Origin of the sequence: Pseudofrankia asymbiotica (assembly GCF_001983105.1) — a bacterium.
Classification (GTDB): domain Bacteria; phylum Actinomycetota; class Actinomycetes; order Frankiales; family Frankiaceae; genus Pseudofrankia; species Pseudofrankia asymbiotica.
In genome coordinates this window covers 1-57,671 of the sequence record NZ_MOMC01000013.1, presented here as the reverse complement: position 1 = coordinate 57,671, position 57,671 = coordinate 1, and the positions used below count along the sequence as shown (strand labels likewise).

Below are 57,671 nucleotides of genomic sequence, written 5' to 3'. Positions count from 1 at the left end.
GCACCAGCAGGATCGGCATGCCGGCGGCGGCCGGGTGGCCCACCAGCAGCCCGCGCTGCAGCGGGCCGAGCCTGGCCAGGCTGTACAGGTCCGTCACAGGGGCGCGGCCCGCGCGGACACCGACGGGGTAGAAGGCGGCGTGCGTGGCGATGCATGCCGCCTCGGTGACGAGGCCGCGCACGGCGGCCGGGGCCGCGCCGATGCGCCGCGTCAGCACCCGCCCGACGCCGAGCGGGGCTGTCGCCACGTCGCGGGTGTACCGGCCGGCGACCGTTCCGAGCTGGCGCAGCCACGGACGGGTGCTTTCGCGGCCCGCTAGCGGGAGTTCGGTGTCCGGTCGCATGTCAGCCAGCCCGTTGGTGCAGGCCTCGCGAGGAGGCCAAGCCGGGAACACATAGTCATGATCCGTATGGCGAGTAGTCGGGGTAGGAGGGACCGTGACGTTACAGCTGGCCGGGTAGTGCTGTCGACCACTTCGTCCGCCGGGTGGACAGACGAACGCCCTGGTCAAGGGCGGTGAGCCGGGCGAGTGTCGCGGCCACGCCACGGACGATGGCGGCCGGGTCGGTCGAAGGGAGCACCTCGTCGGCGAAGCCCAGCCGCAACAGGTCGGTGGGCCGCAGGCCACCGAGGTCCGCGGTCCGCTCGGCGGGGATGCGCAGCGTGGCGGCCGCGCCCTCCGGCGAGAGCGCGGTCAGATAGCTGTCCGGCGTCATCAGCACGGCGTCGGCGCAGGCCGCCGCGAGCGCCCCACCGGAGCCGCCCTCACCGACGACGACGGACACGGTCGGGCTCGGGCAGCGCAGTACCGCCTCCATGGCGGCGCCGATCGCCGCCGCGACGCCGCCCGCCTCGGCCCGCGGGCTCGGATCGGCCCCCGGGGTGTCGACGAACAGGATCAGTGGCAGCCCCAGCTTGCCGGCGAGCCGAGCCGCCCGCGCGAGCAGCCGGTAGCCGGCCGGGCCGGGAGCACCGCCCGGCTCGGCCGCGACCGCCACCCCGACGACGCCCTGTGCCCCCGAGCGCCCGGGGGCGTCCGGTCCCGCGCCGTTTGGTACGCCCGGGGCCGGCCCCGGGGCCGGGGCGAGCAGGCCGAGCCGAGCCCGCACGGCGGGATCACCACCGGCCATTTCGACCCCGTGCGCCGCCATCGCGTCGAGCGCCACGCCGCCGCCCGTGCGACCCGCCGCTCGGGCGGCGAGCACCTGGGCCCAGCCCAGCCCGCCGTCGGCGGCCCTGCTCCCCTCTCTCGCGGCACCGCTGTCACCCGCCGCCCGGATGTCCGTCGCCGCGCGACCGTCCGACGAGCCGGCGTCGGCGTCGGCGTGGCTGGCACGCGCGTCATCGCGGTGCGCGGCCGGCGCGGCGGCGTCCACGGCGGGCACGGCCGTCGCCGCGACGAGAGCGGCCGCGAGCCAGGCATCCATGTCACCCGGTTCGACGACGGCGTCGACCAGCCCGGCCCGCCACGCGGCCTCGGCGGTGTGACTGTCGGCGTCGGGCGGCACGCCGGTGACGGCGGCGACGACCCGCGGGCCGGCGAAGCCGACCGTCGCCCCGGCCACCGCGCAGCGCAGGTCGGCCCTGGAAGCGATCGTCACCCATACGCCGCCGGTGGTCGGGTGGTCGACCACGGCCACGTGGGCCACGCCAGCCTCGTCGAGTCCCGCGGCGGCGAGCGTCGCCCTCGGTAGCCCCACCAGTCCGGCGACCCCCTCCTGCAGGCGCGTGCCGCCGCTGCGCAGGAAGGACAACAGCGGCCGGCGAGTGGCGGCGGCGTGCTCGGCCGCGGCGGCGAACGCGGCGGCGTCGACCTCGCCGAAGCTCCCGCCGTACACGTCGAATTCCCAGACCGCGACGACGCAGTCGACGCCGGCCACCGGGCCCACGCCCCACCAGACGGCCTGGGCGCCGGCGTAGTCGGGCCAACGCAGACGGTTCGGAGCTGGATCGCTGCGTGGTGATGGTGTCACGCCGGCGAGCAGCCTCGTGCGCCAGTCGGTGGGCGTGAACCGGGGCGGCGCGGTGGCGTCGGCAGCGGTGCCGGCGAGCTCCGGCCCGGGCCGGCGGGACGGGCCTGTCGGCGACGCGGCGCGATCGGTCATGTCCGCATCGTCGGACCCACCGAGGTGCCGTGTCGTCGCGCGGAGCGGAATGTCACTGTGCGCACCACCCTGCGGTGCGTGATGTTCGCGCCGTCGCCCTCGGACCGGCCGTGGCCGGCCAGAACGGAACTGCCTGGTCCCGGCGCCGTCGCCGCGGTAGACGGCGGAGCGTAATGTCGCGACCCCACCTCCGTGGCAATGTGCGCGCGTGAGGCCGTGGAGGGGTGTGCATACTGTCCGGAGTCGCTATATGCCGATAGCGTCCGGATGCCTACTTCGACACGGGCTGTCCAGGTGGTTGGAAGCGGTCCAGCCAGCCGGTAGCCAGGTCCATGCCCTGGTAGCTGGCGCTGTCGGCGTTCGGCGGCGGACATCGGCCGGAGGCCGGTCCCGCGAGGCGGCCGGCACCGCTGGTCCGACGGGGCGCCCGTACGCCGCCGCGGCTCCGGTCAGCGCGAGGGGGGCCATGCTCACACCGCTCACGGACGACGATCCCATCGCCATCGGTCCGTACCGGCTGCAGAACCGGATCGGTGAGGGCGGCATGGGCACCGTCTACCTCGCGTTCACCGACCGGCAGCAGCCGGTCGCGGTGAAGGTCGCCTCCGCCGAACTGTCGGAGGACGTCGAGTTCCGCCGTCGCTTCCAGCGGGAGGTCAGGGCCGCGCAGCGAGTCCGCGGCGGCGCGGTCGCGACGGTGCTCGAGGCCGACACCGCCGCCGACCGGCCATGGATGGTCACCGAGTACGTGGAGGGCATCAGCCTGGCCGACGCGGTCCGCCGGCGCGGCCCGCTGCCCGAGCGGCTGGTCCGGGGACTCGCCGCCGGGCTCGCCGACGCGCTGGTGGCGATCCATGAGGCTGGCGTCGTTCACCGCGACCTCAAACCGTCGAACATCCTGCTCGCCTGGGACGGCCCCAAGGTCATCGACTTCGGGATCGCCCAGCTGGACGGCAACGCGACGCTTACCCGGTCCGGCCATGTCGTCGGGACGCTCGCCTGGATGGCGCCCGAGCAGATGCGCGGCGAGCAGGCCGGCCCCACGGCCGACATCTTCTCCTGGGGTTGCTGCGTCGCCTACGCGGCGACGGGCCGGCATCCCTTCCACGCCGACCGGGCCGAGGCGCTCGCGTTCCGCATCCAGCGTGACGCGCCGGACCTGGAGCACCTGCCCGGCTACCTGTCCGACACCGTCGTGCCGGCGCTGGAGAAGGAGCCACGGCTTCGTCCGTCGGCGGTGGCGCTGCTCGCCGTGCTCAGCGGCCAGCCGGTGCGCAGCAGGAGTGACGCGCACCGCGCGACCGAGACGGTGCTGGAACGTGACTGGACCGGGCAGTTACCCGGCGCCGGCGTACAGCGCGGCCCGGATGGGCACCAGGGCCAGAGAGGCCGAGCGGCCTCGGCGTCACCGGTGCCCGTCTCGCCGCCGGCTCCCATGCCCCGGCCGTCACCCGCTCCCGAGCCGCCGCCGACGCGGCGTCCTTACCCGAACGAGATCTCGCCCCCGGCCCCGGCCTGGCCAGTGCCCGCCCAGCCGCTGGAACGACATCCGGGGGACTGGCGATCGTCCCAGCTGGACCACCGGGACGACCAGCCCTCCTCGTACGAGGAACCTCCTCGCCGGGACTCGTGGCACTCCGAGCCTCCTTACTATTCCGACTCTCCGTACCCGGACAATTCGTATCCGGGTCCCGCGCGCTCCGGTTCCGCCGGCGCCGGGACTCCCTACGCGGATCCCGCGTATTCCGGCCCTGAACGCTCGTTCGCGCGGCCGTCGCACAGGGAACCGCCGCATTCGCCGGCCGCTCACGGGGGCGGTGCGTACCCCGGGCCGACGCCACCACCGATCCCGCGGGCGCCCGGCGAGGACTGGCGGTCGGCCCGGGCTGGCTCGCTGGGCGTGCCACCGCCGGCTGACACGTTCCGCCCGTCGCCGTCGCCGTCGCCGTCGCCGTCGATGCCGATGCTTCCCCCAGGGCGGGGCGAGTCGCCGGCACCGCGCGCGTGGCCACAGCCACCGGCGGATCGCTCGCCGGGTAGCCAGCCGAGTCGTCAGCGGGCGGCCGGAGCGGAGCTCGAGCGGTACCCGGCCGGGGTCGTCGCGGCGGCGGTGAGCCCTCGGCCGGGGCCGTCGACCGGCCGGCCGGCGGGGAGCCGCAGGGCCAGCCGGCGCCCGGCCAGCCCACGGTGGAACCTTCCCGCGGTGTTCTCGGCGGTGTTCGCCGTCCTGTGGCTGTTCGGAGCCGGCAGCGTCGCCGGTATCTATCTCGGTTACCGGGCCCGGGCCGTCACCCGGAGCGGCCCTCTGCGTGGCGACCGCCTCGCGGCGGTGGGCATCGTGCTCGGCTGGCCGGGCCTCGTCCTGGCGGTGCTGTTTCTTGGGTACGCCGCCGGGCACGGCTGAGTTCCGCTGCGTCCGCCCGCCGGGCGCCATGCCCACTACAAATCACACTGTGTGAGATCGGACATATGCGCCGGCTCTCGGCGGAGCGCCGCCGGTCGATGCTTGCGGTTGCTGGCAGGTGCCCCCGCCGCCGCGGACACCCGAGCGGGGGCGTCGCGGGCGGTTTTGTACGGTTCTGCCGCGTGCGTACGGGCGGCTCCGGCCTCTGGGCGGCCGGTCGGTGGCCATGGAGCCGGTCAGAGCCACCCCGTATCGCGCGGCAAGACTMACTCACGGCGCTACAGCGTCACCTGAATGGCGCGGAGTCACTTGTGGGCCGCGCCGCGCAGGCGCGCGTCACGGCGGGTGCGTCAGTAGRCTCGCATCCGTTCCGTGCATCCCCTGACCGACCGCACCCGACTGGACGGACCGTGGATCTCTTCGAATACCAGGCGAAGGCACTCTTCGCCGAGCATGGCGTCCCGGTGCCCACCGGCAAGACCGCCACAACCCCCGACGAGGCCCGCGCGATCGCCGCGGAGCTGGGCGGTAAAGTCGTCGTGAAGGCCCAGGTCAAGACCGGTGGCCGCGGCAAGGCCGGCGGTGTCAAGGTAGCCGACGGCCCGGAGGACGCCTACGAGAAGGCGACCGCCATTCTCGGCATGGACATCAAGGGCCACACCGTGCATTCGGTGCTGGTGGAGCAGGCCAGCAACATCGCGGAGGAGTACTACGCGTCGTTCCTGCTGGACCGCGCGAACCGCACCTTCCTGGCGATGGCCTCGCGCGAGGGCGGCATGGAGATCGAGGAGGTCGCGGCCACCAAGCCCGAGGCCCTCGCCCGGATCCACCTCGACCCGCTGACCGGCGTCGACCTCGCGAAGGCCCGCGAGATCGCCGTCGCCGCCAAGCTCCCGGAGGCCGCCCTCGACGGCGCGGCCGAGCTGCTCGTCAAGCTGTGGGAGACCTTCGTCAAGGCGGACGCCACCCTGGTAGAGGTCAACCCGCTCATCCTCACCGGCGACGGTCAGGTGATCGCGCTCGACGGCAAGGTGAGCCTGGACGAGAACGCCGACTTCCGGCACCCGGAGAACGAGGCGCTCGTCGACGTCTCCGCGGTGGACCCGCTGGAGCAGAAGGCCAAGGAAAAGGGCCTCAACTACGTCAAGCTGACCGGCTCGGTCGGCATCATCGGCAACGGCGCGGGCCTGGTCATGTCGACCCTCGACGTCGTCACCTACGCCGGCGAGGAGTTCGGCGGGCAGCGCCCGGCGAACTTCCTCGACATCGGCGGTGGCGCCTCGGCTGAGGTCATGGCGAACGGTCTGTCGATCATTCTGTCCGACCCGTCCGTCAAGAGCGTCTTCGTCAACATCTTCGGCGGCATCACCGCCTGCGACGCGGTCGCCAACGGCATCATCAAGGCCCTCGAACTGGTCGGTGAGGTGACCACCCCGCTGGTGGTCCGCCTCGACGGCAACAACGCCGAGGAGGGCCGGCGGATCCTCGCCGAGGCCAACCTTGCGGTCGTCAAGCCCGTGGACACCATGGACGGCGCGGCGAAGCTCGCCGCCGAGCTCGCCGCCGCCGCGGCCTGACAATTACCCGGCAGGCTTCCGGGGTGCGGCGGAGAACCCGACCGCACCCCCACGGCCTGGGTGAAAGGAACCGCTCGCAATGGCCATCTGGCTCGACGAGAACAGCCGCATCGTGGTGCAGGGCATCACCGGCTCCGAAGGCAGCAAGCACGCGAAGCGCATGGCGGCGTCCGGCGCCAACATCGTCGCTGGCGTGAACGCACGCAAGGCGGGCCAGTCCCAGGACGGCGTGCCGGTGTTCGCGTCCGTCACCGAGGCGATCGAGAAGACCGGGGCCAACGTCTCCGTCATCTTCGTCCCGCCGAAGTTCACCAAGGACGCCGCGATCGAGGCCGTCGACGCGGAGATCCCGCTCGCCGTCGTCATCACCGAGGGCGTACCGGTGCACGACACCACCGAGTTCTTCGCCTACGCGCAGGGCAAGGGCAAGACGCGCATCATCGGCCCGAACTGCCCGGGCATCATCAGCCCTGGCAAGTCGAACGCCGGCATCATCCCGGCCAGCATCACCCCGCCGGGCCGGATCGGTCTGGTCAGCAAGAGCGGCACGCTGACCTACCAGATGATGTACGAGCTGCGTGACTTCGGCTTCTCGACCGGCGTCGGCATCGGYGGTGACCCGGTCATCGGAACCATTCACATCGACGCCCTCGACGCGTTCGAGGCCGACCCCGAGACCGACGCGATCGTGATGATCGGTGAGATCGGTGGCGACGCCGAGGAGCGCGCGGCCGCGCACATCGAGGCGCACATCACCAAGCCGGTCGTCGGCTACGTCGCGGGCTTCACCGCGCCGGAGGGCAAGACGATGGGGCACGCCGGCGCGATTGTCTCCGGCTCGTCCGGCACCGCGCAGGCGAAGAAGGAAGCACTGGAGAAGGCGGGCGTGCGGGTCGGCAAGACGCCGTCGGAGACGGCCCGTCTGATGGCCGACATCATGCGGTCGCTGTAGGGCACGGCGCGGAGCGTCTCCTTCCTGCAACGACCGTCGGTGTGGCGGGGCGCCTCAGGCTCCCCGCCACATCCGACCGCCCTGGTCGCGGACCAGCGCATATGCCCGTGGCCAGCGCCGGTCCCAGCGGGTGGCCCGGGGAGGCCGCGACGGCGCGCGAGTCGGCGAGACGCACTCGGGCACCGTTCGTCCTCTGTTCGGCCACATGCACTCCCCATGCGGCACCCGCGGTGCGAGGTGGGTAACCGAGACTCGGCGGAGGCGGCGGGAAGCGAGCCTCCTCGGGCGCGGCGGCGACGGCGTGGGGAGAATGCAGAAGACTTCCGCGGCGGTGCTTGGTGAACTAGGTCCGGCGCTTGGGCATTCCGGACGAAGTGGGGTTGGTCCCGATGGTGAAGATCGCTGGTCGCGACGTCGTCACCAGTGACGTCGGCGTCGTGGCCGGTGGCCTGGTGGTGCTGATCTCCAGTTTCCTGCCGTGGATGGGGATCGACTGGTTTTACTACCGGGGCAGCATCCACATGGGCTGGGCCAGCGGCCCGCTCGCCGTGGTCGCGATCGTGCTCTCGTTCGCCGCCGTGGGCCTGGCGGCCGCCCGAATCATCACCAATCTGAGGCTGCCCGCGATCGGCCCGGTGGGCCCAGCGCTGCTCACCGTGATCCTCGGTGCCGTCGCGACCTTGTTCATCCTCATCCGGCTGGTCACCGTCCACCCCTGGGACTCGCGTTTCGGCCTGTACTTCGGCCTGGTCGGGGCCGCCGCTCTGACCGGCTTCAGCGTCGTCGGACTGCTTGCCAGCGGTGAGCAGATCCCTGGCCGCGGGCCGGTGACCGGCACACCGCCCTGGGGGCAGCGGCCTCCTTACGGCCAGCCCTATGGGCAGCCGTACGGACACCCGGGCGCGGCGCCGGCGCCCTACGGGCAGCAGCCAGCCACCCCTTACCCACAGCCACCGGCCACGGGTTACCCACAGCCACCGGCCACGGGCTATGGCCAGCCGGCGCCGGCGCCTGGGTACGGCCAGCCGACGCCGGCTCCCGGCTATGGTCAGCCGACGCCGGCGCCTGGGTACGGCCAGCCGACAGCCCCGCCCGCGCCGGGCGTTGGCCAGCCAACGCCCGCGCCGGGCTCTGGCCAGCCGCCGGCGCCGTATGGTCCGCCGATCCACGGCCAGCCGCCGGGGACTCCCGCGCCGGGCTATGGCCAGGCCCCGCCGCCCGGGCACGACCCGGCGCAGCAGCAGCCGCCGCAGGCCGGCGCCCCTTATGGCGAGCAGCCCAGCTAGTCCGGGCCGGAACGCGCTGAAGACCGTCGAAGATCGGCCGGCGGCTCGTCCTTGGCGGATTTGACCGCGAGACGAGGACTGCCCACCATGCGGTGGTATCGGCTGGATAGGTCCATTTCCGGCTATGCCCCGGCGTGTTGGCCCGGTGTGGCGGCGTGAGCGTGCGAGCGTCGTCCCGTGGCCCATCCTGTCGCCTCACGCGGTGCCGCGGCGCTTCGGCTGACCCGGCTCGCCAGGCTCGCGCACGCGTTCGGCGTCGCGCTGCCGGGGCCGGCGGTGACCTGCGCGGCGGGGCTGGTCGCCGTGCAGCTGCTGGTGCTGGTCGTATGGGGAGCCGACACCAGATCAAGCGCCGGCGCCGGCGCCGCGCTGCGGATCGGTGCCGACCTGTGGCTGCTCGCGCACGGCGCGACCCTGCGGCTCCCGGACGGAGACGTGCGCGTCCTCCCGCTGGGACTGGCCGCTCTGCCCGTGCTGCTCGCGGCCTTGTCCGGTTACCGGCTGGCCGCCGCCCGGGCCGGCGGGGCCGCCTCGCGCGTGCCGCGGGAGGTCGACGTCGCCGCGGGTCTCGCTGGCCGGGTCGGGTCGGGCCTGCGCTCTCGGATTCCCAGCCTGTCCGGCTTCGCGCCGCTGTCGGCCGGTTCCGGCGCGCGTACGACGCCGCCACGGCGTCGAGTCCGGCCACACCGGGTGTTCCTGGACATTGTCGCGGTCGTGTTCGCGCAGACCGCGCTGGTCTGCGTGGTCTGCTGGGCCGCGTCAAGCCCGATGGCCCGGCCGGTGCCCGGCTCGGCGGCGCTGGGCGCGGCCGGGCTGTCGGGCCTGGGCGCGACCATCGGAGTGCTGGCTGGCCACCGCCGTCTCGGCACGGCCTGGCGGCGGGTGCCGGCGATGCTGCGAGTGCCCCTGGCCGGCGGGCTCGCGGCGACAGCAGCGCTCGTGGCGATCGGCGCGCTGGGCCTGTGCGTGCTCCTGCTTGTCCGGGCGGGCAGCGTGTCCGGCGCCGCCAGCGGGCTGGACCCGGGCCCGGTCGGCGGGGTCGGGCTGGTCGCTGTCCAGCTCGTACTGCTGCCCAACCTGGTCATCTGGGCATGCTGCTACGCGCTGGGCATCGGATTCGCCGCCGGGCCCACCGCCACCGTGAGCCCGACGTCCGCCGCCCCGACCACCCTGCCCGACCTGCCGGTGTTGCGGCTGCTGCCCTCGGACGCCCTCCCCGGCTGGGCCTGGCTCGTGCTCGCCGTGGTGCCGCTCGCGGCGGGGACGGCGCTCGCGCTGTCGGTGCGCCGGGCTATCCCGGGCGCCACCCTGCTCGGCCGCCTCGGCATGGTGCTGACCGGTGCGGCCGCCTGCGCGCTGCTGGTCGGGCTGCTCACGGCGCTGTCCGGCGGTGGCATAGGCACCCAGGCGGCATCCTCGTTCGGACCGGCGGCTGGCTGGGCGATCCTGGCGGCCGCGACGGAGGTCGCGATGGCCGGTGCGCTGGTGACCAGCGTGGTCGAGCTCGTCCGCCGCCGTCCCTAGCGCCCATGCCGGGCCTCACGGCCGCGCGCCGGCGCGCGGCCGCGGGTGTCGTAGCTGGTCGTTACGGTGTGATCGTCCGGGCGGCCGCCCGGAGAGGCCAGCCGCCCACCGGAGCCCCGCGGGCTCGCCGCCCGTGACCGGCTAGCGGGCGGCGCGGCCGGCCCGCGATGCCCGCCTGGAGTCCGGGGAGGCCGTCATGGCACCCACCGCGGCACAGATTCGTGCCCAGTCGGCCGACCTGCGTGCCCTGGGCTGGTCCTACCGGCGGATCGCCGCGCACTGGCAGCTGGCCCAGGGCCTGGGCGCCCGGCTCGCGTTCCGGCTGGCGCACGGCTGGACGCAGGAGGACGCGGCCCGGTGCTGGAACGAGCGATGGCCGGACTCCCCGAAGTCCGGCAAGTCCTTCAGCTATTGGGAGACGTGGCCCGCGCCCGGCGGCCGCGCTCCGTCGCCGCTCGCGTTGGCCCGCYTCGCGGAGCTGTATCTGTGCCGCCCCGGCGACCTGCTGGATGGTCTCGACCACGGCGTCCTCGACCCGGGCCTGGACGCGGGTGGCGGGCCAGACGGCTGCCGTCACCTGGACCGCCATGGCTGGGGCTGCCCGGCCGGCCACGACGGCCGCGCCGTCGTGGGGCCGCCCGACCCGGACTTCGAGCTGGACCTGGGCCTCTCGTTCGGCCAGCAGTTCTGGCACCCCGCCGACGCGTTGCGCGGGTAGCGCGGATGGCGGCGCCTGGAGGGGGCAAGTCAGTACAGTCGGGGGTCGAGTCACCGCCCCGGGCCGCGCTGGCGGATCGGTCGGCAATGCACCCGATTCCCGACCACCCGGTCCCTGACCACGTCAAGAGGGCGTGAAGCGCCCGATGACGGGGTGCTTCACGTCCCGCCCTGATTGCCTCCGGAGGGTCCTGTGCCTGCCCGCTTGGTCGTTCTCGCGTCGGGCGCTGGTACCACCCTGCAAGCGGTCCTGGACGCCTGTCAGGACCCGGCCTACGGTGCGAGGGTCGTCGCGGTCGGCACGGACCGGGCGGGCACGGGCGCCGAGCGCCGTGCGCTGGCGGCGGGTGTACCGGTGTTCACCGTCCGGCTGGAGGACCACCCCGACCGGGACGCGTTCAACGCCGCGACGGCGGACCGGATCGCGGCCGAGCGCCCCGACCTGTTGGTGCTCGCCGGGTATATGAAGATTCTCGACAAGCAGGTCGTCGGGCGGTTCCGCACAGTCAACACCCATCCGTCACTGCTGCCGTCGTTCCCCGGAGCCCACGCGATCCGGGAGGCGCTGGCGCACGGCGTGAAGGTCAGTGGAGTCACCGTGCACTGGGTGGACGAAGGGGTCGACACCGGGCCGATCATCGCCCAGGCGGCAGTGGACGTCCTTTCGGGCGATACCGAGGACGTCCTGCGCACCCGGATCCAGGCAGTCGAACGCCGGTTGTACGTCACGACGATCGGTGAGATCGCGCGAGGGTGGCTGTCAGAGGCCGCGATCCGCCAGGACGTCTCCCGCCGCCGGTAGGGCGCGAAGAGGTCGTCTGGCGGCATAGAGACCGTGCGGAACGCACGGTCGACAAGGAGGAGCTATGACGAGGCCGCAGGATCCGACGACGGTCCCAGCGGGGGCCGGCGGCCCGGCGGCGGATTCCCCGGCCGCCGGTGCCGCGCCGGGTGCGGAGGTCGTCGCCACCGGGCGCCGGCGGCTGCGCCGGGCGCTGGTCAGCGTCTACGACAAGTCGGGGCTGGGTGACCTCGCCGAGGCGTTCCAGGCGGCCGGGGTGGAGGTCGTGTCGACGGGCTCCACGGCCGAGGCGCTGGCGAAGCACGGTCTCGCCGTCACCCCGGTGAGCACGGTGACCGGTTTTCCCGAGGTGCTCGGTGGCCGGGTGAAGACGCTGCACCCCCGGGTTCACGCGGGCCTGCTGGCCGACCTGCGCCAGGTGGAGCACGCCGAGGCGCTGGCCGAGCTCGACATCGAGCCGTTCGACCTGGTCGTCGTCAACCTGTACCCGTTCCGGGAGACGGTGGCCGCCGACGCGACCGAGGACGAGGCGGTCGAGCAGATCGACATCGGCGGACCGGCGATGATCAGGGCGGCGGCGAAGAACCACGCGTCGGTCGCGGTCGTCGTCGAGCCGGACGACTACCCGGCGCTGATCGAGGCGGTCCGGGACGCCGGCTTCGACCTCGCCGCGCGTCGCCGGCTCGCCGCCAGGGCGTTCGCCCACACCGCCGGCTACGACGCGGCGGTCGCGTCCTGGTTCGCGAGCGTCGTCGCTCCGGACGAGACCGCCAGCCAGACCGGCTGGCCAGACGTGCTGACAGCCCAGTGGCGGCGCTCGGACGTGCTGCGCTACGGCGAGAACCCGCATCAGCGAGCCGCCCTCTACGTCGCCACCGACGACCGGACCCCGGGGCTGGCGACGGCGAAGCAGCTGCACGGCAAGCAGATGTCCTACAACAACTACACCGACACCGACGCGGCCCGCCGCACCGTCTACGACTTCGCGGACCCGACCGTCGCGATCATCAAGCACGCCAACCCGTGCGGGATCGCCGTCGCGGGCGACATCGCCGAGGCCCACCGCAAGGCGCACGCCTGCGACCCGCTGTCGGCCTTCGGCGGCGTGATCGCGACCAACCGGCCGGTCACCGTCGAGCTCGCGGAGCAGATCGCGGAGATCTTCACCGAGGTCGTCGTCGCGCCGGCCTACGAGCCGGGCGCCGTGGACGTCCTGTCCCGCAAGCCGTCGATCCGGCTGCTGGAGTGCGCGCCGCCGCCGCACCAGCGCGGCGTGGAGCTACGCCCGATATCCGGTGGGCTGCTGCTGCAGTCCCGCGACGCGCTGGACGCGGCCGGGGACGAGCCGTCGGCCTGGACGCTGGAGGCCGGCGCGCCGGCCGACGAGGCGACGCTCGCCGACCTGCGGTTCGCCTGGCGGGCGATCCGTTCCGTCAAGTCGAACGCGATCCTGATCGCCGCCGACGGCGCGACCGTCGGGGTCGGCATGGGCCAGGTGAACCGCGTCGACGCGGCCCGGCTCGCGGTCACCCGGGCCGGGGACCGGACGAAGGGGGCGGTAGCCGCCAGCGACGCGTACTTCCCGTTCCCGGACGGCTTTCAGGTGCTGGCCGACGCCGGGGTGCGGGCCGTGGTCGAGCCGGGCGGATCGGTCCGCGACGAGCTCGTGGTCGCCGCGGCGCGGGAGGCCGGTGTCACGCTGTACTTCACCGGTGTGCGCCACTTCGCGCACTGAGTCGTGGAGCACCACCGAGGCCCTCGAACAGGGAGGGGCTCGGCAACGCGAAGAGACTCGGGCGCGGGCCGCGCCGTCGAGGAGCGAGACGCCCCAGCGGCGGCGAGCCTCGGCCTCACCGGCCCGCGCCGTGCCCGCCCCGGCGGCTCTGGCCACCGTGCCCGCCGCCGCGCCTACCGGAGCGGCGTTCCCGCCTCGTGCGAGCGTCAGGGGGCAGAGCACGGCCGTCACCTGTCTCCCCACTCGGGTGGGGAGACCCAGGGACCGTGTCGCGCTGGTCTTTGGCACCGGCCGGCGGAGGCTCCCGCTCCCAGCCTGGTTCCGCGTGGGGTTCACCTGGACTGGCCGCCGGGCCCGGGAGAGAACGCTGGGCGGTCGGCGGCCGGTCGAGGGGAAGGGGGCGGTCGGCGCCAGAGCTTCAGACGCTTGTCGACTCCGCGGCGGTCGTGCCCCGCCGAGCCGGGCTCGTCGAGCCGGTCGTCGTGGTCGTGCCGGTGGCCGCGGTGGTGCTGGTGCTGGCCGTCGTGCTGGCCTGACCGCCGGGCACGTCGCTGTTCGGCACGTAGCGCTGCGAGACCCAGTCGAGCGCCTCGCGCCACGAGGCGCCGTAGAGGACCGAGATTCGATCCGCGGTCTGGCGCGCGAGCGCCTGGACGAACACGCGGTCGTCGCTGTCGAGGTGCCGGGCGTCCCCGAACGTCTCCCACGCCCGGAACATCAGCTCCTGAAGCTTCTTGCTGTGTGGCGACTCGTCTGCCACGTCACGCTCCTCCTGCTGTGGGACCTGACGCGGCAGTCTGCCCTAGTCCGGGCGAGCGCCGTGCGGTGGGGGTGCCCAAAGGGTCAAACGAGGCGCGGCAGTGTTCTGTCTTCGCGCCTCCGGCGGGCCTGTGCTCAGAAGCCCTACATGGGTGGGCGTGCCCGGTCGTGGCGGCTCTCCCTACACTGTGAGCGTGGCTGGACCGGGCGTGACGCGAGGTCAGCGGCCGCCGCCCGCGCCGCGTTCCCCGGCGGTTGGTGGCTCCGCCCCGCGGCCGGGTTCGCGGGCCCAGGCGAAGGCGCGGCGGGCAGCGGAGCGCCGCAGCCGCTCGCCGTGGTTCATCCGGCAGTTCGTGCTGACGGCGGCGCTGGCCGGCGTGACGCTCGGCCTTGTCATGGTCGCGCAGCAGCAGCGGTGGCGGCAGGGCCTGTTGGGTGTCGGTGCCGTGCTGCTGGTGATGGCGCTGGTGCGTCTCACCCTGCCCACGCGCCGCGTCGGGATGCTCGCGGTGCGTGGCCGCCTGCTTGACACGGCCATCCTTCTGATCCTGGGAATCTCTGTGATCGGTCTCACGCTGACGGTCCCGATCCCCCCCGTCCTCCCGGTCTCCGGTTCGTAGTCACCCCTATGTCAGGGTCCGGAACCATGTGGGGAGGGCCTGTCGCGCCCGACGGACAGGCGCGGAGCGTTTGTCACACTCGCGGGCAGCGAGCGCCTCGCGCGCGGTAGCCTCGCCTGCGCCCGATCCCTTACCACCGCGACGCTCACCTGGCCGCAGGCTGCCACCGCTCGGCGACGATCAGACCGGAGCCGGTGTCCTGCCTGGGCTCGCCCCTCGACCTGCCCACGACGGCCCTGAGCGCCCGGCCAGGTCGAAGCGAGCGGGACTACCGTTGGGTAGCCAGAAGCACCAGACGCGAAGCGGAGTAGCGGTGACAGAGTCAACAATCATCTATACGTTCACCGACGAGGCGCCGGCCCTGGCGACGTATTCGTTCCTCCCGGTGATCCAGGCCTATGCCGCCACCGCTGGCGTCCCCGTCGACAGCCGCGACATCTCGCTGGCTGGTCGGATCATCGCCATCTTCCCGGAGTACCTGGAGGAGTCCCAGCGCGTCGGTGACGCCCTCGCGGAGCTCGGCGAGCTGGCGCTGCGGCCCGAGGCGAACATCATCAAGCTGCCGAACATCTCGGCTTCGATCCCGCAGCTGAAGGCGGCGGTCGCCGAACTGCGGGCCAAGGGCTACGCGCTGCCGGACTACCCGGACGACCCGAAGACCGACGAGGAGCGCGAGGTACGCGCGCGCTACGACAAGGTCAAGGGCAGCGCGGTCAACCCGGTGCTGCGCGAGGGCAACTCCGACCGGCGCGCCCCCGCGTCGGTGAAGAACTACGCGCGCACCCACCCTCACAAGATGGGGGCCTGGAGCGCCGACTCGAAGACGAACGTCGCGACGATGGGCCACGACGACTTCGCCAGCACCGAGACGTCGGCTGTCATCGACGCCGACGGCGCGCTGCGCATCGAGCTGGCCGGCGCGGACGGCACCACCACCGTGCTGAAGGAGAACGTCAAGGTTCTCGCCGGTGAGGTCGTCGACACCGCCGTGCTGCGCGTCGGCCCGCTGCGCGCCTTCCTTACCGAGCAGATCGCCCGGGCCAAGGCCGAGGGCGTGCTGTTCTCCGTGCATCTGAAGGCCACGATGATGAAGGTCTCCGACCCGATCGTCTTCGGTCACGTCGTGCGCGCGTTCTTCCCGAACACCTTCGCGACCTACGGCKCCACCCTCGCCGCCGCGGGCCTGAACCCGAACGACGGCCTCGGCGCCATCCTCGCCGGCCTCGCCGCGCTGCCCGACGGTGAGGCGATCAGGGCGTCCTTCGAGGCCGAGCTGGCCGACGGCCCGGCGCTGGCGATGGTCGACTCCGACCGCGGCATCACCAACCTGCACGTGCCGAGCGACGTCATCGTCGACGCCTCCATGCCGGCGATGATCCGTACCTCCGGCCACATGTGGGGGCCGGACGGCGACGAGGCCGACACGTTGGCCGTCCTGCCGGACAGCAGCTACGCCGGGGTCTACCAGGTCGTCCTCGACGACTGCCGGGCGAACGGCGCCTACGACCCCGCGACGATGGGATCGGTGCCGAACGTCGGCCTCATGGCCCAGAAGGCCGAGGAGTACGGCAGCCACGACAAGACGTTCGAGATCCCGACAGCCGGCACCGTGCGGGCCGTTGACGGGTCCGGCGCCGTGATCCTGGAGCAGCCGGTCTCCGAGGGCGACATCTTCCGGATGTGCCAGGTCAAGGACGCCCCGATCCGGGACTGGGTGAAGCTCGCCGTCACCCGCGCCCGCGCCACCGGCGACCCGGCCGTGTTCTGGCTCAACGAGAACCGCGCGCACGACGCCCAGCTGATCAAGAAGGTCCAGGCCTACCTGTCGGAGCACGACACCGAGGGCCTGACCATCGAGATCCTGTCGCCGGTCGACGCCACCGCGTACTCACTCGAGCGGATCCGGCGGGGCCTCAACACGATCTCGGTCACCGGCAACGTGCTGCGGGACTACCTGACCGACCTCTTCCCGATCCTGGAGCTGGGCACCAGCGCCAAGATGCTCTCGGTCGTCCCGCTGATGGCCGGCGGCGGCCTGTTCGAGACCGGTGCCGGCGGCTCGGCGCCCAAGCACGTCCAGCAGCTGGTCAAGGAGAACTACCTGCGCTGGGACAGCCTGGGCGAGTTCCTGGCCCTCGCCGTCAGCTTCGAGCAGTTCTCGAACGTCACCGGCAACGCCCGGGCCAAGGTGCTCGGCGAGACGCTCGACCGGGCGACCGGCACGTTCCTCAACGAGAACAAGTCGCCGGCCCGGCGCGTCGGCGGGATCGACAACCGTGGCAGTCACTTCTACCTGGCGCTCTACTGGGCCCAGGAGCTCGCGGCGCAGACCGCCGACGAGGAGCTGGCCGCCGCCTTCGCGGGCTTCGCGAAGACGCTGACCGAGCAGGAGTCGACGATCACCGCCGAGCTGCTCGCCGTACAGGGCTCGCCGGCCGACATCGGCGGCTACTACCAGCCGGACCCGGCCAAGGCCCGCGCGGTCATGCGCCCCTCGGCTACCTTCAACGAGACCCTCGCGGCACTGACCGTCTGACGGCATGCCCGTCTGACGGCACTGCCCGTCTGACGGTCAGACCCCGCGAGACCGCCTAACGGTCGACGCGCCGGCCGCTCTCGCCCTGTCCCGGGGCGGGGGCGGCCGACGTCGTCTCCGGGGCCCGATCCGCCCGGTCGACCTCCCGCCCGTCGCGGCCGGCCCCCTGGTGGCTCGTGCCGCGACCAGGGAGGCGGCGCGGGACGACCCGACGGAAGCGGTCGGCGACCCAGCGCCGGTTGTCGTGCTCAGGCTCGGCGTCCTTGGGCCCGCCGTGCTGGCTGGGCGTCCGGCCGCTGTCGGGGGGCTCGGCCCTGACGGGCTCGCGGCGGTCGCCGGTCTCGTCCCGTCCCTCGGCGGCGCCCCGTCCCTCGGCGGCGCCCCGCGCGTCGACGCCGCCCTGTTGCGTACCGGGCACGTGCGGCTGGTCGGCGTCATCGACCTGGCCGTCATCGGGCTGGCCGTCCTCGGCCTCGTCGCGCTGACCGGTGTCGGTTCGCTGGCCGGCGGTGCCGGACGGGTGGATGTCCGAGTTACCGGGGGCAGTGACCGCCCAGGCCGCGGCGAACAGTATCCAGCGCATCAGGATGTTGATCCAGATGAGCAGTCCGACGATGACGGCGAATGTGCCGTAGACCGGGTTGCTGGTTGTCTTGCCGACCAGCCAGGTGCCGAGCAGCTTGAACAGCTCGAGACCGACCGCGCCGAGAAGCGCCGCCCGGACGACCGCGCGCCGGTTGGTCTTCTTCGGCAGCCGCCAGAACAGGTACAGGAAGACCATCGTGTCCGCGATCAACGCGAGCAGGAAGCCCAGCAGCCCGGCCAGCCAGGCCGCCACGGAACTGCCCTCCAGACCGGTTGCCCGCAGCAGCACCCCGTTGGCCGACGTGGCGACGCTGGTGAGCGCCAGCGAGACGATGAGCAGCAGGCCGAGACCGAGAAGGACGCTGATGTCGCGGAGCCGGCGGGTGACGAGGTTGCCCGCGTCGGTGCTCTGGTGCCACATCAGCCGGATCGCGTCGCGCAGCGCGGAGACGCACGCCACCCCGGCGAGTACCAGACCGACCAGACCGATGAGCCCGACGCCGATCTTCGCCGAGCCGATGCTGGACACGTTCAGCTTGTCGGCGAGCCCCGGCAGGTAGCCGTTGATCTGCTTGACGATCTCCTGCTTGATGTCGGGAGACGCGGCGACGACGAAGCCGAGGACCGCGTAGATCAGCGCGATGATCGGAAAGAAGGACAGGAAGGCGAAGTAGGTGACGCCGGYGGCCAGCCGATCGCCACCGTCGGAGGTGTATCGCCCATAGGCCCGGATGGYGTGGTCAAGCACGGGAATTCGCCGACGGGCCGTCGAGACTCCGCCGGACACCCCGCGCCAGGTCGCGCCGAACGCCCCGCGGATGTCTGCCACGCAGCGTGCATACCCCTGCCGCGCCGGAACGCAACCATTCCCTCGGCCACGCAAACGGGCTAACTACGCGGACAGGCCGGAGTCGCCAGGTCGGGCGGCGCGGAGGTCAGGCGGCAAGGGTGCTCAACGCGGCCGCGCCTCAGCGAGGACGGCGTCGGAGAAGGGCGGCCAGGCCTCGGCGGCCCAGGGGCCGAAGTCGCGGTCCGTGAGGCATACGCACGCCACCCCGGCGACCGGGTCCACCCACAGGAACGTGCCCGACCGGCCGAAATGGCCGAATGTCGCCGGCGAGTTGGTCGCCCCGGTCCAGTGCGGCGTCTTGTGGCCGCGCAGCTCGAAGCCGAGCCCCCAGTCGTTCGGCCGTTGCATCCCGAAGCCCGGCAGCACTCCGTCCAGCCCCGGGAAGGCGACCGCCGTCGCCGTGACGAACGTCTCTGGCGCGAGCAGTGTCGGGGAGAGCAGCTCGCCGGCGAAGGCGGCGACGTCGTCGACCGTCGAGAGGACCCCGTAGGCGGGTGACGACTCCAGCACGGACGAGGTCATCCCCAGAGGCGCGAACACCGCCTCGTCGAGATAGGCGGCGAACCCGATTCCGGTCGCGGCCTCCAACGCCCGGCCGAGCTCCTCGAACCCGGTGTTGGAGTAGATCCGGCGGGTGCCGGGGCGAGCGAGGATCCGCGTCTCGGAGAAGGCGAGGCCAGAGGCATGAGCGAGAAGGTGGGCGATGGTCGAGCCCTCCGGGCCGGCCGGGTCGTCAGGAGCGAAGGCGCCTTCCTCGATCGCGACCAGCGCCGCGTAGGCGGACAACGGCTTCGACACCGACGCCAGCCGGAACCGGGCCGCCGTATCGCCGGCCTCGGCCACCCGGCACACCGACCCGTCCGCCGCGCGCGCGAGGACCGCCACCGCGACAGTGGGAACGGGCCAGTCGGAAACCTGCTTGAGCGCCTCCACGATCCGCACTCTATGAACAGGACGTCCCAGGCGGGCCGGCCCGCGGCCGCTCCCGGCTGTTTCGGGAGTCACAGGACAACCGTCGACCCCGGCCAGGCGTCGCCGACGCCTGGCCGGAGCCCCGGCTGCCAGACTGGGCCGGAGCCCCGGCTGCGAAACTGGGTCAATGCGCCGCCTTCGTGCCTATCGCGCGCCATGACGGCCCGCCTGACCGCGGTCGTCGCCCTGGTGCCGACCCGGGCCGTCGCCGCGGCACCCGCCGCCACCGATCTCGCCGCCCCAGCCGCCGTCCAGACCGCTAGGACAATCCGATGAGCGCCGCCACGACCTCCGACGAGTCCGCGGCTCTCGCCTTCCCGCGCCGCCCGGCCGGACCCGCCGGGGTGCCCGGGGTGCCGGAGGCTCCCGAGGTGCCGGCGGTGCGGATGGGTGACCCGGCCCCATTGCGCGAGCGTCTGGTCGACGTGCTGATCGTGGGCGGCGGCCCCGCGGGAGCGGCCGCGGCGCTGGCGGCGCTGCGGCACCGCCCGGACGCCACCGTGGTGATCGCCGACCTGGCCACCTTCCCGCGTGACAAGACCTGCGGAGACGGCATCGCGCCGCATGGGCTCGACGTGCTGCGCGAGCTGGGGGTGCCTGACGCCACCGCCGGCTTCCAGCCGGTCGACCGGATGCGCCTGCGCACTCCGGGTGGCGCCGAGGTCGCCACTCCGTTCACGCGTGCCGCCCATGTCATCCCGCGGATGGTCTTCGACGCCCGGCTCGTCGCGGCCGCCGCCGCCCGCGGCGCGCACGTCATCCGGCACCGGATCCGCGAGATCGCGCTGACCACGGTCGACGGTGCTCCGGCCGTCGTCGTCGACGGCGGGGCGCTCGCCGCCCRGGTGCTCGTCGGCGCCGATGGCGCCAACTCGGTGGTGCGCCGAGCGCTGGGCATCGGGATCAACCCGCCGGAGTCGCTGGCGATCGCGGTCAGGGCCTACGCCGACGCGCCCAAGGCCGACATGCCGCCCGAGCAGTACATCGAGATGACCGACGAGGGCTGGCCGGCCTACGCCTGGTCGTTCCCGATCGGCGACGGGCGGGCGAACATCGGTTTCGGGATGCTGCGTTCCCAGTTGGGCGCGACGGCCGCCGCCCGCGGCGCCGCCGGCGACCCGGCCGTTTCGGGCCGGGCGGTGCTGCACGGGACGCTGGCGAAGATCCTGCCCGAGCAGCCGGCCTATCCCGGCACAGTGCGCGCGCACCATCTGCCGATGTCGACCTGGCGGCCCCGCCAGCCCGACGGCCAAATCCTGCTCGCCGGCGACGCGGCGTCGCTGGTCAACCCCCTCACCGGCGAGGGGATCTACTACGCGTTGCTGTCCGGCTCGCTGGCCGGCGACGCGGCGATGCGGGCCGTCCTCGCCGGGCGGCCGGCCAGGGCAGGCGCCGCCTACCGGGGCGCGCTCGCCGGGGAGCTCGGCCGCCATCTGCGGCACACCACGCTCCTCGCGGGCCTTGCCGGGCGGCACCGCACACTCAYGGACGCGGCCGTGCGTTCCGCGAGTCGGCGTACGGAGCTTTACGACACCCTCGTTGAGATCGGCTTGGGCCGAGGCACTATTCCGACGGCATCACTGGCTCGGCTCGCGGCCCGACGGCTGCTTCCGCACCGCTCTGTCGCGTCTGAGCCAGGGCTTAGGCCTGTCTGATACCAGCTCGGACCGGAACGTCACAAACCGCCGGTGTTCGATGCGGTAGCCGCTGGTGAGGTGCGGTCAGCCGGAAGGCCGGCAGCGGACCCTCGAAGCGACGCTCCGGTCCGTATGCCCCCGCATGGGGCATCCTGGGACCGGTCACGATGACCGGTCGACGTCGGATAGAAGACCAATATCACGCTGGCCCCGAGTGGGGAAGCAAGCAGCCGGCCGCTATCCTTGACAAAGACCTGTCGAATCCTCTAACGAGGACGACCGTGAGGAGGTGGCCGCTGTGAGTTCTAGCGGGTGCTCTAGTTACGGCCACCTCCGCCCGACGCTCGACGAAGGGTGCGCGGCGTAACGGCGGCCGCCAGGGCCCGTCCGGCGTGACGAGGCCCGGCTTCCGTTCTTCCCCGGGTGCGACTGCTCGCGCCCGATGCCGCACGCCCGAGCAACGTCAGCGTCTTCCCTGGGTGGGGTTGGCCGACCTGATCACAGTTCGGCCCCGGGCCGCCTTCGCGCGGCCTGCTCTCGACATGCGCGCCTGACCGGCTCCGGCCGGCGGCTCGGCGCGCGGAACGGGGACCCTCATGAGCATCACCACCACCGCCAACCGCGTCGTCTCCCGCCGAGCGGCGGAGCGTCTTGACATCCCGGTGGCCAGCCGCGTCGCGCTGCTGCCTCGCCCCGTCAACCGCGAGGCGTTCAGCCGCGGCGCCGAGCGCATCGCCCGGTACCTCGGGACCGGGCGCTACCTCGCCATCCAGACGGTGATCGTGATCGTGTGGATCGCGCTGAACATCGCGATCCCGTTGATGCGCTGGGACCCGTACCCCTTCATCCTGCTCAACCTCGCGTTCTCCACCCAGGCGGCGTACGCGGCCCCCCTGATCCTGCTGGCGCAGAACCGCCAGGACGACCGGGACCGGGCGGGGCTCGCCGAGGACCGCGCGGCGGCGCTGCGGGCCAGGGAGGACACCGAGTTCCTCGCTCGCGAGGTCGCGTCGCTGCGGCTGGCCCAGAGCGACGCGGCGACCCGCCAGTACCTGCGCGGCGAGCTCGCCCACCAGTTCGACGACCTGCGCGACGACCTGCGCGGCCTGGTTCTCGAGGCGGTGCGCGCCACCCTGTCCTCACCCGATCCCGCACCGGCCGGTACGGGGCCGCGGGGCAAGCTGGACGCCACCCTCGAGTCGGCCGACGCCCTGATGAACGGAACGCAGGGACGCCGTGGCGGACGCGGCGTCGACCGGTCGGCGGCCGGCCGCRGTGGCCGCCGCGCGGGCGGCGAGCGGCACCGGGCGGCGCCCCGTGGCCAGACGCTCACCGCCGCCATGAGGGTGTCGCGCTCGACCGGTTGTGGATCCGGTGGCGAGCCGTTCGGTAAATCTGGCCACACTGGGTGACGTGAGGTCGATCGCGTTCGGGACGACACCGTCCGCCCTGTCTCGTTGTGGTGATCACATCACGTAACGTAACAGTGTGAATGTCGCCAGTGCTTCCCATCACCTTCGGTGAGCGCGCGTCTCGCCGTCGCTCCCAGGGCGGCGTCGCTCTGGCTGGCCAGGTCGGCTTACCGCGCGGCCTCGGCGGCCGCATGGCGCGCGTCGTCGACGTCGCCGGCTCTCACCGGGGCGGCAGCCGGCAAGGTGGCCACCAGAACGGCGGTCGTGACGGCCGCGGCGGTCACGGCCGCCGTCGTGCTCCTGGCGGCGCTCGGCCTGGACCTGCTCGGCGGCGGGCCCGCCGCGGCGAGCACGGGCCCAAGGCCTAGGGGTCCTGGGCCGCGCGCGGTCGTAGCGGCCCCACTCGCCGCCGTGGCGGCCCTGACAGCGGCCCCAGCCCCGGCCCCAGCGACACCGATGGAGACCAGCCGGCCGCCCCAGGCCGCCAGCCCGCTGCCGGCGGCCCTCACCGCCGCGAGCTGGCTCGTCGCCGACGCCGGCACCGGAGAGATCCTGGCCGCCAGGGGTGCGCGCGTCCGCGACCTGCCCGCCAGCACCATGAAGATCCTTACCGCGCTCGTCGTGCTTCCGGCCCTCTCGCCCGATCTGATGGTCACGGTGAGCAAGAGCGCCGCCGAGGTCGACGGCACCAAGGTAGGGCTCGTCCCCGGCCAGAGCTACTCGGCCCGCGACCTGGCCACGGCGATGATGATCGCCAGCGGCAACGACGCCACGCTCGCCCTGGTCGAGGCCGCCGGCGGGCGGAATGTGGTGCTGGCCAGGATGAACGCGCTGGCCGCCGCGCTCGGCGCGACCGACACCGTCGCCGTCGACCCGACCGGCCTCGACGCGCCGGGGCAGCTCACCTCGGTGCGCGACCTCGCCGTCCTGGGGCGGGCCGCGATCGCGGAGCCCGCCGTGAGCCGGTACCTCACCATCCCGCGGGCCTCGCTGCCCACGCGCGACGGCGGCCGCTTCGAGATCCAGAACCACAATCTGCTGCTCGGCAGCTATGAGGGCACCCTCGGTGTGAAGAACGGCTACACGGTCGCCGCCGACGCGACCTACGTCGGCGCCGTCCGCCGAGGCGACCGGACCCTGGTCGTGGCTCTGCTGCGGACCGCGCCGAACTACGGCATCGACGCCCGTGCCCTGCTCGACTGGGGCTTCGCGAACGACGGGCTGGTCCGTCCTGTCGGCGCGCTGCCGCCCCGCGCCACGGTCGCCCGCCCGAGCGCCGACCGTGCCCGGGCGGCCGGCGCGCTCGGAGGTCGCGGGCACGAGGACGTGGACGGTGGATCGCCGGCCGCCGGTCGTCGCCCCGCCAGCGAGCACGGGACCGGCAGGGGGATCGGCTGGGCCACCTGGATGGCGCTTGGCCTGACCATCCTCGCCAGCGTGCTCACGGTCCGCACCCACCGCCGCCGGGCCAGGGCCTGCCCTAACACCCCACGCGCCCGCCGGCCCCGCCACCTGGCCCACCCGAACGCGGCCCGCCACCGGCAGGCCCAGCACGGGCAGGCCCAGCACGGGCGCGCCCGGCACGGCCACGCCCAGCGGGATCGGCACCGCCCGGCGCCCGGGCAGTCGATGCCGCGCCCGCGCCCGCCCGCCGAGACGAACGACGGACCTGCCCGCCGCCGGCGCCGGGAACCGGGCGCCCATCCCTGAGCGGCGGCTGCGAAGGTGGAGGCGTGACTCTGTCGAAGCGTGCGTCCTGGTTCCTGGTCGCGGTGGGTGTGTGGTCGTGGGTGATCTGGCCGACCTTCCTGCGCAACATCTGGAAGGACGACCGTTCCTGGCATGACGGCCCCACCGGCTTCTTCCTGGTCCACCTCGTCCTGACGGTCGTGTCCCTCGCTCTCGGTACCGCGGTCGGCTGGCTCGGTATCCGTGGCCTGCGTGGCGGCACCCGAGCCGCGGCCGGCGCGGCCGCCTCCGGCAGCGATCTGGTCGACTCGTCCCGCTGACCGGTCGTTCGCCACGCCGCTCTGTCAACCCTCATGCCCGGGGGCCCGCGGGCGGGTGGCGGTGAGCTGTCGCACGCATGCGATAGACAGGGCCGGGACGGGCGAGGTGATGACGATGCCAGCACACGCGGACACCGCGGCGGGCACGGAGCCGGGCACACCGGTGGGCACGGACGCTGGCGCGGCCACGGGGGACGGGGCCGCGGGTACGGGGGACGCGGCCGTGGGTACGGGGGACGCGGCCGTGGGTACGCCGCCGGCCGGCTCCGGCCCGGCCGGGGAGGTCCACGCCCCGGATGGGCGGGAGCGGGCCGAGGAGCTGCTGCGGCAGCTCGCCGGCCCGCACGCCCGGCTGCGCGAGGACCAGTGGCAGGCGATCGACGCGCTGGTGAACGGGCGCCAGCGGGTGCTGCTGGTGCAGCGCACCGGATGGGGAAAGTCCGCCGTGTACTTCCTCGCGACCGCGCTGCTGCGGGAACGGGGCGCCCTCACCCCCCGGGGGACCGCGCCGCCCGGCGTGCTCGACGCGCCCTGGCCGGACGAGCCGGCGGACCCGGACGACTACTACGAGGGCGGTGACTACGACGCCGCGTATGACAGTGGATACGACGATGCCGGGCCGGCCGACTATGACGAGAGCTCCGTTCCCCAGGCACCGGACGGCCTGGCGGCGGAACAGGTCCGCGCCTCCTCCGACCGGGTCGGTCCGACCGTCATCGTCTCGCCGCTGCTCGCGCTGATCCGCAACCAGGCCCAGGCCGCGGCGCGGCTGGGTATCCGGGCCGGCGAGATCCACTCCGGCAACGTGACCGAGTGGGACGAGGTGTACACGGCGCTGCGCGCCGGCGAGCTGGACGTCCTGCTGGTCGGGCCCGAACGGCTTAACAACCCGTCGTTCCGGAACGACTACCTGCCAGAGCTCGCCGCCACCACCGGCCTGCTGGTGATCGACGAGGCGCACTGCATCTCCGACTGGGGTCACGACTTCCGCCCCGACTACCGCCGGCTGCGCACGCTCATCGCGGGCCTCGGCGCCAGCGTGCCGGTCCTCGCGACGACCGCGACGGCGAACAGCAGGGTCGTCGACGACATCGCCGAGCAGCTCGGCGTCGCCGCCGGGCCGGAGGGCGCCGCCGCCGGGCCGGGCCGAGCCGGCGGCGGTGTCGCCGGCGGCGGGGGCGGCCGGGCGGGGGAGAGCGAGACGCTGGTGCTGCGCGGCTCGCTGGACCGGGAGAGCCTGCGGCTGGCCGTCGTCGAGCTGCCGTCCGCCGAGGCCCGGTTCGGCTGGCTCGCCGAGCATCTCGACCAGCTGCCCGGTTCAGGGATCGTCTACACGCTCACGAAGCCGGCCGCCGAGGAGCTGACCGTCTTCCTCCGCGCCCGCGGCTTCGCCGTCGCCGTCTATCACGGTGGCACCGAGGCGGCCGAGCGCATCGCGGCGGAGGAGGACCTCCTCGCCAACCGGGTGAAGGCGCTGGTGGCGACCTCGGCGCTCGGGATGGGCTTCGACAAGCCCGATCTGGGCTTCGTCGTCCACGTCGGCGCGCCGAGCTCGCCGATCAGCTACTACCAGCAGATCGGCCGGGCCGGGCGTGCCGTCGAGAAGGCGGAGGTCGTGCTCCTGCCGGCCGCCGAGGACCGTGACATCTGGAAGTACTTCGCCGACACCTCCTTCCCGCCGGAGCCGGTCGTGCGCGACGTGCTCGCCACGCTCGGCCGGGCGGGAAGGACGATGTCCACGCAGGCACTCCTGGCCGCGGTGAACATCGGGTCGGGCCGGCTCGAGTCGATGCTGAAGGTCCTCGACGTCGACGGCGCGGTCCGCCGGGTGAAGGGCGGCTGGGAGGCGACCGGGCGCCCGTGGCACTACGACGCCGAGCGCTACGCGCGGCTCGCCGCCGCCAGGGCCGCCGAACAGCGGGCGATGCTCGACTACATCGCCACCACCGCCTGCCGGATGGAGTTCCTGCGCCGCCAGCTCGACGACCCGTACGCCACGGCCTGCGGGCGCTGCGACCGGTGCACCGGTCAGTCCTGGGACACCGCGGTGTCCCAGGCGGCGCGGGAGCTGGCGCGCGCCGAGCTGCGTCGCCCTGGCGTCGTCGTCGAGCCACGCAAGATGTGGCCGACCGGGATGAAGACGCTCGGAGTGAGCCTGTCGGGGCGGATCCAGGCCGGCGTCGCCGCGGAGCCGGGCCGGGCGCTGGCCCGGCTCAACGACATCGGCTGGGGCAACCGGCTGCGCCCGATGTTCACCCCGGGCAGCCCGGACGGGCCGGTGCCCGATGACCTGGTCGACGCGGTCGTCGCCACGCTCAAGGCCTGGGACTGGTCACGCCGCCCCGCCGCCGTGGTGGCGATGCCGTCACGGTCCCGGCCCAAGCTCGCCGCGAGCCTCGCCGACCGGATCGCCGCGATCGGCCGGTTGCCGCTGCTCGGAGTCCTCGACCGGGTCGCCGACTCGCCGCCCGCCGGCACCGTCCACAACAGCGCGCACCGCCTCGCGGGCCTGGTGGACGTCTTCGCGGTCCCGCCAGCCGTCGCCGCCGGCCTCGGCCGGGCTGGCGGCCCGGTCCTCCTGGTCGACGACCTCATCGTCACCGGCTGGACGATGACGGTGGCCGCCCGCCTGCTCCGGGAGGCCGGCGCCACCGCCGTCCTCCCGTTCGCCCTCGCGCTGGAGACCGGGTGACGTGGGCCCCGGCGAACCGCGTCACTGATGGCGAGGCGGGACAATGATGACGAGGCGGGACAATGGGCCGGTGGGCGTGGACGTGCTGATCCGACCAGCTGAGGATGACGACTGGCCGGGGGTATGGCCGTTGTGGCACGAGGTGGTCGCCGCGGGCGAGACCTATCCCTATGACCCGGAGATGACGAGCGAGGCGGGCCGCGCGATGTGGTTAGCCGCGCCGCCGGCCTACACCTGGGTCGCCGTCACCCCGGACGGCCAGTTCGTCGGCACTTACCAGCTCACGCCGAACCAGCGCAAGCTCGGCGACCACGTCGCGAACGCGAGCTTCATGGTCGCGTCCGAGGCGCGCGGCATGGGCGTCGGGCGCCAGCTGGGTGCGCACTGCCTGGACGCGGCCCGCGCGCTCGGTTACCGGGCGATGCAGTTCAACGCTGTGGTGACCACCAACATCGCGTCGCTGCAGCTGTGGCGCTCGCTCGGCTTCATCATCGTCGGCACCGTCCCCCGCGGCTTTCGGCACGCTGTCCACGGCGAGGTCGACATGCACATCATGCATCGGTTCCTGTGAACCAGGTGATCTCGACACGCCCCGTTCCGATGCCGACGCGACGTGCCTCGGCCTTTGTCGAAATTCCTGACCCGGCGGTCCGGGCACTGGCTGACGTCACCGCCGACGGGCGGCGTGGGCCTCGGTCGCATACTGGGACCGGGACGACCCGCGCACCGCTTTTCTAGCTGGACGTATGCGCCTCGCGGACGCGAGACGCCGATTCTTGAAGAGATATCGGACGGCTCGCCGATATCAGGTTCCGTCTTTCGAGACGAGGTCCGCCGCCGTCGATCGGTCGGAGACGGCTCGGGATTCCCGGACCGGCACGGTATGGCGAATGCCGGCCCGCGCCGGCGCGGGCGGCCCGGCCCGGTGCCCCGTGTCTCGCCCCCGCGGTCTGCGCCCCGCTCCTAGGCGGCGATGGGATCGACTGCGCGACGGGCGGAACCGCGGTAGACGGACGTCGGCGCCCCGGTGCGTCGCGGCAGGCCGGATGTCGCGGCAGGCCGCCGCGAGTGGGCCCGCCCGCTCGCGGCGGCGAGAACGGTCTCGACCAGCCTTCAGTGGTATCGGTCACATCTTCCCGGCCTACTTCAATCGTTGACGTGTCGCCGGTCACGTCGAGTTGTCCGCGATTGGTCTTCAGGTTGTCACCCGCTGGTCCTTGAATTGGTGCCGAGCGTGCTCGTCCGCGCGCTTCTGGCCAGCGGGAATGCGGGGTACGGAGGCTGTTCGGGAGGCGACGGCGTGACGTGCGGATGCCTATGTATCGGCATTGTGAACTTCCTGGGGGCGACGTGGACATCTGACCGAGAGTGCCTAGCCTGGTTCCACGGCTTCTTCTGGCTCGCGGACAGGAAGGCGGCAGGGGGATGGTGTGGGAAGAGGACAACCGCTGCACGGCGACGGTCATGGGCGGTGGCCGGGGCTATGTCGCGCACCGGTGCGGCAAGCGAGCGCTGCACGGCGACCCCGAGGGCTTGTGCCGGTCGCATCGGCTCGAGCGTGAGGGCAGCCCGGAGACCGACGCCGAGGCGGAGCGCCGCTGGCGCGACCAGAAGGCCGCCGAGCGGCGCCTGTGGGAGCTGTGCCGCCATCTTGGTGACTTCTACAGCCTGCCGGTCGACCTCCAGTACGACGAGGCTGACCCGACCCATCCGCCGACCGGCCGCCTGATCGTCGACCCCGAGGACCTGCTGCGGGTGCTGCGCGCTCAGGACCTGATGCCCCGCGCCAGCTAGCTGACCGAACGGCGGGCCCCACCCGCCCGCTGGGAGACCGCTGGGAAGGTTCTCAGGACGGACCCTGGCGATGCCTCCGGCCGCACGCGGCTCCGCGATCGTCGTGCCTGGCCGGAGGCGGGCGAGTCCTGACGGGCTCAGCGCGCTACAGACGAGTCAGATCCCAGTCTCCGGCCGGCGCCGCGGGCGACACATGTAGCGGCGCGGCGCCGGTCCCCTCATCGGCCCGCCCGTTCCGCCACCGCTTCTATCCGTTGGCCGGGCAGAGCACCGGCACCTCGCATGACCCCGATGAGGTCACTGTCGGTGACGGGGTGCTGCCGCCCGATGGCTTTCCGGTCGGTGACTTGGTGGGGGACGGCGAGGTGGTGACCGGCGCGCTGGTCGGCGGGGATGCCGGCGGGCTCGCCGTCAGCGTGGCGGATGGCGTCGGCGGCGCGTTGGTACGCGGCGTCGTGCCGTGCCGGGTCGGCGCGGCGGTCGGCCCGTCCTCCGTCGGAATCACGGCGGGTACCGACGAAAACGTCGGCGTTGGCGTAGGAGACACCGATGACGTGTCATCCACGGTGACATGGGGCAGATCGGCCGGCTGGTCTCGGCCGGTCAGCAGCAGGCTGACCACGATCGCGGCGGCGACGACGACCGCGGCGGCGATCGCGGCGATCATCAGCGAGCGCCTGTTGTCGCTGGAGCGACGCCGGCCGCCCTGGCCGCGCGCCCCGGCGAACGGCTCCTCCGAGACCGCCTCGAGGCCGGACAGCTCGTCCGAGTTGGTACTGGAGATCTCTTCCTCGAGCGCGCGGAGATGGGCCGCGGCCACCGGGGCGCCGGCAGGCCGGCCGGCGCCGCCGCGCTCCGTCCCGTCGTCGTCCGTGCCGCTGACGTTCTCCAGCCCGGCGTCGTCGTTTCCGCCCTCGGCCGTGGCGAGCGACGGGCCGTTGACCACGAACATGGGTACCGGCTCGCTGTTGCGCGCGATCGGGACCAGCCGCTGGCGGATCTCGCCGGCGTCGGGGCGTTCCTCGGCGGCCTTGTCGAGCAGGTCGGCGAGCAGGGGACGCAGCGGCCCCGCGTTGCGGAACGGCCGGCGGCGGCCCTCGACGACGGCCGACAGCACGGCATAGGTCTCCGGGCCCTCGTACGGCGGTGAGCCCTCCACGGCCGAGTACAAGGTCGCGCCGAGGCCCCACAGGTCACTCGACGGAGTCCCCGACGACCCGCGGATCCGCTCCGGCGCGATGTAGGCCGGCGAGCCGACCAGCGCGCCGGTACCGGTGAGCGTCATGTCGCCCTCGGTCGCGGCGATGCCGAAGTCGGTCAGGCGGACCCGGCCGTCCCGCCCCAGCAGGACGTTGCCCGGCTTGACGTCGCGGTGCAGGACGCCCTTCTGGTGAGCGGCGCCGAGCGCCTCGATGAGCGCGAGACCGATCGCCGCGACCTGGTTCGGCGGGAGCGGGCCATGGTTGCGGATGACGTCGCCCAGGCTCTCGGCGTCGACCAGCTCCATGATGATCCAGTGACGCTCGGCCTCCTCCACCACGTCGTGGACCGCGACGATGGAGGGGTGGTTCAGGCGCGCGAGCGCGCGGGCTTCGCGCAGGACGCGGGCGCGGATCGAGTCCCGCTCGTTCTGCGCGCCGGCCAAGGGGACAAGGATCTCCTTGACCGCGACGTGACGTTGGAGGACCTCGTCCTCACCACGCCACACGACGCCGGCGCCGCCGCGACCGATCGGTGCGTCGAGGCGATAACGTCCGGCGACGATACTGGGGGTGCCGCTCCGAGAAGTCTCGGGCGGCACGCTCGCCGATCTGGCCATCCTGTCAAGTCTGACAGACTGGGTGTTTGACGCGCACGGAGCCCTCCCGTGACGGGGGATTCGCGGGGCGACAGGAGCCGTCTTCGCCGGCCCGCGCGAGGTGTGGCATCGGGGTGCGGCCGGCCTGGGCCGCCGCCGTGGCACGCCGCGGGGCTCGGCGGCGGCCGTCCAGCGGGGCGCGTGGGCTCGTCATGGCCCCGGCCGGAACGAGGCGAACATCTGCTGCCTCAGCGACTGATCGACGGTCCATCGCTCTTCCCCGGTCTGCCAGTAGAGCAGGTACCCGTGGCCGCCGCGGCTGGCGCCTCGGTCGAGCACATGGACCTTCCCCCTGTCCGTGCGGAACGTGAACTCCAGATCTGCCTCGGATGTGCCACCGCTACCGTCCGCCGGCGCGAGACGCACCCGCTGGTAGCCCGGGTAGTGCTGGGCATCGCCACGGAAGGCCGTCTCGAAGTTCTTGAGCCAGTCATCGAGGACAGATCGGGGCGCCGTTGTGAGACTACCGACTCGCAAGAACGTACCAGTGCCAGGATCGACGAAGTCGACCATTCCCGGACCACCGATGCCCACCTGGCGCTGCCACAGCGCCGGGTAGGCGACCGACCAGCCGCTCGAATCCACATAGGAGACCCAGCCGGGCGGCGCGACCATAGGCGTCGAGCTCTTCGCCAGCGCCGGCTCCGCGTCGAGACTGGCATCGCTCACGACGGCCGACGCGCTGGTGGCCGTCGGCTGGACGGCCGGCTTGTCGTCGTCCGAGGACGAGACCCGTACCAGCAGGAGCGCCACCGCGAGCACCACGATGACCGCCACCAGAACGATCACGGCTCGTCGCTCCGCGTGCGACCGGGCCGACCGCTGCGCGGGGTCCGGCCGCGCTGGCGGGCGCGGCGCCCGGTGGTCCGGCCGCCGCGCGCCGTTCAGCTTGCTGGTGGCGTCGGGGTCCGCTGGCCGGTCCGGGGCGAGCTCTCCGGCCCCGGACCGGCCAGCCGACGCGTCCTCTGACCCGTCGGAGCCCAGGAACGGGGCAGGGGTGGGCGCGCGGTCGACGACCGTCGTGACCGGAGCCGAGCCGGCCCGGGCGACCGTGCCGGTGTCCGCGTTCCCGCCCGCGGCGACGGCCGCCGGCTGCGCGGGCCGCGCCGCGCCCGTCGAGCCGACCGGCTCCGCGGGCACCGAGGAGGAGGCAGGCGCGGCGGGCCGCGGCGTGACTGGCGGGCTGGTGGCGGGCCCACCGCTCAGGACCGTCACGTCCGCCGGCGCCTCGGCCTCGGCGGGGCTGGTCGGACTGGCGGGGCTGGTCGGGCTGGCGGGGCTGGCGGAGTTAGCCGGATCGGCGGGGCTCGCGGAACTGGGCGAGTCGGTCGTGTCGACCTCGGGGGGTGCCGCGGCCATGAGGGCCGTCGCGGTCGGGTCGCTCTCCGCCTCGCCGGACACGTCCGGGACGTCCTCGAGGACGCGGGTCGGTCCCGCCTCGGTCGACATCACCGCTTCGGCCGCGGGACCTGCCGTCGCGGCCCTGACACCGGTGTAGCCCGCCGTGGCGACGGCGGCCGCGGGCGGCGGCGCGGGCATCGCCTCGGTCGGAGGCGGCGGCGTGGGCCCCGCCTCGGTCGGGGATGCCGGCGCGGGCGGGTCCGGCTGCCCGGCGGAGGCCACGGGTGTCCGTGATCGCACCGGCGTGGGCGGCACTGGCGTGGGCGGTACCGGTCGCGGCGGAGCCGGCCGGGATGACGGAGCCGGCCGGGACGCGGACGCCGGTGCCGGCCTCGCGGGCGCGTTACCGGCCGCCACGGGGCGGGGCGTCCTGGGCTGGGTGCCCGCGGTACGGGACGCCGTCTCGCCGGAGAGGTCGCGCAGCCGGGAGCGCACGACGGTGAGCGAGGGCCGGTCGGCCTCCCGCTGCGCGAGCATCGTCCGCAGGATCGGCCAGAGCGGCCCGGCGTGCCTGGGCGGCCGGATCAGGCCCTCGACGACCGATGTGAGGATGTCCACCGGTGTGGCACCGCCGAACGGCGGCTCGCCCTCGACGGCGGCGTAGAGCGTGCCGCCGAGCCCCCAGACGTCGCAGGCCGGACCGCCTGCCTCGCCCTGCGCGCGTTCGGGCGACAGGTACGCGGGCGATCCGATGACCTCGCCGGTCCTGGTGAGCCGCGGGTCGCCCTGGCTGACGGCGATCCCGAAGTCGGTGAGCCGCGCCTGCCCGTCGGGGGTGACGATGACGTTGCTCGGCTTGACGTCGCGGTGTATCACTCCGAGCCGGTGCGCCGCGTCCAGGGCGTAGGCCAGCGAGATCCCGATCTGGGCCACCCGCTCGACGGGGAGGCCCCCGTCGCGTTCCGTCAGGGTCGACAGCGCGTCACCGTCGACGAGCTCCATCACGATCCAGGGGAGCTCGCCGTCGTCGATGACATCGAGCACACCGACCGCGCCTGGGTGGTRCACCCGGCCCGCGGCGCGCGCCTCGCGCAGCACTCGTTCCCTGGCCTGCGCGACGGCCATCCCGCCACCGGCGGGCAGCCGGACCTGCTTGACGGCGACCGTCCGGCGCATGATCTGGTCGGTGGCGCGGTGGACCACCCCCATCCCGCCCTCGCCGATCACCTCGTCGAGCCGGTAGCGACGGCCGACGACCGTCCCCGGGGAGAAGGCCCCTGGCTGGCCGGCTCCCGACGCTGACCGGCCTTCGCCTGACATCTGGTGCTCCCTCGATCGTCGCCCCGGCCCGCGTCCGGCGTGCCGGGTTCATCCGAGCACACCCGGTCCTACCGGGATACACCCGATGCCCGGCTCACCCCATGCGCGGCCTCGCCGTTCCCAGCCTGATTGTCCGACTCTTTCCGCTCGCGCGCGCCGCCGGATCGGCGAACCGAAATCGTCACGGCGCTGCCCTACGCTCGGGACGATGACGACGACAACGACAGCGGGTGCGGCGCCTCCCACCGTGGAGGAGATCCGGCGCGCGCCGAAGGTGCTGCTGCATGACCACCTCGACGGTGGGGTGCGGCCGGGAACCGTGGTGGAGCTGGCTGACGCGTGCGGGTACACGGCGTTGCCGACCACCGACGTCACCAAGCTCGGCGGGTGGTTCCGCGGCGGCGCGCACAGCGGCTCGCTGGTGCGCTATCTGGAGACGTTCAGCCACACGGTCGGGGTCATGCAGACCACGGACGCGCTCGCCAGGGTGGCGCGCGAGTGCGCCGAGGACCTCGCGGCCGACGGCGTCGTCTACGCCGAGATCCGGTTCGCGCCCGAGCTGCACRCCGAGCGTGGGCTGTCGCTGGACGCGATCGTCGAGGCGGTGCTCGACGGGCTGCGGGTCGGCTCGGGGGGCACGGGCCTGCACGCGAGGGTGTTGCTGACCGCGATGCGCCACCAGGCTCGCTCGCTGGAGATCGCCGAGCTCGCGATCCGCTGGCGGGACCGGGGCGCGGTCGGTTTCGACATCGCCGGTGCCGAGGCGGGCAACCCGCCGACCCGCCACCTCGACGCCTTCCAGTACATCCAGCGCGCCAACGGGCACTACACGATCCACGCGGGTGAGGCGTTCGGACTGCCGTCGATCTGGGAGGCCGTCCAGTGGTGCAACGCCGACCGCCTCGGCCACGGCGTGCGCATCGTCGACGACATCGCCGTCGACCCGGACGGGCAGGCGACGCTCGGGCCGCTGGCGAACTACGTCCGCGACACCCGCGTGCCGCTGGAGATGTGCCCGTCGTCGAACGTGCACACGGGCGCCGCGGCGAGCATCGCCACCCACCCGATCGGCCTGCTGCGTGACCTGCGGTTCCGCGTCACCGTGAACACCGACAACCGGCTGATGAGCGGCGTCACGCTCAGCAGTGAGTTCGCGACGCTCGCGGAGACGTTCGGCTACGGCTGGTCGGACATCCGCTGGTTCACCCTCAACGCGATGAAGTCCGCCTTCCTCCCCTTCGACCAGCGCCTCGACCTCATCGACAACGTCATCAAGCCCGGCTACGACGCCCTCGCGGGGGTGCCGCGCGGAGCGTGAGCCTGGCCGGTGCGCGCGACGGCGTGACCGCCGTCAGGCCCCGGCCGCCCCGCCTGCCTCGCAGGCCGTCAGGACACATGCCGCCGTCGGCGGATCGCCCTGAGCGTCCATGTGGGACTGGCGGAACTGTCGGAGTCGGGCGGCATGCTGGCGGTGTCCGTCGGAGAACGCCCCGGAGGTTGCCGTGACTACCGAAGCCGTTGTGGATGCCGGAGCGGTCGCGGAGGCCGGGCCGGTCGGGGACGCGCGAGTCCAGGCGGCCGGTGACGAGCCGCCGGGCGGCGGGCCCCGCGTGGGGCCGGATGGCCTGGCGCGGTGCCCGTGGGGGACGTCCGCCCCCGACTACGTCGCGTACCACGACGACGAGTGGGGGCGGCCCGTGCGGGACACGGTCGGGCTGTACGAGCGGCTCAGCCTGGAGGCGTTCCAGTCGGGGCTGTCGTGGCTGACGATCCTGCGCAAGCGTGCCGGATTCCGGCGGGCGTTCGCGGGCTTCGACCCGGAGGCCGTGGCGGTGTTCGGCGAGGCCGACGTCGAGCGGCTGCTCCTGGACGCCTCGATCGTCCGCAACCGGCGCAAGATCGAGGCGACGATCGTCAACGCGCGGGCCATCCTCGCCCTGGACCGCCCGTTGGAGGAGCTGATCTGGTCCTTCCAGCCGGACGCGGCGGCCCGCCCCGCCCCGCGCACGCTCACCGACGTCCCGGCGAAGGTGCCGGAGTCGATCGCCCTCGCCAAGGCGCTGCGCCGCGCCGGCCTCGTCTTCGTCGGCCCCACCACGGGCTATGCCCTGATGCAGGCCTGCGGCCTGGTCAACGACCACCTCGCCGACTGCTTCGCCCGGGACGCCGCCGGCGGATGACCGCGCGCCCGCGCGCCGAATGACCCTCAGCCCGGGTCGAGGGCGGGGTCCGACGGTCCGAGATCGAGCGCGTACGTCTCCGCGACCAGATCGACGCCGAAGCTGTGATGCGGCTCGCGGGTGACCAACGTGAAGCCGGACCGCTCGTAGAGCGCACGGGCTGAGGTGAGGACGTCGTTGGTCCAGAGCGTCAGCCGTTCGTAGCCCGCGGAGTGGGCGTGCGTGAGGCAGGCGCCGACAAGCGCCCGGCCAACGCCGTGACGCCGAAACCGCGGCTCGACGAGGAGCATCCGGAGCTGACCGGTGCGCGCGTCCGTCTCGAAGCAGAACACGCAGCCGGCGCGCTCKCCGTCGACCTCCGCGACCCAGCCCAGATCACGCGGGGAGCGCCGGATCCTCCACTCGGCGACCAGGGAGAGAACGAGCTCCTCGAACGAGCAGTCCCAGCCGAACTCGCTGGCGTACAGCTCTCCGTGGCGCTGAATGACCCAGCCGAGGTCACCCGGGGCGTCCATCTGACGTAAGGACGTCGGCATGTGTGTCCCGACTCCCTTCTACTGATACGGTCGTGTCAGTGGCACGACCGTATCAGTAATGTGGTCGCCATGGCCACGTCTCGCCGGCACGAACTCCTCGAAGCCGCATATGACTACGTCCTCCGGCGCGGTCTCGTGGACCTCTCGCTGCGGCCATTGGCTGATGCGATCGGATCGAGCACCGGTGTCCTGCGCTTCGTGTTCGGGTCGAAGGAGGGCCTGGTGGCCGCGCTCCTGGAACGGGCACGCGCTGATGAGCTGCGGCTCATGGAGGTCGCGCCCGAGAACGCGGATCTGGCCGTGGTGGCCAAGGCTGTCTGGCGATGGCTCGCGGATCCGTCCAACGAGCGGATCCTGCGCCTGTGGGTCGAGTCCTACGCGAACTCGCTGATCCAGCCCGGCGGCCCCTGGGCCGGCTTCGCCGAGCGCACCGTCCGGGACTGGCTGCACCTGTTCGAGCGAAGCCAGCGTCCCGATGTCGCGTGCACCCCCACCGGTGAGCGGCAGCGAAGGGCCGTGCTCGCGGTGCTGCGCGGGGCCCTGTTGGACCTGCTCGCTACGGGCGACGAGCCGGATGTGACGTCGGCCGTCGAGTCGRCCATCGACGCGCTCGCTGGCCCGATGTCCACGGTCCCAGCGCCTCTCACACCAGGATCCGGGGCTCCAGGACCCGAGACCAGGAGCGGCTGACGCTGTCCGTCCTGCCACGCCGACATGTGGAAGTACACGTCATACAAGTGTGGTTCCACTAGTCCGACGGCGGTGGTGTGCATGGAGCGACCGGCGGACATGTTCGACCGGGGCGAGGAGTGGACGGCGCTCGAAGGCTTCTGCGATGACCCGAAAGTGGTCCTTGTAGACCTGGATCGCCTTTACGAGGGTGACTGCGCGCGTCAGCTCGGGTGGTCGGCGCGGCTGCCGGGTCCGGCGGGTCCGGTGCCGAGGCCGGCGTCGCGGGCGCGGACCATGGCCTCGGCGCGGGTCGTGACGTCGAGCTTCGTGAGGATCGACGACACCCGGTTGCGGACGGTCTTCTCGGCGAGGAACAAGCGCGCGGCTGTCGACCGGTTGTCCAGCCCCTCCGCCATCAGTTCCAGCACCCGGACCTCGGCCTCGGACAGCTGCGGGAACACCTGCGGCGAGAACCCGCCGACGGCGTGGCGGACCTTGCTCGCCACACCCGGCCCGATGACCAGCTCGCCGCGGGCCACGGCTTCGAGTGCCCGTGCGACGTCCTTCTTCGACGACTCCTTCAGCAGGTAGCCACGCGCCCCCGCCTGAAGCGCCGCCTGCAGCGAGGCGGTGTCCTCGCTCATGGTCAGCACGACGACCGCCGTGTCAGGAGCCTGCTCGACGATGCGGGCCGTCGCCTCGATCCCGCCGAGGCCCGGCATGCGCAGATCCATGAAGACGACGTCTGGCCGGTGGCGCAGCACGGCGTCGAGCGCCGCCCGGCCGTCCTGCGCCTCGGCGACGACCGTCGCCCCCAGCTCGGCCAGCAGGCCACGCAGACCGTCCAGGAACAGCGGATGGTCGTCGGCGATGACGACCCGGACGGACGAGGACATCACGCCGCCCTTCGCTCACCGAGTGGCAGGCGTGCCCGCACGACCGTGCCGCGGCCCTCCGCCGCTCGGCGCACCTCCAGCCGCCCGCCGACCTCGCCGGCCCGTTCCCGGATGCTCTGGAGCCCGACTCCGGGCACGGCGTCCGCGGCCAGTCCCACGCCGTCGTCGACCACCTCGACGACCAGCCACGGCGGCTCCTGGCGGACGTGGACCGTGCACCGCTCGCAGGCGGAGTGGCGTACCGCGTTCGTCACCGCCTCGGCGACGATGCGGTAGGCCGCCACCTCGGTCGCGGCCGGCAGCGTGCCGCCGGGCTGGCTGCCGGGCTGGCCATCCGCCGAGCCGTCCGAGAGGTCGAGCGCCACGATCGGCGCGAACGGCGCCACCAGCTGGCCCAGCGCGACGGTCAGCCCGCCGTCGTCGAGCGCCGGTGGGCGCAGGTTCTCCACCACGTGGCGGATCTCGCGCACGGTGCCGCGGAGCCGGTCCCGGATCAGGGCGGCCTTCGCGGCGGCGGGGTCGGCGCGTTCCTCGAGCCCGTCGGTGAGGCTGTCGAGCTGCATCGCCATGGCTGCCAGCTGCGGGCCGATGCTGTCGTGCAGGTCCCGGCGCAGCCGCCTGCGCTCCTCCTCACGGGCCGCCACCAGGCGGTCCCGGCTGCGCCGCAGGTCGTGCTGCGTCGCGGCGGCGTCGAGCAGGTCGCCGGCGCGCCGGGCGACGTCGTCGAACATCGCCCGTTCGGCGCCGTTGAACTCGTCGGCCGGGTGTCGCCGGCCGACCACCAGCGTGCCGACCCGCTCGCTCCTGGCGTGCAGCGCGGCACGCTCGACCGCGTCGACAGGCGCTCCCGTCTCGATCGTCATCAGCCGCTCGTCCGCCGGATGAATGGCGACGTAAGGCACCTTGAGCGCGCCTCGCACCCCCTCCGCGAGCTGTGCCAGCGCGTCGATCGGCCCGGTGGCCAGGTCGAGCCGGCCCTGCAGGACGGCGAGCACCGCGTACGGGTCGCGCGCGGAGCCGAACAGCAGACGGTCGACGAACCGCTGCACCTGGTCACGAGCCGCCGCCGCGACCAGGGCGGCCACGGCGAGCACTCCGTAGGCGATGCGCTGCCCGGGGATGAGCGCCCCGGCGGAGGCGACCGTCGCCGCGTAGGCGAACAGCAGGAAGGCGGTGAGCAGGCCGTAGACGACGGTCCGGCTGAGCGCGGCGCCGATGTCGAACAGCCGGTGGCGGATGGCGCCGGCGCCGATCGCCGCGACCAGCAGCAGCATGCCGACGCCCATGCTCAGGCCGTCGGAGTCCGAGCTGCCCTCGAGGAGGAGCCCCACGAGCGTGGCGCCGACGAGGCCCACCATCCCGGCGACCAGCCACTGCAGCCGCGCGCGCTCGACGCCAGCGGAGCGGCGCAGCCGGGTCACGACCGCGACCAGCCCCGCCAGCCCACCGCCGAGCATGATCAGGTAAGCGGTGATCACGGTGGTGTACAGCAGCCAGGTGGCACCGTCGACGGCGAGCGGGTTCATCAGCTCGCGGGAGACGTCCGTGCTCGTCGGGGAGAGCATCCGGGCCGTCAGGTGGCAGGCGATGAGCGCGATGAGGACCGCCGCGACGCGGCGCCAGCGCGCGGACGGAAGCCGGCCGTCCGGGAAGAGCAGCGGCACCAGCCCCCACAGCACCATGTACGGGACGTAGCCCCAGACCGCGAACCAGGTGGCCACCGCCTGCCCCGGCAGACCGGCCTGGCCGGGCACGAGGGCGAGCGCCGCGTACTGGGTCGCCAGGAGGTACGGCCCGGTCAGCGCCGTCGACAGCAGCACCCAGCCCACCCGGCTGCGCGGCTGGTAGACCAGCACCAGTGCCGCGACCAGCGGGAACGCGGTCCCGAGGACCAGGTCGGCGTTCGAGAGCACGGTCCGGTGCGCGGTCCGGTCGGCGACGTAGCCGTGCAGGGCGATGGCGCCGGCGGCGCAGCCGATCGACAGCAGCGCCAGCCCCACGGCGATGACCGACGCCGCGACCACGGCCCGCGTGGCCGGCGTGACGCCTGGGACGAGCGCCGGCGGGCTGGCCGCCGGGGCGCCCCAGCCGGGGCCGCGGTCCCAGGCGGCCCCTGCGTGCGTGCCGCGGTCGTGAACCGTCGGTGCCAGTGCCCCCATGTGCCCAGGATCGCGCAGGACCGCGCGCGATATCGCTGGTAGTCGTCCCGCGGACGGTCCGAATCGTGTCGGCTGCGCGTCCCGGGTGCGGGCCCGTTGTCCCTCGTTTCCGGGACAGCGGGCGCATGACCGTTGCTTCCAGACGCCGATGGCGACGGGGCCGCCGGCAGACGAAAGGACGGACGACATGACAACCGCAACCGCTCCCGCCCGCCACACCGCTTCCTCGGCCGGCGCGGGGATCCGCCCCCGCTGGACCTGGCTGGGCGTCGGCGCCGGGGTGCTCGGCTTCGTCGCGACGGTGGTCACCGCCACCGGCGTGTCCGACAAGCAGGTCGGCCCGGCCGTCATCGACAAGATCTCGCGGACCTCGACCCAGATCGGCGGCGCGGTCGGGTACGTCGCCGTCGCGGTCCTGCTGGTGCTGGCGGCCTGCTGGCGTTCCAAGATCGTCCAGGCGTTCCCGGACAAGGTGGCGGCCCGGGTGGTGGCGGACGCGCTCGTCGCCTCGGCGGCGGCGCTGACGTTCGGCTACGGCTGGAAGCTGGCCCTCGCCGACTACATGCCCGGTGGGATGGACGAGAAGCTCTTCACCCGCGAGGGGCAGTTCGTGTACTACATGCTCTGCGACTTCGGCCCCTGGATCGGCTACCTGGGCGTCGTGGTGGCCGCCGGCGCCGTCGCCTGGCTCGGGCTGCGCGACCGCCTCGTCTCGAAGTGGCTGGGCATCGTCAGCCTGATCCCGCCGCTCGCGGTGCTGTTCATGGCCTGCACGATGTCGATCGCGGGTTTCCCCGGCATGGTCGGCCCGATCTGGCTGATCATCGCCTTCGCCGGCCTGAGCCTCGGCAAGCACGAGCTCACCGGCACCGCGAAGTCCTGACCCCGGCCTCACTCACCGCCCACCCGGCCCGCCTGGCCCAATCAGGCGGGCCGGCACCATGCCCGGACCATGATCTAAATTCCGTCCCCCGGCATGTGCGGAGTCAAGCCGGGCGAATGGCTGAAAGCCAGGCGAACCGCTGCACGGCGAAGCGAAGCGAGGCGCCCCGGGGTCGCCCCTGCCCAGCTCAGCCCTGGGCCGGAGGGCCTGAGGTGGGATGGGCAGGGCGTTGCGTACCAGTCCCATCCGAATGGCTGAAAAGCAATCAAAAGCGCGACGCGACCCACCGACGAAAGGTGACTCAAGGAATCAAGGTTGCATTTCCGCCAGGACGTCCGCGGTGCTGGACAGGCCCAGGCGGGTGGCGCCGGCCTGGACGAAGGCCAGCGCCTGGGCAGCGGTCTTGATCCCGCCGGAGGCCTTGATGCCGAGCCGGCCGCCGACGGCGGCCTGCATCGCGCGGATGGCGCGCAGGCTCGCGCCGCCTCCCGGATGGAAGCCGGTTGACGTCTTGACGAAGTCCGCGCCGCCGGCCAGGGACGCACGGCACGCCGACCGGATCGTCGCGTCCGGCAGCAGCGTCGTCTCGAGGATGACCTTGAGGACGATGGGCGCGGGCACCGCGATGCGTATCTGGTGGATCTCGAACTCGATCGCGGCCCAGTTCTCGTCTCGCGCGTTCGCGAGGTCGATCACCATGTCGATCTCGGTCGCGCCGTCCGCGACGGCGCGTTGCGCCTCGTCCACCTTGACCGCGGTCAGGTGGTTGCCGTGGGGGAAGCCGACGACCGAGGCGACCGCGTAGGCCGGCGGACCGCCGTTGCCCGCGGTCCGCGCCTCCCGGCGGGCGCTCGCCGCGGCCAGGTAGACATGGGTCGGGGCGACGCAGACGGCGGCGACCTTGAACTTCGCCGCGTCCGCGCACAGCTTGAGGACGTCCTCGTCGGTGGCGTCGGGCTTCAGCAGCGTGTGGTCGATGATCGCCGCCAGTTCCGCCCGGTTCGTCGGCACCGGCGGTAGCGGCGGCGACTCGGGCGCCGGCGGGTACTCCCGCGGGCTGGTCGCACCCGAGGTGCCGGCTGGCTGGTCAGGTTCGTCGGCCGTCGTCATGGCCCCATCTTTCCGCGCGGTTCGCCCGCGGACGAGGCCCCTGCGCTGTGGATGCCGGCGAAGTGGTGGTACACGTCCCTTTGGCCCGCGTCGCGCGGTCCGTCGCCCGCGGCCAGCGCGGTACATCCCAAGGAGCATTCTCGTGCAGGTAGACGTCATAGACCACCCACTCGCGGCGGTCGCGCTCACCGTCCTGCGGGACGAGAAGACGCCCCGGGTCGGCTTCCGCGTGGCCCTGCATGACCTGGCGACGATGCTGATCTACGAGGCCACCCGCGAGCTGCCGACGGCCGCGGTCCGGATACGCACGCCGCTGGCCGAGACCACCGGGACCAGGCTCGCCGGTGAGCCGGTCGTCGTCCCCGTCCTGCGGGCGGGGCTGGGCATGCTGCCGGCCGCGCACGCGCTCGTGCCGGACGCCGTCAGCGCGTTCATCGGCCTGGCCAGGGACGAGACGACCTTCCAGCCGACGGTCTATCTGGAGTCGGTGCCGGCCGACCTGTCCGGCCGGCCGGTGCTGCTGCTCGACCCGATGCTCGCCACCGGCGGTTCGGCGTTGCACGCGCTGCGGCTGCTCGCCGACCGCGGCGCCAGGGGAACCGTCGTCGTGTCGGTCGTGTCCGCGCCGGAGGGTATCGCCGCTCTCGACGCCAGCGGCCTGGACATCCGCCTCGTCACCGCCGCCATCGACGAGGGCCTGAACGACACGGCCTACATCGTCCCCGGTCTTGGCGACGCCGGCGACCGCATCTTCGGCGCCGTCTGACACKGCTACTTGCCCGCCACTCGTCCGCTACTCGTCGGAAAGGGCRCGCTGATATCCGGCGCGGACGGTCTTCGTGGCGGTGGCGGTGTCGCCGAACACCCGGCGGAACCGGGGGAGAAGGTCCTCGTAGAGGGCGCGGGCGGCCCGCCGGTTGTCGGAGTCGAGCAGGTTGAGGGCCGCGTCGGCACTGATGGTCAGCGTCGCGCGGTTGTCCTCGCCAAGGGTCTGGCGCAGCCTGGGGAGGAGTTCCTCGTAGAGGGCGCGGGCGGCTCTCCGGTCGCCGCACCTGTGGAGGTTCCGCGCAGCGAACCCCGAAAGTGACAGCGTGTTGTGGTTGTTTTCGCCGAGTGTTCGGCGCAGGCGTGGGACGAGGTCGTCGAACAGGGCTCGGGCCGTCTCGTGGTCGCCGTGGTCGAGCAGGTTCCGCGCCGCCAGCCCGGTGTCGATCAGCGTCGTCCGATGGTTTTCCCCGAATATCTGGCGAGCACGCGGCAGGAGATCCTGGTATAGGCCGCGGGCCGCTTCGCGGCTGCCGGAGTCGGCGAGGTTGCGCGCCGCCTCCCCGGTGAAGAACAATGTCCGCGCCTCGTTTTCGCCGAGTGTTCGGCGCAGGCGTGGGACGAGGTCGTCGAACAGGGCCGCGGCCGCGGCGTGGTCGCCGGATTCGCGCAGGTTCTGGGCCGCGAGCCCCACGGCGGTCAGTGTGTCGGGATCGTCGTCCCCCAGCACGCGGCACAGGCGCGGCAGCAGGTCCTCGTACATGGCGCGGGCCGCCGGATGGTCGCCCGCGTCGGCCAGGTCTCCCGCCCTCCTGGCCCGTTCCCTCAGCTGCTCGGGACTCCCGTCGTCCCAGCCAGGCGCATGGGCCTCGCGCGGGTCGATCCGGCGCGTCGCGGGTGATCCCGCGCGGGCGGCGGCCCTGACCGACATGTCGACGGCGACGGGGATGCGGCAGTAGTCGAGCCAGTCGGGCGCGAAGACCCGGGCGCCCGCGCCGGCGAGCTCGAGCGCGAGCTGGCGGGCGGTGCCCTGGCGTTCGGTGGGCTCCCGCGCGAGCGCCTTCATCACCACCCGGGCGAGCGGCCCGGGGACGGGCGGCGCCGGCGGGATGGCGGCGGTCCCGGACCATCGCTGCGGGAACGGAAGACGGCCAGCCAGGAGGCGGTAGAGCACGACGCCGAGGCCGTAGACATCCGTGGCCGGGCTGAGAATGCCGCCCTGGAGCTGCTCGGGGGCCATGTAGACCGGGCTGCCGATGATGTAGCTGGCCTCGTCGTCGGTGTTCTCGAGGATCTTCGCTATGCCGAAGTCGGTCACCTTGGGTGTGCCGTCGGCGGCGAAGAGAATGTTGTCGGGCTTGACGTCGCGGTGCAGGATGCGGGACGCGTGCGCGTGGTGCAGCGCCTCGGCCACGGCGATGCCGATGGCGCAGATCTCCTCCGGGGACAGGCCCGCCTGGCGCCGCGCGGTGAGGGTGCCGCCGGCGAGGTACTCCATGATGAGCAGCGGGAGGAGCTGGCCCGGGACCACGCGGTAGTCATAGACACGGGCGACGTGGGGGTGGGCGTCGAGACTGGYGAGGACGCGGGCCTCGAGGCTGAACCGGTCCTGCTGGTTGGGCTGGGTGAGAACCTTGATCGCGACGCGGCGGCCCATCGCCCGGTGGTGTCCGTCCAGGACGACGCCGAAGCCGCCCCTGCCGATCTGGTCGCCGACCTCGTAGTCGGGCAGCGCTGCCTGGACCGCCGCCTTGTAGACMGACATCCGTATGCTCCCCCGACGACGTCACATCGCCCGTGCGGATGACCTTATCGCCGCCGAGCCGTGTTCCGTGCCGAACCGTCGACCTCCGGGGGCGGCCGAGGCTCGCCCACAGGAGCGCTCTGCACCCGCGGTGTCTCGCCCGCGGAGCCGGCTGTCCGCCGCGCGTTCCCGGGTCACGGCCACAACCAGGGCCGACGCCGAGGTCGAGGCCTCCGCGCGCGGAACGCCGGAGGTTGTCGCGTCGGGAGCCGGCCACCGCTTTCCGACCGGCGTCACGCGGATAGTCGGGTGCGCGACAGCCTTGTCGTCACGCCGACTACGTTGCGCGGCAGTCGTTTCGCGGTAAGCTGTCCCTGATCAGTCGTTCTTTCCCAGAAGACGCCTTTCTCGCTCGATGAGCCACGCTCGATGGTGCCCCGGCCCCACTGCCAGGTTCCGAGGCCTGACCGCGTCTGGATGTCGTATGCCGCTGTTGGGCGAGGGGCAGGTCATCCGCGACACCTATCGCGTGGAACGTTTTCTCGGCGAGGGCGCTTTCGCGGAGGTCTATCGGGTCAGGCACCCGTTCCTCGGCCGGCAGGCGATGAAGGTGTTCCGCCGCCCCGGTCTGTCGGCCGACGACATAGAGAAGGCGCTGGGGGAGGCCGTGCTGCTTTCTCAGCTCGGGCATCCCAACATCGTGCGCGTCTTCGACGCGAACACCCTCTCGACATCTTCCGGGATGTTCGGCTACTTCACGATGGAATACGTCCCCGGTGGCACGCTGGCCGACCACGTCGCCGCTCACCGTGGGTTCCTGCCGGTCGACGAGACCGTCGACATCGTCATCCAGGTGTGCCGTGGCATCGCCGTCGCCCACCAGAAGAACCCGCCGATCATCCACCGCGACATCAAGCCGCAGAACCTGCTGATGGKGCACGACGGCGACGCCACCCGGGTACTCGTCTCGGACTTCGGCCTGGCGCGGGCGGTGAGTCCGTGGACGCTGATGGCCAGCACCCGCGGCACCATGGCATTCAAGGCACCGGAGACCTTCCTCGACCCGCGGGGCGACTCCCGTGCCGGCGATGTCTGGGCCATCGGCTCGGTTCTCTACCTGCTCCTCACCGCCCAGATGCCGCACCCGGATCTGGTGGTGGCGGATCCCCTCGCGGGCGCCTGGTACACGGGCCGCCTCATCCCGCCCCGTGAACTGCGCTATGTCGTCGACGAGGATCTCGAGAAGATCGTGACCCGCTCGCTGGCGCTCGACCCGTCTCAGCGCTACGCCTCCGCGCCGGAGCTGCTCGCCGACCTCGAGGCCTGGCGGACCCCGGCCGCTCCTTCCTTCGCCCCGTCCGCCCAGCCGGTCGTGCCCGAGAGCCCGCACGCGCGCGTGCCGTCCCCCCGCGAGGAGCCGGCCGGCCCGGCCGGCCCGCGGGACGCCGGGCCGGCCTCGGACGGTTCGGCGCGGCTCGCCGAGGCATCCGGCGCCGCCGCGGCGCGAGGCCCGCGTCCGGACGCCGGTCCGCCAGGTGGAACCGCCCCCGCGGCACCCGCCGGCGCGGCGGACGCCGACGCCCGGAACGGGGACGAGGCGTCCAGCGGCCCCGGCCCCGGCTCGGGCTCGGGCTCGGGCTCCGCGAGGGTCAGCAGTGGCTCGGGGTTCGGCACCGTGGAGCCGGGCGTCGCCAGCGCCGTGACCGACGTCCCCGAGCCCGCCGTGGCCGACGACGTAGCCGGGGCCGCGGCACAGCTCGTCGACGAGGCGTTGCGGCTCGCGCGGGAGGGCCGGTCCATGGCCGCCGCCAGTCGCCTGACCGCCGCGTACGACCTGGTTCCCGCCCTGCGGGACCGGCACGGAAACCGGGAACTGCTGTCGCGCAGGGGCGTGGTGATGTGACGTGACCTCTGTCGGCGAGGGGCGGGAGATCCTCGGTCAGATCAGCCCGCCGTGGCTGTATGACACCAATGCGTTCCGGGTGACGGGCCTGGCGGTGACGGCGAGCCGCCGCGACATGCGCCGGGTCTCCGACCGGGTGAAGATCGCCGAGCGACTGGGCGAGGCCGTCGCGCCGGCCCATGCGCTGGCCCCGCGGGTCCCCGTGACCGCGGCGGCGCTGACCGCCGCGCTCGACCGGCTGCGCGATCCCCGGCTACGCCTCGTGGACGAGTTCTTCTGGTTCTGGCCGTCCGCCGCGTCGGCTGTACCCGCCGCGTCGGCTGTACCCGCCGCGCCGACCGCGCCCGCGGAGGGGGCCGCGCCCGCCGGGGCGTCGGTGGACGCGGCGGGGGCGGACGACAGCGGCACCACGGTCGCCACCGCCACCGCCACCGCTGGCGACCCGGCGCTGGCGGCGCTGGCCGCGGGCGACGTCGACGAGGCGCGGCGCCGCTGGGCCGAGGCGGCCGCCGACGACGGCGCCGCTCGGCACAACCTGGCCGTCCTGGCTCATCTGGAGGCCCTCGACGCGGAACGTGCCAGCGCCAGCCCGCCGGGTGCCGCTGCCGGGAACGCCGGCGCGCCGGCCCGGCCGGACTGGCGCGAGGTGTACTGGCTGTGGGCGGCCGTGCTGCGGGACGAGGCCTGCTGGGAGGCGTTCGAGACGCGCATCGCCGCCGCCGGTGACGCCCGGCTCGGCGTCGGGCTCGCGGCCGGTATCCGTTCCGCGCTCCCCGACACCCTGCTCGTCGGTGGCGCGCGGCTCGCCGCCGCCGCCGTGGACGCCGGGGACCTGCCGGCCGCCCGTTCCCACCTCGCCGCGCTGCGGGAGTCAGGCTCGGAGGGCCTGGACGCCGCGCTGCGGACCGCCTGCGAGCCGTGGCTCGCCCGGGTCCGGTCGTTGTGCGCGGACGCCGACCGGGCGGCTCAGAAGTCGCCGGTGACCGGTCCCGACATCGCCGAGCGCCTGCTCGCCGACGCCGAGCCGACGATGGCCCGGATCGACGAGCTGCTGGCGCCGGGCAACCTGACCCGGGTCGGCATCCGCGACCAGCTCGGCCAGACGGTACTGACCGCCCTGTTGCTCTATGACCAGACCTTCGTCGACGCGTCCGGCGAGGCGTCGACCACCGAGTTCCCCGACCACTTCCGCATGGGCGAGCTGCTGCGCCGGGTCACCCCGATGGTCGAGTCGGCGGCCCTCACCCAGCGCATCGGCGAGAACCTCGCCATCGTCGAGCGCCAGGCCACCGCCGCCGCCTGCTACTACTGTCAGCGCCGCCGCTACGACAAGGCCTCATCGATCTCGCGCCCGCTGCACCGGATCAGCCACACCGAGACGACATGGAACGGCCGGCGGATCCACTACCAGTCGGTGACGGTGACCATCCCCCGCTGCCGCGACTGCGCGCGCAATCACCAGGAGCGACGGATTCTCTCCTGGCTTGGCGGCATCTCGGCCTTCCTGGCGATCGTCGCCGTGGCCACGGTGCTCGGTGCGGCCGGCTGGGGTGTCCTGGCCGGCGCGGTCGCGTTCTTCATCTCCGTGACGTGGGTGCGTGTGACGATCAAAAGCAAGACGGATCATTTCCCGCCGCTGGTGGAGCTGCTCGTCGACAAGTGGCAGCCGGGCGCCAAGCCCGCGGGGCAGTGATGGCCGCCGCTCGCGACGGTGCTCGCCCCGAGCGGGCGCCGCGATCCGGGCGCCGAGGCGCGGGCATCGCGGCCACGGCGCGCCAGTGGCGCTACCCGCGTGAGTTCCGGATCCCGCCGCCGCGCTGGCCGGCCGCGCTCGCGGACCTGTCCGACATGCTGTCCCGCCCGGCGGTCTCACCCGGGCGGGACGGCGCGCCCGGCGCGCCCCTCGACGTGGCGGCGCTCGAGCCGAGGGACGTCGCCCGGGTCGCGACCGAGCTGTGGCGGCTGCGCCGCCAGCTCACTCCGGCGGGTGCCCCGGTCGCTCCCGAGGCCCGCCGGGCGCTGCGGCGCCTGGACGCGGTGAGCGACGTGCTCGCCGCCGCCGGCGTCGAGGTGCAGGACCACGACGGCGCCCCCTACGACAGCGGCCAGAACCTGATGGTGCTGGCGTTCGAGCAGACCGACGGCCTCACGGACGAACGCGTCGTCCAGACGCTGCGTCCCTCGGTCTACCTGGGCGGACGCCTGGCACAGGCCGGCGAGGTGATCGTCGGCACCCCGTCGCGGGATCAACAGGAGAGGACCTGATGGCACGGTCAACCGTGGACTTCGGGATCGACCTCGGCACGACGAACAGCGCGATCGCGATGCTCGTCGGCACCGAGGCCCAGATCATCAAGAACGCGGCCCAGCGTGACACCACACCGTCGGCCGTCTACGTGGACCGGCACGGCCGCATCCACGTCGGCGACCGCGCCCGGGAACGCGTCGAGCACGACGTCGACAACACCGCCGCCGAGTTCAAGCTCCAGATGGGCCAGCGCGGCTCGGAGAAACGCTTCCGCGACGGCCAGCTGGCGATGACCCCGGAGTCGCTGTCCGCCCAGGTGCTGCGCCGGTTGAAGGCCGACGCGCAGGCCCGCACGGGGGAGGACATCCAGGCGGCCGTCATCACCGTCCCGGCGGCGTTCGACCTCAACCAGTGCGACGCGACCCGCCGGGCCGCGCAGGACGCCGGCCTCGTCCACGCGCCGCTGCTGCAGGAGCCCACCGCCGCCGCCCTCGCCTATGGCTTCCAGCGCGACGAGGACAACATCTACCGGCTGGTCTTCGACTTCGGCGGTGRCACGTTCGACGCCGCCGTGGTGCACGTCCGTGACGGCGAGTTCGACATCGTCAACCACGAGGGCGACAACTTCCTCGGCGGCAAGCTGATCGACTGGGCGATCGTCGAGCAGCTGCTGATCCCGCCCCTGCTGGCCCAGTACCCGCTGACCGGCTTCGCCCGCGGGAACCCACGCTGGGCGGCGGCCATCGCCCGGCTCAAGCGCGCCGCCGAGGAAGCGAAGATCACGCTGTCCACCGCGGCGGTCGCGACCATCGAACTGGACGACCCGCCCCTGTGCGCCGACGACCGGGGGCAGCCGGTCGAGTTCGTCCACGACCTGCGCCGCGACGAGGTGGAGCGGCTCACCGACCCCTTCGTGACCCGGGCGGTCAACATCTGCCAGAAGGCGCTGCGCGACGCGAATCTCGCGCCCCGCGACATCGACCGGGTGCTGCTCGTCGGCGGCCCCACCCTCATGCCCTACCTGCGCGAACGGGTCGCCGAAGGGCTGGGCATCTCGGTCGACATCACCCAGGACCCGATGACGGTCGTCGCGCGCGGCGCGGCGATCTTCGCGGGGACCCAGCGGCTCGACGCCGCCGCTCCCGCGCCGGTCGTCGCCGGCGCCTACACGGTCGAGCTGGAGTACAGCCCGATCGGCGCCGACCCGGAGCCGCAGGTCGGCGGCATCGTCCGCGGCCCGGCCGGCGCGAGCCTTGCCGGTTTCACGATCGAGTTCGTCAACGCCGCCGCGCGCCCGTCGTGGCGCAGCGGCAAGATCCCGCTGTCCGCGGCCGGTGGGTTCGTCACCGCGCTGTCGGCGGCGCCCGGGGTGCGCAACGAGTTCGCCATCCTCCTGGAGGACTCCGCGGGGCGCTCCCGGCAGGTCGAGCCGGGCAGTCTGCCCTACACGATCGGCACGGTCGCGCCGGAGGCGGCGCTGACCCACTCCGTGGGCATCGCCCTGGAGGGGAACAAGGTCGTCTGGCTGCTCACGAAGGGCTCCCGGATCCCGGGCCGCGGCAGTGACGTGCTGCGCACGACGGTGGCGCTGAGCCGGGGCCAGTCCGGGGGGTTCCTGCGCATTCCGGTCCTGGAGGGCGAGTACGACCGGGCCGACCGCAACCGCCACGTCGGCGACCTGGAGATCCTGGCAAGCCAGGTGCGCCGTGACCTGCCGGTCAACACCGAGGCCGAGGTGACGATCGAGATCGACGCCTCCCGGATCGTCGCGACCAGGGCGTACGTGCCGCTCCTCGACGAGGAGTTCGAGACCCAGCTCGACCTGCGCGCCGAGTCCGCGCCGAACGCGGGTGAGCTGCGGGGCGCGGTGCGCGCCGAACAGGCCCGCCGCCGCGAGCTGGAGGACGCCGCCCGGCAGGCGGACGACGCCGAGTCGTTGGCCCGGCTGGCGGAGCTCGACAACGAGCGCGTCGCGGAGCAGCTCGAGGACGACCTGGCCGCGTACGACAACGGCGACGCGGACGCGGCGAGCACCGCCGCGAAGCGGCTCCTGGACCTGCAGGCGCGGCTCGACCAGGTGGAGCGGGCCCTCGCCTGGCCACGGGCGGTGAGCGAGGCCAAGGAACTGCTGGCCCAGGCTCCCCGGGTCGTCGAGGAGTTCGCCGACCGCGGCGACCGGCGTCGCTATGACCTGCTCGTCTCCGACCTGCGCGCCGCGATGGGTTCCAGCGACGTCGAGCTGCTGCGCACCCGGACCGACGAGCTGCGCGGCTTCCTCATGGTGCTGTTCAACAAGAAGACAGGCGGCCTCGACGCGGCCCGGTTCGAGGCCCTCAAGGAGCACCGCGGCAGGATGCGCGACCAGGCCCTGGCGACCCGGCTGTTCGCCGACGGCGAGCAGGCCCTGGCGAACGGCAACCTGGACCGGCTGCGCAGCGTCGTCCGTCAGCTCATCGACCTGCTGCCCAGGACGGAGGGCTCCGATGACCCGTTCGGCCACTTCCGGCGATAGGGCCGACATGCCCGATGGAGCGGACCCGTTCGCGGCGCTCGCCGACGAGGCCACCGTCGCCCGGGCCACCGACCTGGCTCGCGCGGGCCAGCACGCGCGGGCTCAGACACTGCTCGACGATCTTGGCGCCCGGCGTGCCCACACCGCGCCCGAGCACGACCTGCTGGCCAGGATCCACGCCCAGCAGGGCCGGCTCACCGCCGCCGCCGAGCACTGGCGGCGCGCCGCCGAGCTCGGCGGGCACGAGGCCGTGGCCGTCGCCGGGCTGCGCAGGATCGCGGCCCTGGAAGGCCGGCATGTCACGACCCGCGGCCGGGCTGCCGTCGCCGTGCTCGCGGCGGTCGCGCTGCTCGGCGCCGGGGCGGTGACCGGCTGGGCGATCACCGACGCGACTGCGAGCGACCCGGACACCAACACGACGGTGAACGTGGCGCCGAGAGCCCTGTCGGGGCCGGCCAGCCCCGGTACGGCGCCGACCGGTCCCGGCACGCCCACGGAGACGGCCGCCGCGTCCGCGGGGCCGTCCGCGAGGCCGGCGGCGTCGCCGCTCCAGACACTCGCCGACCAGGTCGCCGGCCCCGAGGTGACGGCGACCAGGGCCGGCGGTCAGGTCGTCCTGCTCTTCAACGGGCAGCTCTTCACGGGCGGCGCGGCCCTCAGCCCGGACGGCGCCGCGGCGCTCGCCGGGGTCGGCGCCCGGATCGCCGGCCTCCCCGGGGTGGCTGTCGAGATCGTCGGCCACAGCGACGACCTGCCGGTCCCGCCGGGCGGCCCCTACGCCGACAACACCGCCCTCAGCCAGGCCCGCGCGGCGGCGGCCGCCACCGTGCTCACCGGCGCCGGCCTGTCCCCGGCCCAGATCACCGTCTCCGCCGCCGGCAGCGCCGTCCCCCTCCACCCGAACACGCCGGCCGACCGCGCCCGCAACCGCACCGTCACCCTCCGCCTCACCCCGCCCAGCTGAGCCGCGTCTCCCGCCCGCGCGGGACTGCTGGGGCGACGTGGTGTGCGTGAGAGCTCGACCCGCGGATCGACCTGAGCATCATCTGACGGCATCACGTGGCTCGATCGCCCGCGCCCAGGTAGCCAGCGAGCTGAGCCGTTCCGTGGCGAGCGCCCGTGCGCGTCCGAGCCAGCTGGGATCTTCCAGGTCGTGGTCGGATGCCCCCACGGTGACCTCGAGGTAGATCTTGAGCTTGGGCTCGGTGCCGCTGGGGCGGACGACCGCGCGGGCGCCGTCGGACAGGGTGACGATCAGGACGTCGGAGGCTGGCAGGGCCTCGTCGGCCGGCTCCAGCAGGTCGCGGATGGCCAGGACGCGTAGGCCGGCGACCTCCGTCGGCGGGTGGTCGCGAAGGCGGCGCATCAGGGCCGTGCAGGCGGCCAGGTCGGGGGCACGCAGGGAGACCTGAGCGGTGGCGGTGACGCCGAGCTCGCGGGCCAGATCGTCGAGACGGTCGAGGAGGGTACGGCCGCGGGCGCGTTCGGCGGCGGCCATCCGGGCGACGGCGACCGCGGCGGTGATGCCGTCCTTGTCCCGGACGAGGTCCGGGCGGACGGCGTAGCCGAGGGCCTCCTCGTAGCCGAACACCAGGTCCGGGTCCGCCCGCATGATCCACTTGAAGCCCGTGAGGGTCTCGACATAGGGAACACCCCGGCGGGCCGCGAGCGCCCGCAGCGCCGTCGAGCTGACGACGGTGGCCGCGACCGGGCCCGAGACGTGCCGCAGGACCTCGTCGGCGAGCAGCAGGCCGAGCTCGTCACCGGTGAGGACCCGTGAGTCCCGGCCGCCCGGGCTCCGGCCGACGGCCACGGCCAGGCGGTCCGCGTCCGGGTCGTTGGCGAGGACGACGTCCGCCTCGATGCGCCGGCCCAACGCCAGGACCAGGTCCATGGTTCCTGGTTCCTCGGGGTTGGGGAACGGGGCGGTTGGGAAGTCCGGATCGGGCCGAGCCTGTTCGGCGACGACGACCGGCTCGGGCAGGCCGGCCGCCGCGAACACCCGCAGCAGGACGTCGTGTCCGACCCCGTGCAGGGGGGTGTAGGCGATCCGCGGCCCGGCGGACGGATCCGGTGGACCCGGCGGGGGCGGGGGCGGGGATGGCACGGGCGGGGACTGCGGCGGCGGGGCCGGCGGGGGTGGCGCCGCCGGCGCGAGTGTCGCCGCCGCGGCGGTGACGTAGGCGGTGACGATCTCGTCGCCGACCCAGGTCCAGGTGTCCGCGAGCTGGATCGCCCTGGCGGGTGGAGCGCTGGCGATGGCCGCCTCGATCTGCTCGTCGGCGGGTGGTACGAGCTGGGCGCCGCGGCCGGAGTCACCCGGTGCGGCCCCGAGATAGACCTTGTAGCCACTGTCAGCGGCCGGATTGTGACTGGCCGTGACCATGACGCCGGCGTCCGCGCCGAGATGGCGGACGGCGAACGCGAGCACCGGCGTCGGCAGCGGCCCCGGCAGGAGCAGTGCCCGCAGCCCGGCGCCCGCGAACACCCGCGCGCTGTCCATCGCGAACGCGTCGCTGCGGTGGCGCGCGTCGAACCCGATGACCACGGTCCTCGGCCCGGCCGCCGAGCCGCCGGCCCCCTCACGCGCGGCGCCTCGCGAAACCGTGACCGTGTCGGCCCGGCTCGCGTTCTCCGCGCTCGCCGTGCTTTCCGCGCTTCCCACGAGCCACACGGCGAGACCGGCGGCGGCGCGGCGGACCACGGCGGCGTTCATCCCGTTGGGGCCGGCGCGCAGCGGGCCGCGCAGACCGGCCGTCCCGAACCGCAGGGGCCCGGTGAACCGGTCCGCGAGCTGCGCCCGGACCGTCGCGACGGTCCCGTTCCGGTCGGCCTCGTCCCCATCTGCCGCGGCATCGGCGCTGGCGCTGGAGTTGGCGCCGGCCGCCGCCGTTCGCAGCAACGCCTCGATCTCGGCGCGGTCCGCCGGGTCGGGGTCGTCGGCGAGCCATGCCCGCGCCGCCGCGATCAGCGAGTCGGGCAGGGAAGCGGGCTCGGAACGTGTCGCGCTGTTCTCCACGGTCCCCATGCTGCCGGCTTGGGTCGCCGGGCGGTCGTGACGGTCGTGACGGTCGTCCGGACAGTCACCTGACCGATGACCCGGCCGCTTCCGCGAGCCTACGGTGCTCCCATGCGCGGATCCGTGTGCCAGAACCGGATCCGTGTGCCAGACCCAACTCGACGCAGCGTCAGGGGAGACATCGTGGACATGGGACTGCGTGGCAGGACCGCCGTCGTCACCGGCGCGAGCCGCGGGATCGGCCTCGCCGTGGCACGGGCACTGGTGGCCGAAGGGGTGACGGTCGTGGCGGGATCGCGGTCGTCGTCCGCGCGGCTCGACGAGCTGGTGGCGGGCGGTCAGGCCGAGTCGGTGCTGGTGGACCTCGCCGGCCCGAAGGGCCCGGCGGAGCTGGTCACGCGCGCGGCGGAGGTGGCCGAGCGGACCGGCGGCCAGATCGACGTACTCGTCAACAACGTCGGCGGGGGGGCGCCGAGGCTTGACGGGTTCCTCGCCGTCACCGACGAGCAGTGGCTCGACTCGATCAACCTGAACCTGATGGCGGCGGTCCGGATGACCCGCGCGGTACTGCCGCACATGGTCGCCGCCGGGCGCGGCTCGATCGTGACGGTCAGCTCGGTCAACGCGTTCCTGCCCGACCCGGCGGTGATCGACTACAGCGCGGCGAAGGGCGCGCTCACGAACTTCTCGAAGTCCCTGTCCAAGGAGGTCGCCGCCCACGGGATCAGGGTCAACACCATCAGTCCCGGCCCGGTGGCCACCGACCTGTGGCTCGGTTCCGACGGGGTCGCCGCGCGCATCGGGCGCAGGAACGGTGTCGAGGCGAAGGACGTCGCCGCCGGAGCGGCGGCCGACGCGGCGACGGGCCGGTTCAGCCGGCCCGACGAGGTCGCCGACCTGGTCGTCCTGCTCGCCGGCGACCGTGCCGGCAACGTCACCGGCGCCGACATCACGATCGACGGCGGCCTGATCAAGACCCTTTGAGCGACCTTTTCGGGATCCGTCGGGCGTTACGCGCCGCCGGTGACGCCCAGCGTCTGTCTGATCTTGATTCCGAGTCCGGTCCGGCCCGGCCGGTCGTGATGACCCCCCGCGGCCTCGGTGGCGCTCGGGACCTGCGCTACAGGCGGGAGACGACCTCGGCGAGGAGGGCGCCCATGCGGGTGGCGGCCGCCTCGCCGGCGGCGAGGACCTCCAGGTGGTCGAGCGGCTCGCCGGTCATGCCGGCGGCGAGATTGGTCACCAGCGAGATCGCGAGGACCTCGGCGCCGGCGTTGCGGGCGGTGATCGTCTCGTGCACCGTCGACATGCCGACGAGGTCGGCACCCAGCGTGCGCAGCATCCGGATCTCGGCCGGGGTCTCGAAGTGCGGGCCGGGCAGCGCGGCGTACACCCCTTCGGACAGCGTCGGCTCGACCTCACGGGCGAGCGCCCGCAGCCTCGGCGCGTAGGCGTCGGTGAGGTCGGTGAACGCCGGGCCGACGAGCGGCGAGCGGCCGGTCAGGTTCAGGTGATCGCTGACGAGCACCGGCTGGCCGACGTGCATGTCGGCGCGCAGGCCGCCGGCCGCGTTGGTGAGCACCACCGTGCCGACACCCGCCGCGCAGGCGGTGCGCACGCTGTGGACGACGTGGGCGAGGTCGTGGCCCTCGTAGGCGTGCACCCGGCCGAGGAACAGCAGCAACCGGCGGCCGTTCAGCTCGACGGAACGGACAGCGGCACCATGCCCCGGCACGGTCGTCTCCGGGAAACCACCGAGCTCCGTGAACGGCACCTCGGCGAGTACCCGGCCCCTGGCGGCCAGGGTCTCGGCGGCGGGCTTCCAGCCCGAGCCGAGCACCACCGCCACGTCGTGCCGGTCGGCGCCGGTGGCGGCGGCGAGTCGGGCGGCGGAGGCGGCGGCGTCCGGCCTGGCCGACGCCGTCCCGGTCGACGAAGGTGCGGGGATGTTCCTGCTCGCGCTCTCGGAGCCCGAATGGTCAGCATTGCCGGCAAGCTGCGTCACGGGCCCGACTGTACGGCGTGACCACGACCGCGCAGGCGTCGCCGTCCGGGGCAGGAAAGGTCGCCCGGGCCGTCGGCGTTGCTGCCAGCGCAGAGGGTGACGTTGCGGACACCGCTGAAATGGCCGCTGGCGGCCGATCAAAGACGGCTGGACTAGATCCCCTGGGCCCAACCGACCCCACCCCAAGGCGCCGCCCCTCCAAGCCCCGATCTGACAACCGAACTGTGGTGTCTCAGCTCGTCTATTGGCTCGCCTATCTGACACACATCACCGAGCGCCTGTGGATGTGTGGCAGATGGGCGAGTCTATTGGCTTGGCCTTCTGACACGGATCGGGCTTTGGGGGTGTGGATGGGAGAGGTCGGGCAGCTTGGGTGTCACGGATCGCCGGGGCGAGCCTCGGCGGAGGGCGCGGGCAGGTGGTCACCTGGTGGCGGTGGCCTCGTCGCCGCCGCCACCAGGAGTCAGGCGATGCGTCCAGCCGTGTTGGGCTCCAGCCCTTCCGTACGTGCTCCGACAGGCTTGTAGACCCGCCTGACCGCGACCCGTCCGCACCACAACCACCCGGTGAACGTTCGCTAGGTTCGCGGTCCCCCGTAGGCGACCGGGCACGCCCAGTACGGCTGCCAGAGACGGCGGGTCGAACGCCGCGCACCCCCGCGGCCCGGTGCCCCGCCCACGAGTGAAGCGAAGTGCCAGGTCGGATAGGCCGGTCTCGGCTTGGTGACGTCACAGCGGCGGGTGACCGTGCTGGGCGCGGAGGCGCGCCTCGCGGAGGGCCGGCCCACGAGCGAAGCGATGTGGTTCCGGTTCGGTTTGGCCTTGATTGGCTTGGTGACGTCACAGCGGCGGGTGACCGTGCTGGGCGCGGAGGCGCGCCTCGCGGAGGCCCGTCCACGAGCGAAGCGACGTGGGTCGGGCCGCAGCGAGGTCGCCGGAGCGCCCGTGAGCGCAGGAGGACACGGCGCGGAGGTCCCTTGGGAGCGAAGCGAGTAAGGGGCCGTAGCGCCGTGCCCGGACGGAGCGAACCAGAGAAACAGAGCAGACTTGCGATGTGGCCATCCCGAGTCGCTCGCATCCGCCTGACATACCGCTGGAACTGGGGGAGTTCACCGAGGTCGTGCTGCGGGGCCGGCTCACCGCCCCCGACGGCGGCGGCCGGATCACCGCCAGGGCCGAGCGGTTCATCGGCCACCGGCTCGGCATGTCCCGGTGGATCCTGCTGACCAGCCACCGGCTGCTCGTCGTCGCGCCGTTCCCGCGCGAGGGGGACTGGTTCGACGTCGTCTGGGACCGCCGTGAGGTGAAGGCATCCCAGGGCGTCAAGCACGGCGACGTGATCCGCGTCCAGCTCACCACCCCCGCCGGCCCCCAGGTCCTGCGCGTCCCCGCCAAGGTCCGTTCCGAGGTCAGCCGCTTCATCAAGGCGCTGCGCCGGTAGCCACTCGCCGAAACCTGGCCGCCGACGCCCAGGGTGTGGGACCCCAAGCCCGCCACACCCGGCCGGTAGGGTCATGCCTATCTGGATATCGATAGGACGCATAACTCTGGAT

43 protein-coding genes (1 of these 43 running past the window's edge) are annotated in these 57,671 nt (G+C 73.3%); 29 read left to right on the top strand and 14 right to left on the bottom strand.

The window, feature by feature from the left end:
* On the bottom strand, positions 1-343 hold the 5' portion of the coding sequence (locus BL253_RS06465) for an esterase/lipase family protein (protein ID WP_076814440.1). The gene continues 617 nt to the left of window position 1, outside the view; the window shows 343 of its 960 coding nt (coding positions 1-343); it begins with the start codon at positions 341-343; its stop codon lies beyond the left edge, outside the window.
* A 100-nt stretch (positions 344-443) separates the two neighbouring features.
* The gene (locus BL253_RS06460; protein WP_198946192.1) at positions 444-2,105 is read right to left on the bottom strand and encodes a carboxyl transferase domain-containing protein; all 1,662 of its coding nucleotides are present in this window, start codon (positions 2,103-2,105) and stop codon (positions 444-446) included.
* 466 nt (positions 2,106-2,571) lie between these two features.
* Between BL253_RS06460 and BL253_RS06455 the strand changes: the two genes are divergently transcribed.
* From BL253_RS06455 to purH, 8 genes are all read left to right on the top strand, one after another.
* Positions 2,572-4,509, top strand: coding sequence for a protein kinase domain-containing protein (locus BL253_RS06455; RefSeq protein ID WP_076814438.1), 1,938 nt, complete (start codon positions 2,572-2,574; stop codon positions 4,507-4,509).
* A 410-nt stretch (positions 4,510-4,919) separates the two neighbouring features.
* Positions 4,920-6,086: an ADP-forming succinate--CoA ligase subunit beta gene (gene sucC, locus BL253_RS06450; RefSeq protein ID WP_071050674.1), complete on the top strand. Its 1,167-nt coding sequence runs from the start codon at positions 4,920-4,922 to the stop codon at positions 6,084-6,086.
* A gap of 79 nt (positions 6,087-6,165) precedes the next feature.
* Complete coding sequence (gene sucD / locus BL253_RS06445; protein ID WP_076814437.1) at positions 6,166-7,038, top strand: succinate--CoA ligase subunit alpha; 873 nt, start codon at positions 6,166-6,168, stop codon at positions 7,036-7,038.
* Between the two features lie 389 nt (positions 7,039-7,427).
* Positions 7,428-8,324, top strand: a complete 897-nt coding sequence (locus BL253_RS06440; protein ID WP_076814435.1) for a hypothetical protein — start codon at positions 7,428-7,430, stop codon at positions 8,322-8,324.
* Between the two features lie 177 nt (positions 8,325-8,501).
* Positions 8,502-9,848: a cell division protein PerM gene (locus BL253_RS06435; protein ID WP_076814433.1), complete on the top strand. Its 1,347-nt coding sequence runs from the start codon at positions 8,502-8,504 to the stop codon at positions 9,846-9,848.
* A gap of 196 nt (positions 9,849-10,044) precedes the next feature.
* Positions 10,045-10,566: a helix-turn-helix domain-containing protein gene (locus tag BL253_RS06430; protein WP_076814431.1), complete on the top strand. Its 522-nt coding sequence runs from the start codon at positions 10,045-10,047 to the stop codon at positions 10,564-10,566.
* A gap of 192 nt (positions 10,567-10,758) precedes the next feature.
* Positions 10,759-11,367 (top strand): phosphoribosylglycinamide formyltransferase, encoded by a 609-nt coding sequence (gene purN / locus BL253_RS06425; protein ID WP_076814430.1) that lies wholly within the window; start codon positions 10,759-10,761, stop codon positions 11,365-11,367.
* 64 nt (positions 11,368-11,431) lie between these two features.
* Positions 11,432-13,102, top strand: a complete 1,671-nt coding sequence (gene purH / locus BL253_RS06420; RefSeq protein WP_198946191.1) for a bifunctional phosphoribosylaminoimidazolecarboxamide formyltransferase/IMP cyclohydrolase — start codon at positions 11,432-11,434, stop codon at positions 13,100-13,102.
* Between the two features lie 418 nt (positions 13,103-13,520).
* On the opposite strand, the gene BL253_RS06415 is transcribed toward purH, so the two are convergent.
* Positions 13,521-13,862, bottom strand: a complete 342-nt coding sequence (locus BL253_RS06415) for a hypothetical protein (protein WP_076814428.1) — start codon at positions 13,860-13,862, stop codon at positions 13,521-13,523.
* Between the two features lie 208 nt (positions 13,863-14,070).
* Here BL253_RS06415 and BL253_RS06410 point away from each other — a divergent pair, with 208 nt between their 5' ends.
* On the top strand, positions 14,071-14,481 hold the full coding sequence (locus BL253_RS06410) for a DUF3017 domain-containing protein (protein ID WP_241834578.1): 411 nt from the start codon (positions 14,071-14,073) through the stop codon (positions 14,479-14,481).
* Between the two features lie 313 nt (positions 14,482-14,794).
* Complete coding sequence (locus tag BL253_RS06405) at positions 14,795-17,017, top strand: NADP-dependent isocitrate dehydrogenase (RefSeq protein WP_076814426.1); 2,223 nt, start codon at positions 14,795-14,797, stop codon at positions 17,015-17,017.
* Between the two features lie 55 nt (positions 17,018-17,072).
* Here the strand turns inward: BL253_RS06405 and BL253_RS06400 are convergent, their stop codons facing one another.
* Both BL253_RS06400 and BL253_RS06395 read right to left on the bottom strand, forming a co-directional pair.
* Positions 17,073-18,350 carry a YhjD/YihY/BrkB family envelope integrity protein gene (locus BL253_RS06400; RefSeq protein ID WP_241834577.1) on the bottom strand — a complete coding sequence of 426 codons (1,278 nt, stop codon included), beginning with the start codon at positions 18,348-18,350 and terminating at the stop codon, positions 17,073-17,075.
* Between the two features lie 204 nt (positions 18,351-18,554).
* Positions 18,555-19,385, bottom strand: a complete 831-nt coding sequence (locus BL253_RS06395) for a serine hydrolase domain-containing protein (protein ID WP_076814566.1) — start codon at positions 19,383-19,385, stop codon at positions 18,555-18,557.
* A gap of 311 nt (positions 19,386-19,696) precedes the next feature.
* Here BL253_RS06395 and BL253_RS06390 point away from each other — a divergent pair, with 311 nt between their 5' ends.
* The 7 genes from BL253_RS06390 (at position 19,697) to BL253_RS06360 (ending at position 28,968) form a co-directional block, all read left to right on the top strand.
* Positions 19,697-21,079 carry an NAD(P)/FAD-dependent oxidoreductase gene (locus BL253_RS06390; RefSeq protein ID WP_081438055.1) on the top strand — a complete coding sequence of 461 codons (1,383 nt, stop codon included), beginning with the start codon at positions 19,697-19,699 and terminating at the stop codon, positions 21,077-21,079.
* Positions 21,080-21,657: 578 nt separating this feature from the next.
* On the top strand, positions 21,658-22,473 hold the full coding sequence (locus tag BL253_RS06385) for a DUF1003 domain-containing protein (protein ID WP_076814423.1): 816 nt from the start codon (positions 21,658-21,660) through the stop codon (positions 22,471-22,473).
* A gap of 108 nt (positions 22,474-22,581) precedes the next feature.
* On the top strand, positions 22,582-24,183 hold the full coding sequence (locus tag BL253_RS06380; RefSeq protein WP_338013690.1) for a D-alanyl-D-alanine carboxypeptidase family protein: 1,602 nt from the start codon (positions 22,582-22,584) through the stop codon (positions 24,181-24,183).
* Positions 24,184-24,206: 23 nt separating this feature from the next.
* A complete protein-coding gene (locus BL253_RS06375) occupies positions 24,207-24,482 on the top strand; it encodes an SCO4848 family membrane protein (RefSeq protein ID WP_076814419.1) in 276 nt (91 codons plus the stop codon).
* Positions 24,483-24,597: 115 nt separating this feature from the next.
* Entirely contained in the window at positions 24,598-27,174 is a 2,577-nt protein-coding gene (locus tag BL253_RS06370; protein WP_241834576.1) for a RecQ family ATP-dependent DNA helicase, read from the top strand.
* A 70-nt stretch (positions 27,175-27,244) separates the two neighbouring features.
* Positions 27,245-27,745 (top strand): GNAT family N-acetyltransferase, encoded by a 501-nt coding sequence (locus tag BL253_RS06365; protein WP_096335929.1) that lies wholly within the window; start codon positions 27,245-27,247, stop codon positions 27,743-27,745.
* 854 nt (positions 27,746-28,599) lie between these two features.
* Positions 28,600-28,968: a hypothetical protein gene (locus tag BL253_RS06360; protein WP_076814417.1), complete on the top strand. Its 369-nt coding sequence runs from the start codon at positions 28,600-28,602 to the stop codon at positions 28,966-28,968.
* Positions 28,969-29,215: 247 nt separating this feature from the next.
* Here BL253_RS06360 and BL253_RS06355 read toward each other — a convergent pair whose 3' ends face one another.
* Entirely contained in the window at positions 29,216-30,676 is a 1,461-nt protein-coding gene (locus tag BL253_RS06355) for a protein kinase domain-containing protein (protein ID WP_420801628.1), read from the bottom strand.
* A gap of 300 nt (positions 30,677-30,976) precedes the next feature.
* A complete protein-coding gene (locus BL253_RS06350; RefSeq protein ID WP_076814414.1) occupies positions 30,977-33,487 on the bottom strand; it encodes a serine/threonine-protein kinase in 2,511 nt (836 codons plus the stop codon).
* A gap of 208 nt (positions 33,488-33,695) precedes the next feature.
* Here BL253_RS06350 and BL253_RS06345 point away from each other — a divergent pair, with 208 nt between their 5' ends.
* Together BL253_RS06345 and BL253_RS06340 are read left to right on the top strand one after the other, a co-directional pair.
* Positions 33,696-34,805 (top strand): adenosine deaminase, encoded by a 1,110-nt coding sequence (locus BL253_RS06345; RefSeq protein WP_076814412.1) that lies wholly within the window; start codon positions 33,696-33,698, stop codon positions 34,803-34,805.
* Positions 34,806-34,989: 184 nt separating this feature from the next.
* Positions 34,990-35,667, top strand: coding sequence for a DNA-3-methyladenine glycosylase I (locus tag BL253_RS06340; RefSeq protein WP_420801627.1), 678 nt, complete (start codon positions 34,990-34,992; stop codon positions 35,665-35,667).
* A gap of 26 nt (positions 35,668-35,693) precedes the next feature.
* Here BL253_RS06340 and BL253_RS06335 read toward each other — a convergent pair whose 3' ends face one another.
* A complete protein-coding gene (locus tag BL253_RS06335; protein ID WP_076814410.1) occupies positions 35,694-36,203 on the bottom strand; it encodes a GNAT family N-acetyltransferase in 510 nt (169 codons plus the stop codon).
* Positions 36,204-36,272: 69 nt separating this feature from the next.
* Here BL253_RS06335 and BL253_RS06330 point away from each other — a divergent pair, with 69 nt between their 5' ends.
* On the top strand, positions 36,273-36,893 hold the full coding sequence (locus BL253_RS06330) for a TetR/AcrR family transcriptional regulator (RefSeq protein ID WP_076814557.1): 621 nt from the start codon (positions 36,273-36,275) through the stop codon (positions 36,891-36,893).
* 203 nt (positions 36,894-37,096) lie between these two features.
* Here BL253_RS06330 and BL253_RS06325 read toward each other — a convergent pair whose 3' ends face one another.
* A complete protein-coding gene (locus BL253_RS06325; RefSeq protein ID WP_076814554.1) occupies positions 37,097-37,771 on the bottom strand; it encodes a response regulator transcription factor in 675 nt (224 codons plus the stop codon).
* On the bottom strand, positions 37,771-39,930 hold the full coding sequence (locus tag BL253_RS06320; protein ID WP_076814409.1) for a sensor histidine kinase: 2,160 nt from the start codon (positions 39,928-39,930) through the stop codon (positions 37,771-37,773). Before BL253_RS06320 ends, BL253_RS06325 begins: the two co-directional genes overlap by 1 nt.
* 187 nt (positions 39,931-40,117) lie before the next feature.
* Here BL253_RS06320 and BL253_RS06315 point away from each other — a divergent pair, with 187 nt between their 5' ends.
* Complete coding sequence (locus tag BL253_RS06315; RefSeq protein ID WP_076814407.1) at positions 40,118-40,813, top strand: hypothetical protein; 696 nt, start codon at positions 40,118-40,120, stop codon at positions 40,811-40,813.
* A gap of 309 nt (positions 40,814-41,122) precedes the next feature.
* Here BL253_RS06315 and deoC read toward each other — a convergent pair whose 3' ends face one another.
* Positions 41,123-41,923 (bottom strand): deoxyribose-phosphate aldolase, encoded by an 801-nt coding sequence (gene deoC / locus BL253_RS06310; protein ID WP_076814406.1) that lies wholly within the window; start codon positions 41,921-41,923, stop codon positions 41,123-41,125.
* Between the two features lie 142 nt (positions 41,924-42,065).
* Between deoC and upp the strand changes: the two genes are divergently transcribed.
* Positions 42,066-42,689 (top strand): uracil phosphoribosyltransferase, encoded by a 624-nt coding sequence (upp, locus tag BL253_RS06305; protein WP_076814405.1) that lies wholly within the window; start codon positions 42,066-42,068, stop codon positions 42,687-42,689.
* A 27-nt stretch (positions 42,690-42,716) separates the two neighbouring features.
* Here upp and BL253_RS06300 read toward each other — a convergent pair whose 3' ends face one another.
* Positions 42,717-44,453 (bottom strand): serine/threonine-protein kinase, encoded by a 1,737-nt coding sequence (locus BL253_RS06300; protein ID WP_076814404.1) that lies wholly within the window; start codon positions 44,451-44,453, stop codon positions 42,717-42,719.
* 463 nt (positions 44,454-44,916) lie between these two features.
* Between BL253_RS06300 and BL253_RS06295 the strand changes: the two genes are divergently transcribed.
* From BL253_RS06295 to BL253_RS06275, 5 genes are read left to right on the top strand one after another with little or no spacing between them, the layout of a single operon-like run.
* Positions 44,917-46,335 carry a serine/threonine-protein kinase gene (locus BL253_RS06295; protein WP_076814402.1) on the top strand — a complete coding sequence of 473 codons (1,419 nt, stop codon included), beginning with the start codon at positions 44,917-44,919 and terminating at the stop codon, positions 46,333-46,335.
* A gap of 1 nt (position 46,336) precedes the next feature.
* Complete coding sequence (locus BL253_RS06290; RefSeq protein WP_076814400.1) at positions 46,337-48,028, top strand: hypothetical protein; 1,692 nt, start codon at positions 46,337-46,339, stop codon at positions 48,026-48,028.
* Positions 48,028-48,600, top strand: coding sequence for a hypothetical protein (locus tag BL253_RS06285; protein ID WP_131831451.1), 573 nt, complete (start codon positions 48,028-48,030; stop codon positions 48,598-48,600). The genes BL253_RS06290 and BL253_RS06285 overlap by 1 nt, the downstream gene beginning before the upstream one ends.
* Positions 48,600-51,095: an Hsp70 family protein gene (locus BL253_RS06280; RefSeq protein ID WP_076814398.1), complete on the top strand. Its 2,496-nt coding sequence runs from the start codon at positions 48,600-48,602 to the stop codon at positions 51,093-51,095. The genes BL253_RS06285 and BL253_RS06280 overlap by 1 nt, the downstream gene beginning before the upstream one ends.
* A gap of 7 nt (positions 51,096-51,102) precedes the next feature.
* Complete coding sequence (locus BL253_RS06275) at positions 51,103-52,059, top strand: OmpA family protein (protein WP_158230334.1); 957 nt, start codon at positions 51,103-51,105, stop codon at positions 52,057-52,059.
* A gap of 78 nt (positions 52,060-52,137) precedes the next feature.
* On the opposite strand, the gene BL253_RS06270 is transcribed toward BL253_RS06275, so the two are convergent.
* On the bottom strand, positions 52,138-54,123 hold the full coding sequence (locus tag BL253_RS06270; RefSeq protein WP_081438052.1) for a phospho-sugar mutase: 1,986 nt from the start codon (positions 54,121-54,123) through the stop codon (positions 52,138-52,140).
* 180 nt (positions 54,124-54,303) lie between these two features.
* Here BL253_RS06270 and BL253_RS06265 point away from each other — a divergent pair, with 180 nt between their 5' ends.
* Positions 54,304-55,098 (top strand): SDR family NAD(P)-dependent oxidoreductase, encoded by a 795-nt coding sequence (locus BL253_RS06265; protein ID WP_241834580.1) that lies wholly within the window; start codon positions 54,304-54,306, stop codon positions 55,096-55,098.
* A 136-nt stretch (positions 55,099-55,234) separates the two neighbouring features.
* On the opposite strand, the gene BL253_RS06260 is transcribed toward BL253_RS06265, so the two are convergent.
* The gene (locus BL253_RS06260; protein WP_076814548.1) at positions 55,235-56,062 is read right to left on the bottom strand and encodes a purine-nucleoside phosphorylase; all 828 of its coding nucleotides are present in this window, start codon (positions 56,060-56,062) and stop codon (positions 55,235-55,237) included.
* Positions 56,063-57,172: 1,110 nt separating this feature from the next.
* Between BL253_RS06260 and BL253_RS06250 the strand changes: the two genes are divergently transcribed.
* Positions 57,173-57,559: a hypothetical protein gene (locus BL253_RS06250; RefSeq protein WP_076814346.1), complete on the top strand. Its 387-nt coding sequence runs from the start codon at positions 57,173-57,175 to the stop codon at positions 57,557-57,559.
* The last annotated feature ends 112 nt before the right edge of the window (positions 57,560-57,671 follow it).

What these genes read in the sequence shown, in the direction of transcription:
- BL253_RS06460 (WP_198946192.1), bottom strand. Translation starts at nt 2,105, where the DNA reads ATGACCGATCGCGCCGCGTCGCCGACAGGCCCGTCCCGCCGGCCCGGG.
- BL253_RS06455 (WP_076814438.1), top strand. Translation starts at nt 2,572, where the DNA reads ATGCTCACACCGCTCACGGACGACGATCCCATCGCCATCGGTCCGTAC.
- BL253_RS06440 (WP_076814435.1), top strand. Translation starts at nt 7,428, where the DNA reads ATGGTGAAGATCGCTGGTCGCGACGTCGTCACCAGTGACGTCGGCGTC.
- purH (WP_198946191.1), top strand. Translation starts at nt 11,432, where the DNA reads ATGACGAGGCCGCAGGATCCGACGACGGTCCCAGCGGGGGCCGGCGGC.
- BL253_RS06370 (WP_241834576.1), top strand. Translation starts at nt 24,598, where the DNA reads ATGCCAGCACACGCGGACACCGCGGCGGGCACGGAGCCGGGCACACCG.
- BL253_RS06360 (WP_076814417.1), top strand. Translation starts at nt 28,600, where the DNA reads ATGGTGTGGGAAGAGGACAACCGCTGCACGGCGACGGTCATGGGCGGT.
- BL253_RS06325 (WP_076814554.1), bottom strand. Translation starts at nt 37,771, where the DNA reads ATGTCCTCGTCCGTCCGGGTCGTCATCGCCGACGACCATCCGCTGTTC.
- BL253_RS06320 (WP_076814409.1), bottom strand. Translation starts at nt 39,930, where the DNA reads ATGGGGGCACTGGCACCGACGGTTCACGACCGCGGCACGCACGCAGGG.
- BL253_RS06315 (WP_076814407.1), top strand. Translation starts at nt 40,118, where the DNA reads ATGACAACCGCAACCGCTCCCGCCCGCCACACCGCTTCCTCGGCCGGC.
- deoC (WP_076814406.1), bottom strand. Translation starts at nt 41,923, where the DNA reads ATGACGACGGCCGACGAACCTGACCAGCCAGCCGGCACCTCGGGTGCG.
- BL253_RS06285 (WP_131831451.1), top strand. Translation starts at nt 48,028, where the DNA reads ATGGCCGCCGCTCGCGACGGTGCTCGCCCCGAGCGGGCGCCGCGATCC.
- BL253_RS06275 (WP_158230334.1), top strand. Translation starts at nt 51,103, where the DNA reads ATGCCCGATGGAGCGGACCCGTTCGCGGCGCTCGCCGACGAGGCCACC.
- BL253_RS06270 (WP_081438052.1), bottom strand. Translation starts at nt 54,123, where the DNA reads ATGGGGACCGTGGAGAACAGCGCGACACGTTCCGAGCCCGCTTCCCTG.
- BL253_RS06265 (WP_241834580.1), top strand. Translation starts at nt 54,304, where the DNA reads ATGGGACTGCGTGGCAGGACCGCCGTCGTCACCGGCGCGAGCCGCGGG.